Source organism: Pseudovibrio sp. M1P-2-3 (assembly GCF_031501865.1).
Classification (GTDB): Bacteria; Pseudomonadota; Alphaproteobacteria; order Rhizobiales; family Stappiaceae; genus Pseudovibrio; species Pseudovibrio corallicola.
In genome coordinates this window covers 4322050-4379720 of sequence record NZ_JARRCW010000001.1, presented here as the reverse complement: position 1 = coordinate 4379720, position 57671 = coordinate 4322050, and the positions used below count along the sequence as shown (strand labels likewise).

50 protein-coding genes and 1 pseudogene (2 of these 51 only partly in view) are annotated in these 57671 nt (G+C 48.6%); 29 read left to right on the top strand and 22 right to left on the bottom strand.

Annotation, left to right across the window (positions count from 1 at the left end):
* From mtaB to P6574_RS19270, 3 genes are all read right to left on the bottom strand, one after another.
* Positions 1 to 1060, bottom strand: the 5' portion of a protein-coding gene (mtaB, locus tag P6574_RS19280; protein ID WP_310621840.1) for a tRNA (N(6)-L-threonylcarbamoyladenosine(37)-C(2))-methylthiotransferase MtaB. It extends 209 nt beyond the left edge of the window; only the first 1060 of its 1269 coding nucleotides appear in the window; the start codon lies at positions 1058 to 1060; the stop codon falls past the left edge of the window.
* Positions 1057 to 1968: a diaminopimelate epimerase gene (gene dapF, locus P6574_RS19275; protein WP_310621839.1), complete on the bottom strand. Its 912-nt coding sequence runs from the start codon at positions 1966 to 1968 to the stop codon at positions 1057 to 1059. Before dapF ends, mtaB begins: the two co-directional genes overlap by 4 nt.
* Positions 1969 to 2079: 111 nt before the next feature.
* On the bottom strand, positions 2080 to 2640 hold the full coding sequence (locus P6574_RS19270; RefSeq protein WP_310621838.1) for a L,D-transpeptidase family protein: 561 nt from the start codon (positions 2638 to 2640) through the stop codon (positions 2080 to 2082).
* Positions 2641 to 2830: 190 nt separating this feature from the next.
* Here P6574_RS19270 and P6574_RS19265 point away from each other — a divergent pair, with 190 nt between their 5' ends.
* On the top strand, positions 2831 to 3514 hold the full coding sequence (locus tag P6574_RS19265; RefSeq protein ID WP_310621837.1) for a response regulator transcription factor: 684 nt from the start codon (positions 2831 to 2833) through the stop codon (positions 3512 to 3514).
* A 24-nt stretch (positions 3515 to 3538) separates the two neighbouring features.
* Positions 3539 to 4033, top strand: coding sequence for a cyclic nucleotide-binding domain-containing protein (locus P6574_RS19260; RefSeq protein ID WP_310621836.1), 495 nt, complete (start codon positions 3539 to 3541; stop codon positions 4031 to 4033).
* 124 nt (positions 4034 to 4157) lie between these two features.
* Here P6574_RS19260 and leuD read toward each other — a convergent pair whose 3' ends face one another.
* Both leuD and argC read right to left on the bottom strand, forming a co-directional pair.
* Positions 4158 to 4763, bottom strand: a complete 606-nt coding sequence (gene leuD, locus P6574_RS19255; protein ID WP_310621835.1) for a 3-isopropylmalate dehydratase small subunit — start codon at positions 4761 to 4763, stop codon at positions 4158 to 4160.
* Positions 4764 to 4795: 32 nt separating this feature from the next.
* Positions 4796 to 5746, bottom strand: a complete 951-nt coding sequence (gene argC, locus P6574_RS19250; RefSeq protein ID WP_310621834.1) for an N-acetyl-gamma-glutamyl-phosphate reductase — start codon at positions 5744 to 5746, stop codon at positions 4796 to 4798.
* A gap of 355 nt (positions 5747 to 6101) precedes the next feature.
* On the opposite strand from argC, the gene P6574_RS19245 reads away from it, so the two are divergent.
* Positions 6102 to 10922, top strand: coding sequence for an NAD-glutamate dehydrogenase (locus P6574_RS19245; RefSeq protein ID WP_310621833.1), 4821 nt, complete (start codon positions 6102 to 6104; stop codon positions 10920 to 10922).
* 67 nt (positions 10923 to 10989) lie between these two features.
* On the opposite strand, the gene P6574_RS19240 is transcribed toward P6574_RS19245, so the two are convergent.
* A complete protein-coding gene (locus P6574_RS19240; RefSeq protein WP_310621832.1) occupies positions 10990 to 11907 on the bottom strand; it encodes a permease in 918 nt (305 codons plus the stop codon).
* A gap of 92 nt (positions 11908 to 11999) precedes the next feature.
* Here P6574_RS19240 and P6574_RS19235 point away from each other — a divergent pair, with 92 nt between their 5' ends.
* Positions 12000 to 12305, top strand: a complete 306-nt coding sequence (locus P6574_RS19235) for an ArsR/SmtB family transcription factor (protein ID WP_405048122.1) — start codon at positions 12000 to 12002, stop codon at positions 12303 to 12305.
* A gap of 155 nt (positions 12306 to 12460) precedes the next feature.
* Positions 12461 to 13524, top strand: a protein-coding gene (locus tag P6574_RS19230; RefSeq protein ID WP_310618446.1) for an IS630 family transposase whose coding sequence is annotated in 2 segments (ribosomal slippage) — positions 12461 to 12944 and positions 12944 to 13524 — 1065 coding nt in all. Because the reading frame shifts where the segments join, the coding sequence is not laid out codon by codon here.
* 40 nt (positions 13525 to 13564) lie between these two features.
* Here the strand turns inward: P6574_RS19230 and P6574_RS19225 are convergent.
* The 6 genes from P6574_RS19225 to P6574_RS19200 form a co-directional block, all read right to left on the bottom strand.
* Complete coding sequence (locus P6574_RS19225) at positions 13565 to 14275, bottom strand: FkbM family methyltransferase (protein WP_310621831.1); 711 nt, start codon at positions 14273 to 14275, stop codon at positions 13565 to 13567.
* Positions 14272 to 14970, bottom strand: a complete 699-nt coding sequence (locus P6574_RS19220; protein WP_310621830.1) for a hypothetical protein — start codon at positions 14968 to 14970, stop codon at positions 14272 to 14274. The genes P6574_RS19225 and P6574_RS19220 overlap by 4 nt, the downstream gene beginning before the upstream one ends.
* 12 nt (positions 14971 to 14982) lie before the next feature.
* Entirely contained in the window at positions 14983 to 16926 is a 1944-nt protein-coding gene (locus P6574_RS19215; protein WP_310621829.1) for a glycosyltransferase family 2 protein, read from the bottom strand.
* Positions 16927 to 17366: 440 nt separating this feature from the next.
* Complete coding sequence (locus P6574_RS19210) at positions 17367 to 18116, bottom strand: Bax inhibitor-1/YccA family protein (RefSeq protein WP_310621828.1); 750 nt, start codon at positions 18114 to 18116, stop codon at positions 17367 to 17369.
* A 283-nt stretch (positions 18117 to 18399) separates the two neighbouring features.
* The gene (locus tag P6574_RS19205) at positions 18400 to 20967 is read right to left on the bottom strand and encodes an ABC transporter permease (RefSeq protein WP_310621827.1); all 2568 of its coding nucleotides are present in this window, start codon (positions 20965 to 20967) and stop codon (positions 18400 to 18402) included.
* On the bottom strand, positions 20960 to 21667 hold the full coding sequence (locus tag P6574_RS19200) for an ABC transporter ATP-binding protein (RefSeq protein ID WP_310621826.1): 708 nt from the start codon (positions 21665 to 21667) through the stop codon (positions 20960 to 20962). The genes P6574_RS19205 and P6574_RS19200 overlap by 8 nt, the downstream gene beginning before the upstream one ends.
* Before the next feature lie 205 nt (positions 21668 to 21872).
* Here P6574_RS19200 and P6574_RS19195 point away from each other — a divergent pair, with 205 nt between their 5' ends.
* The 3 genes from P6574_RS19195 to thpR all read left to right on the top strand — a co-directional run bounded on the left by P6574_RS19195 (position 21873) and on the right by thpR (position 24450).
* Entirely contained in the window at positions 21873 to 22508 is a 636-nt protein-coding gene (locus P6574_RS19195) for an arylesterase (RefSeq protein WP_310621825.1), read from the top strand.
* Between the two features lie 153 nt (positions 22509 to 22661).
* Complete coding sequence (locus tag P6574_RS19190; RefSeq protein ID WP_310621824.1) at positions 22662 to 23714, top strand: aldo/keto reductase; 1053 nt, start codon at positions 22662 to 22664, stop codon at positions 23712 to 23714.
* Between the two features lie 199 nt (positions 23715 to 23913).
* Complete coding sequence (gene thpR / locus P6574_RS19185) at positions 23914 to 24450, top strand: RNA 2',3'-cyclic phosphodiesterase (protein ID WP_310621823.1); 537 nt, start codon at positions 23914 to 23916, stop codon at positions 24448 to 24450.
* Positions 24451 to 24871: 421 nt separating this feature from the next.
* Here thpR and P6574_RS19180 read toward each other — a convergent pair whose 3' ends face one another.
* Complete coding sequence (locus tag P6574_RS19180; RefSeq protein ID WP_310621822.1) at positions 24872 to 26551, bottom strand: acyl-CoA dehydrogenase family protein; 1680 nt, start codon at positions 26549 to 26551, stop codon at positions 24872 to 24874.
* 171 nt (positions 26552 to 26722) lie between these two features.
* Here P6574_RS19180 and P6574_RS19175 point away from each other — a divergent pair, with 171 nt between their 5' ends.
* Complete coding sequence (locus P6574_RS19175; protein ID WP_310621821.1) at positions 26723 to 27634, top strand: YihY/virulence factor BrkB family protein; 912 nt, start codon at positions 26723 to 26725, stop codon at positions 27632 to 27634.
* On the opposite strand, the gene P6574_RS19170 is transcribed toward P6574_RS19175, so the two are convergent.
* Entirely contained in the window at positions 27570 to 28472 is a 903-nt protein-coding gene (locus P6574_RS19170) for a DMT family transporter (protein WP_310621820.1), read from the bottom strand. The two genes, P6574_RS19175 and P6574_RS19170, sit on opposite strands and share 65 nt — an antisense overlap.
* A 168-nt stretch (positions 28473 to 28640) precedes the next feature.
* Here P6574_RS19170 and P6574_RS19165 point away from each other — a divergent pair, with 168 nt between their 5' ends.
* Positions 28641 to 30647 (top strand): methyl-accepting chemotaxis protein, encoded by a 2007-nt coding sequence (locus P6574_RS19165; protein WP_310621819.1) that lies wholly within the window; start codon positions 28641 to 28643, stop codon positions 30645 to 30647.
* Positions 30648 to 30698: 51 nt separating this feature from the next.
* Here the strand turns inward: P6574_RS19165 and P6574_RS19160 are convergent, their stop codons facing one another.
* Positions 30699 to 31481 carry an alpha/beta fold hydrolase gene (locus P6574_RS19160; protein WP_310621818.1) on the bottom strand — a complete coding sequence of 261 codons (783 nt, stop codon included), beginning with the start codon at positions 31479 to 31481 and terminating at the stop codon, positions 30699 to 30701.
* Positions 31482 to 31792: 311 nt separating this feature from the next.
* On the opposite strand from P6574_RS19160, the gene P6574_RS19155 reads away from it, so the two are divergent.
* Together P6574_RS19155 and P6574_RS22185 are read left to right on the top strand one after the other, a co-directional pair.
* Positions 31793 to 32413 (top strand): L,D-transpeptidase, encoded by a 621-nt coding sequence (locus tag P6574_RS19155; RefSeq protein ID WP_310621817.1) that lies wholly within the window; start codon positions 31793 to 31795, stop codon positions 32411 to 32413.
* Between the two features lie 133 nt (positions 32414 to 32546).
* Positions 32547 to 32789 carry a DUF805 domain-containing protein gene (locus P6574_RS22185; RefSeq protein WP_405048121.1) on the top strand — a complete coding sequence of 81 codons (243 nt, stop codon included), beginning with the start codon at positions 32547 to 32549 and terminating at the stop codon, positions 32787 to 32789.
* 96 nt (positions 32790 to 32885) lie between these two features.
* Here P6574_RS22185 and secA read toward each other — a convergent pair whose 3' ends face one another.
* Entirely contained in the window at positions 32886 to 35687 is a 2802-nt protein-coding gene (gene secA, locus P6574_RS19150; RefSeq protein ID WP_310621816.1) for a preprotein translocase subunit SecA, read from the bottom strand.
* A gap of 290 nt (positions 35688 to 35977) precedes the next feature.
* Here secA and P6574_RS19145 point away from each other — a divergent pair, with 290 nt between their 5' ends.
* The 5 genes from P6574_RS19145 (at position 35978) to P6574_RS19125 (ending at position 39685) form a co-directional block, all read left to right on the top strand.
* The gene (locus P6574_RS19145; RefSeq protein ID WP_310621815.1) at positions 35978 to 36838 is read left to right on the top strand and encodes a peptidylprolyl isomerase; all 861 of its coding nucleotides are present in this window, start codon (positions 35978 to 35980) and stop codon (positions 36836 to 36838) included.
* A gap of 99 nt (positions 36839 to 36937) precedes the next feature.
* Positions 36938 to 38170 (top strand): bifunctional glutamate N-acetyltransferase/amino-acid acetyltransferase ArgJ, encoded by a 1233-nt coding sequence (gene argJ / locus P6574_RS19140; protein WP_310621814.1) that lies wholly within the window; start codon positions 36938 to 36940, stop codon positions 38168 to 38170.
* Complete coding sequence (locus P6574_RS19135) at positions 38151 to 38966, top strand: GNAT family N-acetyltransferase (protein ID WP_310621813.1); 816 nt, start codon at positions 38151 to 38153, stop codon at positions 38964 to 38966. Before argJ ends, P6574_RS19135 begins: the two co-directional genes overlap by 20 nt.
* A 62-nt stretch (positions 38967 to 39028) precedes the next feature.
* Complete coding sequence (locus tag P6574_RS19130; protein ID WP_310621812.1) at positions 39029 to 39433, top strand: (deoxy)nucleoside triphosphate pyrophosphohydrolase; 405 nt, start codon at positions 39029 to 39031, stop codon at positions 39431 to 39433.
* Positions 39434 to 39466: 33 nt separating this feature from the next.
* Positions 39467 to 39685 carry a hypothetical protein gene (locus P6574_RS19125; RefSeq protein WP_310621811.1) on the top strand — a complete coding sequence of 73 codons (219 nt, stop codon included), beginning with the start codon at positions 39467 to 39469 and terminating at the stop codon, positions 39683 to 39685.
* 89 nt (positions 39686 to 39774) lie between these two features.
* Here the strand turns inward: P6574_RS19125 and P6574_RS19120 are convergent, their stop codons facing one another.
* Positions 39775 to 40659: a class I SAM-dependent methyltransferase gene (locus P6574_RS19120; RefSeq protein ID WP_310621810.1), complete on the bottom strand. Its 885-nt coding sequence runs from the start codon at positions 40657 to 40659 to the stop codon at positions 39775 to 39777.
* 105 nt (positions 40660 to 40764) lie between these two features.
* Between P6574_RS19120 and P6574_RS22180 the strand changes: the two are divergent.
* From P6574_RS22180 to P6574_RS19100, 5 genes and pseudogenes are all read left to right on the top strand, one after another.
* A pseudogene (locus P6574_RS22180) lies at positions 40765 to 40950 on the top strand (double zinc ribbon domain-containing protein); the annotation flags it as partial.
* 123 nt (positions 40951 to 41073) lie between these two features.
* The gene (locus tag P6574_RS19115; RefSeq protein ID WP_310621809.1) at positions 41074 to 41550 is read left to right on the top strand and encodes a ComF family protein; all 477 of its coding nucleotides are present in this window, start codon (positions 41074 to 41076) and stop codon (positions 41548 to 41550) included.
* A 109-nt stretch (positions 41551 to 41659) separates the two neighbouring features.
* Complete coding sequence (gene grxC, locus P6574_RS19110) at positions 41660 to 41917, top strand: glutaredoxin 3 (protein ID WP_310621808.1); 258 nt, start codon at positions 41660 to 41662, stop codon at positions 41915 to 41917.
* Between the two features lie 32 nt (positions 41918 to 41949).
* Entirely contained in the window at positions 41950 to 42810 is an 861-nt protein-coding gene (locus P6574_RS19105; RefSeq protein ID WP_310621807.1) for a carbon-nitrogen hydrolase family protein, read from the top strand.
* Complete coding sequence (locus P6574_RS19100; RefSeq protein WP_310621806.1) at positions 42807 to 43364, top strand: DUF1178 family protein; 558 nt, start codon at positions 42807 to 42809, stop codon at positions 43362 to 43364. The genes P6574_RS19105 and P6574_RS19100 overlap by 4 nt, the downstream gene beginning before the upstream one ends.
* A 141-nt stretch (positions 43365 to 43505) precedes the next feature.
* On the opposite strand, the gene P6574_RS19095 is transcribed toward P6574_RS19100, so the two are convergent.
* From P6574_RS19095 to ubiG, 3 genes are all read right to left on the bottom strand, one after another.
* Positions 43506 to 44261, bottom strand: a complete 756-nt coding sequence (locus tag P6574_RS19095) for a hypothetical protein (RefSeq protein WP_310621805.1) — start codon at positions 44259 to 44261, stop codon at positions 43506 to 43508.
* Positions 44262 to 44446: 185 nt separating this feature from the next.
* Complete coding sequence (locus P6574_RS19090; RefSeq protein WP_310621804.1) at positions 44447 to 45160, bottom strand: alpha/beta fold hydrolase; 714 nt, start codon at positions 45158 to 45160, stop codon at positions 44447 to 44449.
* A gap of 41 nt (positions 45161 to 45201) precedes the next feature.
* Positions 45202 to 45966, bottom strand: a complete 765-nt coding sequence (gene ubiG / locus P6574_RS19085) for a bifunctional 2-polyprenyl-6-hydroxyphenol methylase/3-demethylubiquinol 3-O-methyltransferase UbiG (RefSeq protein WP_310621803.1) — start codon at positions 45964 to 45966, stop codon at positions 45202 to 45204.
* 157 nt (positions 45967 to 46123) lie between these two features.
* Here ubiG and P6574_RS19080 point away from each other — a divergent pair, with 157 nt between their 5' ends.
* From P6574_RS19080 to P6574_RS19055, 6 genes are all read left to right on the top strand, one after another.
* On the top strand, positions 46124 to 47374 hold the full coding sequence (locus tag P6574_RS19080; protein ID WP_310621802.1) for an aspartate kinase: 1251 nt from the start codon (positions 46124 to 46126) through the stop codon (positions 47372 to 47374).
* Positions 47375 to 47487: 113 nt separating this feature from the next.
* Positions 47488 to 49755 (top strand): phosphoenolpyruvate--protein phosphotransferase, encoded by a 2268-nt coding sequence (ptsP, locus tag P6574_RS19075; RefSeq protein ID WP_310621801.1) that lies wholly within the window; start codon positions 47488 to 47490, stop codon positions 49753 to 49755.
* An 86-nt stretch (positions 49756 to 49841) separates the two neighbouring features.
* Entirely contained in the window at positions 49842 to 50915 is a 1074-nt protein-coding gene (gene prfA, locus P6574_RS19070; protein ID WP_310621800.1) for a peptide chain release factor 1, read from the top strand.
* Between the two features lie 8 nt (positions 50916 to 50923).
* Complete coding sequence (gene prmC / locus P6574_RS19065) at positions 50924 to 51793, top strand: peptide chain release factor N(5)-glutamine methyltransferase (RefSeq protein WP_310621799.1); 870 nt, start codon at positions 50924 to 50926, stop codon at positions 51791 to 51793.
* Positions 51794 to 52231: 438 nt separating this feature from the next.
* Positions 52232 to 52969, top strand: coding sequence for a DUF4167 domain-containing protein (locus tag P6574_RS19060; protein ID WP_405048120.1), 738 nt, complete (start codon positions 52232 to 52234; stop codon positions 52967 to 52969).
* 812 nt (positions 52970 to 53781) lie between these two features.
* On the top strand, positions 53782 to 54717 hold the full coding sequence (locus P6574_RS19055; RefSeq protein ID WP_310618894.1) for an IS110 family RNA-guided transposase: 936 nt from the start codon (positions 53782 to 53784) through the stop codon (positions 54715 to 54717).
* A gap of 49 nt (positions 54718 to 54766) precedes the next feature.
* Here the strand turns inward: P6574_RS19055 and P6574_RS19050 are convergent, their stop codons facing one another.
* The gene (locus P6574_RS19050; RefSeq protein WP_310621797.1) at positions 54767 to 56182 is read right to left on the bottom strand and encodes an L-serine ammonia-lyase; all 1416 of its coding nucleotides are present in this window, start codon (positions 56180 to 56182) and stop codon (positions 54767 to 54769) included.
* Positions 56183 to 56664: 482 nt separating this feature from the next.
* On the opposite strand from P6574_RS19050, the gene P6574_RS19045 reads away from it, so the two are divergent.
* On the top strand, positions 56665 to 57459 hold the full coding sequence (locus P6574_RS19045) for a MipA/OmpV family protein (protein ID WP_310621796.1): 795 nt from the start codon (positions 56665 to 56667) through the stop codon (positions 57457 to 57459).
* 36 nt (positions 57460 to 57495) lie between these two features.
* On the opposite strand, the gene P6574_RS19040 is transcribed toward P6574_RS19045, so the two are convergent.
* On the bottom strand, positions 57496 to 57671 hold the final stretch of the coding sequence (locus tag P6574_RS19040; protein ID WP_310621795.1) for a pentapeptide repeat-containing protein. 679 nt of this gene lie beyond the right edge of the window; 176 of the gene's 855 nt are visible here — the last part of the coding sequence; its start codon lies beyond the right edge, outside the window — the gene reads right to left on this strand; it ends in the stop codon at positions 57496 to 57498.

Here is a 57671-nt window from a genome sequence, read left to right as displayed (position 1 = left end):
CGCGAAGCCGTCCGGCTCTTTCCTTGATAATGTTTCGAGGCATCTGGGGCATACGCGCTGCTGGCGTGCCAGGGCGTGGTGAAAATGGGAACACGTGCAGGTATGTCAGGTCACATTCATCGACGATTTTTAAAGTGTTTTCAAACATCTCCTCGGTTTCCGTCGGGAACCCTGCAATGATGTCGGCACCAAAAACAGCGTCAGGACGCGATTTACGGACATCCTCACAAAAGCGGATTGTATCTTCGCGGGAGTGGCGCCGTTTCATCCGCTTCAAAATCATATTGTCCCCTGCTTGCAGAGACAGGTGTAAATGTGGAAGCAGGCGCTGCTCGCCCGCGATAGCGTCCATCAAGGCATCATCAGCCTCTATACTATCGATTGACGATAACCGTAGGCGTGGCAGGTCGGGAACCAGAGACAAAATCTTTTGCGTCAAAGTGCCCAATGTAGGTGTGCCTGGCAGGTCTGCTCCGAAAGATGTGATGTCGACACCGGTGAGAACGACTTCGTTATATCCGTTATCAACCAATCTTTTGATTTGGTTGATAATCACCCCCATTGGCACACTGCGCGAATTGCCGCGGCCATAGGGAATAATGCAGAATGTACAGCGGTGATCACAGCCGTTCTGGACCTGTACAAAGGCACGGGCCCTGCCTTGCAGCCCATCGATCAGGTGACCAGCTGTTTCGCGCACGCTCATAATGTCGTTGACGCGGACCTTTTCGCTTTCGTCAAGCCCGAACTGCGCAACGCTACCATAGGAGGCACGCTCCAGTTTTTCAGAGTTTCCCAGAACTAGATCCACTTCATCCATTTCAGCGAAAGTGGAGGATTCTGTCTGGGCAGCACAACCTGTTACGATGATGCGCGCCTCGGGGTTTTCGCGCCGTGCTTTGCGAATGCTCTGGCGTGCTTGACGCACTGCCTCGTTGGTAACTGCGCAAGTGTTGATGAGAACAGCGTCTTTCAGTCCCGCTGCCTCTGCCTCGCTCTTCATTACTTCAGATTCGTAGGCGTTCAGCCGGCAGCCGAAAGTAACCACATCAATTGTCAAGGTATTGGCTCCGTGACCACATCTCCCGCAGCGGTCTTTTTATAGGCAAGGCTGTCCAAATCCAGCATGCCTTCAAATTCAATTGTCGTTTCGCCGGTCATGAAAATGTGATCATCACTTTCACGCCAGTCAATGAAGAGAGGTCCACCGGGCAGAAGAACTGTCGTCTGGCGGCCTGTCAGTTGTTTGCGTGCGGCAGCCACACCCACAGCGCAGGCTCCCGTACCGCATGCCTGTGTCAAACCCGCGCCGCGCTCCCAAACGCGCATGCGTATTTTGTTTTCTGCAAAAACATGGGCAATAGATATATTGGCCTTTTCAGGAAAAATCGGGTGATTTTCCAGCAGGGGACCGAGTTTTTCCAGCTCATGAGCATCCACATCCTCAACCCAAAAGATTGCATGGGGATTTCCCACATTAACAACGGAAGGGCTATGGAGAACGGGGGCATCTATGGGGCCGATTTGTAACTCGATTGCCCGGGTATCGGCAAATTCTTCGGAAAGCGGAATCTGGTCCCACTCAAGCCGCGGCGTTCCCATATCGACTGTTATAAGGCTATTTGACGACACCTTTGAAAAAGCAGTGAGAAGCCCTGCGTTTGTTTCAATAACCACGCTATCTTTACCGCTTTCTTGCATAAGCAGGCGGCCAATGCAGCGGGTGGCGTTGCCGCAGGCGTCAACTTCGCTTCCATCTTGATTATGAATGCGCATGAAAGCGTCAGCCTTTGGATTTCGTGCAGGCTCGATGGTAATCATCTGATCAAAGCCAATTCCGGTTTCCCGGTTGCCAAGTGCAGCCCGTTGGTCATTACTAAAAGAAAAGGAATAGTTCCGCGCATTCAGAACAACAAAGTCATTGCCCAGACCGTTCATTTTCAAAAATGGTATTTGAAGCTGCGTCATTCGGTTTCTCTTAGGTTTTCCTGCTTTGTGGGTATCCACGCATAGGGGCACTATATGGCCGATAATTCTGGAGATTTCCAGTAAAGAATAAATCCGGTCTTTCAAATTATCCTAGCTTTGGGCCACCTGAAGACTGTCGCCAGCTCGCAGTTCTTTCAAAAGAAACTTCATAGTTTCAAGTTCAACAGCGACACAGCCAAGAGTAGCTTGGAACCCTTCCTTGGCAAGGTGAAAAAAAATGGCGCTTCCGTCCCCCCTGTTTGCCGGAAACATGTTGCAATTGAGAACTACGACAATGTCGTAGAGGTTGTCCTCCCGCCACATTTTCTCATGACTCCCGTCAAAGGGAAGTTTAACGGGGCGGTTATAGTTCTCCAGTTCGGTGTCATCACACCACCCGTCATTTGGTGAAAGAGGTTCATGTCTCAGTGCCGTTTCAGGCATTGTTACGCGATCAGCCCTATAATACACATCCAGAATCTCAAAATATCCGACAGGCGTTGCGCCATCCCCCTCTCTTTTCTTGGTGGTTATTCCGCCTTTCCCAAGTGCGCAGGGAAAGGTCTTGTCGCCCCACTGAATAGTTGCACGGCAAGGATTGGAAGGGTCGGGCCGTACTAAAAGGGCCCTGGGATCTTTACTGTGTAAGGGGGGAGATAGAGTAAGTGTCATTGTCCCGCGATGTAAGGGCGATAATCGCCACGTTTGAGTTTAACCAAAAAGCAAATAACATTTCTGTGAGATTAAATTTATGGTGTAAATATAATTCGTGATAGTTTTATCTGGTGTTTTCGTAGTTCTGCGGCCATGTAGTGTTGAAGACCTTGAAACAAAATGGATTTGAAAGCTGGAGGAATATTGGATGTCTACGCGCAAACTCCTACTCGTTGATGATGACGAAGATCTACGGGGAGCTTTGGTCGAGCAGCTTTCACTCTATGATGAATTTGAGATAAGGCAAGCTGCAACGGCGTCTGAAGGCATGAAACTCGCGGGAGATGGTCCTGTGGATCTGCTGATCATGGATGTTGGATTGCCTGATATAGATGGCCGTGAGGCTGTTAAACTTCTCAGGAAGAGTGGATTTAAGTCTCCGATCATAATGTTAACTGGCCATGATACGGACAGTGACACGATTTTGGGGCTCGAAGCTGGTGCGAACGATTATGTTCCAAAGCCCTTCAAGTTTTCAGTTCTTCTGGCGAGAGTTCGTGCACACTTGCGCCAGCATGAACAGAGTGAAGATGCCATGTTTACCATTGGCCGTTTTTCCTTTCAGCCTTCCGCCAAACTTATGCTGGACGAAAATGGCAGCAAAATTAGGTTGACCGAGAAAGAAACCGCCATTTTGAAGTTCCTTTATCGGGCAGGGGAAAAGCCTGTAACCCGCGATGTACTTCTTCATGAAGTCTGGGGGTATAACTCAGGGGTAACGACGCATACTCTGGAGACGCATATCTATCGGTTGAGGAAAAAAGTGGAAGTAGATCCATCCAAAGCGGAGCTTCTGGTGACCGAAGCAGGTGGATATAAACTTGTACCATAATTCATTCGGCGGTAATGCATAGCTATGACCCTTGCCAGTAACATCAGTGTTTTAAAGCTGGTCCCGATATTGAAAGAGTGTTCGGAAGACCAATTACGCTTGCTTGCCTTTAGTGCAGAAGAAGTTCGCCTGCCCGCAGGGCACAGGATATTCAACGAAGGGGATAGAGCAGACGGAGGGCTGGTTATTTGCTCCGGTCGGATACAACTGGAAACAGGTCTGGGGGCATCCGCTGTAAAGCAGGGGGTCTATGCTGCCGGTACGCTGCTTGGTGAGAATGCACTGCTCGTGGACGCTGGAGTTCGGCCCGTGAGTGCGGTTGCTCTGGAAGAGTGCAGTATTTTAAAGATCAGCCGAAGCCTGTTTTTGAGGATGCTACAGGAGTTTCCTGAAATGGCGGTGCGGTTGTTTCAGGAAAAGGCCGCTGACTTTAAAAAAATGACAGATTCTTTGTCTCGGGCGGAGCGGCGTTTATCATATGCAGGAACATTAAGCGACCAACTTCACCGGAAGGAGTAGGTGGACGCTTAAAACCTTGAGGACTTGCTATAAAACGCGAAAGACTTGAGAAAGGTTCAAGGGGGAGTGAGGCCACAGTGCCCTCTACTTCCCCTAAAACTAAAATTTGATCGCGCCTTATGGCTCAATGCCAAGGATGGCTGTCAGCGAAACGCTGCTCATGGGCATCGATGTGATGAGTTTTTTCCAAGGTCAAACCGATGTCATCCAATCCGTTAAGCAGGCAGTGTTTTCTGAATGGATCGACTGCAAATTTGACGGTTTCTCCATCTGGAGTTTGAACTTCTTCCAGTTCCAGATCAATTGTGAAAACAGCATTGGCTCCCTTGGAAGCATGGCCCATCAGGGAATCCAAGGTCTCCTGAGAAACGACAATTGGAAGAATGCCGTTTTTAAAGCAGTTATTGAAGAAGATATCGGCAAAGCTGGTAGAGATAACACAGCGGATACCAAAATCCAGAAGCGCCCATGGAGCATGTTCGCGAGAGGATCCGCACCCGAAGTTATCGCCTGCTATTAGAATTTGAGATTTGCTATAGGCTGATTGATGAAGGATAAAGTCCTCCTTCTTTGAGCCATCATCATTTGTTCTCATTTCATGGAACAAGGCGGTGCCCAAACCAGTGCGCTTGATTGTTTTTAAGAATTGTTTTGGGATAATCATATCAGTGTCGATATTAACGAGGGGCAGCGGCGCCGCGACACTTGTGATTTTCGTGAATTTTTCCATGGGTTAACTCCTCAAAACACTCTAGAAACTTGTTATACGCTGCGGCGCAGGCTCGTTGCCTGATCCATACCCAGCATTAAATTCAGGTTCTGGACAGCGGCACCGGACGCTCCTTTGCCCAGATTGTCGTAGACTGCCATCAAAACGGCTTGGTTGTTGTCATCATTGGCGAACACATGAAGGCGAATAGTGTTTGTTCCGTTATGTGCTTCAGGGTTCAAGGCCGGAGTGCTGTTCACTGCCTCAAACGGCGCGACTTCTACAAAGCCGTCAATTGGGCTGTAGTAATCTGCGATGGCTGCATGCAGCTCTTTGCCGGTAACCTGTGAATTCAAAGCGCCGAGTTGCAAAGGTATAGCTGTCACCATGCCTTGGGCATAGTTGCCAACGGCAGGTTGGAAGAGGGGCGCTCTTTCCATTTTTGAATACTGCTGCATTTCGGGCAGGTGCTTGTGAGCCAAGGTCAATGCATAGGGCATGTAGGCGGGAGCTGTAGGATTGTCTTTATATGTCTCAATCATCTGGCGCCCACCGCCAGAATAACCCGAAATTGCATTCACTGAAAATCCAGCATCCGAAGGCAGTAGTCCCGCCTCGATCAACGGGCGCACTGTGGCAATGACACCTTGCGGGTAGCATCCTGGATTGGACACAAAACGAGCTGCCTCAATGGTTTTGGAATGCTCACGTGACAGCTCTGGAAAGCCGTAGGCCCAGTCCGGGTTCACGCGATAGGCGGTTGAAGCGTCAATGACACGGGTTGAAGTGTTTTCTAAGAGAGAGACACTTTCTTTTGCTGCCTCGTCCGGAAGGCACAAAATAGCGACATCAGCTAAGTTCAGCAGGTCGGCACGCGCGGAAACGTCTTTGCGAAGCTCAGGGGCAATCTGCAAGAGCTCAATGTCCGAACGTCCCTCCAGTTGCTCACGAATCTGTAGACCCGTTGTTCCTGCTTCACCATCAATAAAAATCCGCACTGACATTCTGTCGTACACCCCATAAAAATTCTGTTCTCATAGCCTTTTACACCGTCTTTGCCGGTAAGCCTAGAACTCTAAGGAGAAAAGGGCGACGGAGTACTCAAGCAGTATTGAGGGTGTCTCAATCTACCTGCTTCGAGTGCTTGACCTTCAAATGTAATTTATGAGGTTCGGTGGTTTCATTAAGTGTAACGGTGGAAACAATACGAATCCGGTGAATAGCTACCAAAAGGAAAAATTACGACTTTATGCTAGGTTCTTTACCGCATAGATTAAGCGAGCAAAATTACTGATTTGGGGGACTTCGTGGCGATGGAGGCCGCGAACAACCTTCAAGCATAGGGACGAGGGACGGCACATGTCCGAGGCGATAGTCGCTGACAATAGTGAACTAAGCAGTCTAATTGAAAATGTATGCAAGATTCTGCGGGAAGATGAAGACAAGGCTCTGCCACAGTTTGCGGCGGACTTCTATGCACATGGTGATGCAGAGGACTTGCTGGAATATACTGCATCAGAGCTCGCATACTTGGCAGGTGAAGCCTGGAGGGACTTCGCCGATCATCCTTTGGGCACACATAAAATCCGTGTTTTTAATCCCGAGAGTGTTAAGGGAAGTGACAATCTCGAGGACATCACAGTCGTAGAGATTGTAAATGATAACCTTCGGTTTCTCGTTGCCTCTGTTCTAGGTGAATTGCAGGATAAAGGCATAGATTACCGCCTTGTTCTACACCCTCAGTTTGTTGTTGACCGGAATGAGAGCGGCCTGCTTCTCTCTGCGCAGGAAACCATCGGGACCGGAGCTCCGGAAGCTCGCCGTGAAAGCCTCATCCACATCCATGTGGCGCGGCAGAGTACGCAAGATGATGTAGATGCGCTTCAAAGCCAGCTGGAGTTGGTTTTGAATGATGTGCGGTTGGTGGTCTCGGACTGGCGTCCAATGCGTGACCGGCTTTCTCAGGCCGTTGACGCCTTCCAAAACGCCCTCACGCCGTATTCAAAGAATCAGCTTGATGAAGCGGTCCAGTTTTTGGAGTGGATGGGCTCTGATAACTTCACTCTTCTGGGTATGCGGGAGTATATTTTTGATGGGGGCGTGGAAAGCGGCGAGCTTAATTACGTTACTGACACGGGTCTAGGCCTTTTGAAAAATCCGGATGTGCGTGTGTTGCGCCGTGGGTCCGAATTCGTTGTCATGTCGCCGGAAATTCGGGACTTCCTCCTCAAACGTGAACCCCTTATCATTGCTAAGGCCAATGTCCGCAGTCGTGTCCATCGTCATGTTCATATGGACTACATTGGCGTGAAACTGTTCGATGAAGATGGCAATTTGAATGGTGAGCTACGCATTGTTGGACTGTTCACATCCACAGCCTATACAAAATCAACGGCCTCTATTCCTTATATCCGCAGAAAAGTCACCAAAGTCATGCAATACCATGGCTTTGATCCGGAGGGGCACTCCGGGCGCGCTCTGCAGAACATTCTGGAGGGCTACCCAAGGGATGACCTCTTCCAGATTGATTTGGAAACCCTGTGTGACTTCACAACAGATATTTTGCAGCTCTATGAGCGCCCCCGTACACGCATTTTGGCTCGGCGGGATAAGTTTGACCGGTTTGTCTCCATTCTAACCTACTTGCCGCGTGATCGTTTCACGACGCAAAAACGCATTCAGATCGGCGAGTATCTGGCGCAAGCCTATGATGGCCGTGTGTCCGCCTGGTATGCCTCCTTCCCGGAAGGTCCACTCGTCAGAGTTCATTACATTATCGGGCGGGATAAAGGGGAAACGCCTAACCCTAGCCGCAAGGGCCTTGAAAGCGATATAGCTCGGATTATTCGATCTTGGGCCGATAACCTCAAAGAAGAGTTGGGTAAAAAGTATCGTGAGGGAGAATCTGGATCTCTCATGCGGCGATATGAAAACGCGTTTGATGGTGCGTATACTTCCATTACGCCTGTTGAAGTCGCAGTGAATGATATTCAAAGGCTGGAGGCCATGAGCGACAAACGTCCGATGCTCATGTGCTTTCAGGGGCCTGAGGGGAGCTCAGGTACAAGCCTTTCCATGCGCACATTCAACAGAAATACACCTCTCGCGCTTTCCACCCGAGTCCCCATGTTGGAAAATATGGGCTTTCAGGTGATCAATGAACGGACCTACAAGATTGCTCCTGGAAAGCGTCCCATGTGCTATCTCCATGATACCACTTTGGAAGTTGGCAGTGATGCAACACATTGTTTTTCAGAGGCAGATATTGAACGGCTTGGAGCGCTGTTTATTGCCACATGGACAGGCCTTGTAGAGAATGATGGCTATAACGCTCTGGCAATTACTGCCGGTCTTGGGTGGCGAGATATTGCTGTAATAAGAGCCTTGTCCCGCTACATCCGGCAGGCGGGAAGTCCTTATTCTCAAGATTATATGTGGGGCACGCTAAACCGGTATCCGGTTATTGCGTCCAAACTGGTTGACCTGTTCCATACGCGTTTTGATCCAACTGTAAAACCGGCCAAGCGTGCGAAGGCTGAAGCTGATCTTGAGGTTAGGATTGCAGAACTTCTTGATGAAGTCACAAGCCTTGATGACGACCGTATTTTACGCCGTTTTAAAAATGTAATCGACGGTATTTTGAGGACGAACTTCTTCCAGTTGGATGAACATGGGCAGCCGAAAGCCACATTTGCTTTCAAGCTGGATCCGCACCAGATTGATGACCTTCCCAAGCCGCGCCCATATCGTGAAATTTTTGTGTATGGCTCGCGTGTTGAAGGTGTACATATGCGCTTTGGGTCCGCATCCCGCGGAGGCTTGCGCTGGTCTGATCGGGCGCAGGATTACCGAACCGAAATTCTGGGGCTGGTGAAAGCGCAGCAGGTTAAAAATGCTGTGATTGTGCCTGTGGGCTCAAAGGGTGGTTTCTTCCCGAAAATGTTACCGGAAGGTGGCAGCCGTGAAGACGTCTTTAAGGAAGGTACGGAAGCCTATAAGATCTTCATCTCGTCTCTTTTGGATCTAACCGATAACATAGAAGGTGAAAAAATCATTCCGCCTACTCTTGTGGAGCGCCGGGATGGTGATGACCCTTATCTGGTTGTTGCGGCGGACAAGGGAACAGCCACATTCTCAGACACAGCTAACGCCATATCAGAGGGCAAGAACTTCTGGCTGGGAGATGCCTTTGCCTCCGGTGGGTCTGCTGGATATGACCACAAGAAGATGGGTATCACAGCACGAGGTGCTTGGGAGGCGGTGAAACGCCACTTCCGTGAAATGAACCACGACATCCAGAGCGAAGCTTTCACGGCCTGCGGTGTAGGTGACATGTCCGGCGATGTGTTTGGCAACGGTATGCTGCTTTCAAAGGCCACAAAGCTCGTGGCAGCCTTTGATCACCGGGATATCTTTATTGACCCTGATCCTGATCCAGCCTCTACTTGGGACGAGCGTAAGCGCTTGTTCGATATGGGGCGCTCGTCCTGGCAGGACTATGACACATCCAAGATTTCACAGGGCGGTGGCATTTACTCACGGAATGTGAAGTCCATTCGCTTACCTGAACAGGCCCAGCAGTTACTGGGACTGAGTAAGGCGACCAATTCGCCACAGGAAATCATGACTGCCATTTTGGAAATGGAAGTTGACTTGATGTGGTTTGGCGGCATTGGAACCTACATTCGGGCGACTGATGAAACCAATGAAATGGTGGGTGACCGTGCAAATGATTCAATCCGGATTCCAGCCTCACGACTGAAAACGAAAGTGATCGGAGAAGGAGCAAACCTTGGTATCACGCAAAAAGCGCGTATTGAGTTCGCCCGTATAGGTGGGCACTGTAACTCGGATGCTATTGACAATTCGGCGGGTGTGAACTCCTCTGACTTGGAAGTGAATATTAAGATTGCGCTGGGCAGTGCGGTGAAGGCTGATAAACTGAACATTGAAAACCGCAATGTTCTTCTTGCAGATATGACCGATGAAGTTGCCTCTTTGGTTCTGCGCAATAACTACTTGCAGACATTGGCAATCTCCCTGTGTGAACGCAAAAAGTTGGAAGATACGGGATATCAGGCCCGCATGATGCGTCAGCTTGAATCTGCGGACCTGCTAGACCGAGCCGTTGAAGACTTGCCTGATGATCTGGCTCTTGAGGAGCTTGAGAAGCAGGGACTGGGCCTCACACGACCTGAAATTGGTGTTCTTTTAGCTTACGCGAAAATAACGCTTTATGATGAACTCCTCAAAAGCTCTGTGCCAGATGATGACTACCTTGCCAAGGAGTTGAAACGCTACTTCCCTGCACCCATGCAAACCCAGTACGGGGATGAGATTGAAAGCCATCGTCTACGGCGTGAAATTATTGCTACAATGCTGGCAAACTCCATTATCAACCGCGGCGGCCCAACCTTCATTACGCGTATTATTGACCAGACGAATGCAGTACCAGCCGACATTGCAAAAGCTTTTGCAGCAGTGAGAGACGCCTACGGGTTGACCGCGCTGAATGAGGAAATTGATGCGCTGGATACCCAGATTGATGGTGACCTTCAGCTGGAGCTTTATGCAGCCCTACAAAGCCTTGTGCACGGTCAGGTCATGTGGTTCCTGCGTAATATCTCCTTTGGTGCCGGTATTGAAGCGGCGGTGATGCGCTTTAAGGAAAATGTTGAGAAGCTGTCTCCTCGATTGGAACGGTTTGTGCCAGAAGACGTTGCTCAGGCCCTTACAGAAGAAACTGAACGCCTGATTATGGCTGGTGTACCGGTTCACTTGGCTGCGCGTATTGCTCGCCTACCAAGTGAAATGATGATCCCTGATATTGTGCTTGTTGCTGAAAAGACAGGTCACCCAGTTGAAGAGGCGGCGGCCTGTTATTTTGTCATCTCGGATTATTTCCGGTTCAATTCTATTGATGAATTGGCGAGAACCTATGAGATCCGCGATTACTACGACGGTCTGGCCCTCGATAAAGCACGCTCTTCATTGGCCGAGTCTCATCGTAAGCTAACCAGTGAAGTGATTGTCCATGCTGGTGGCTTTGAAGGCTGGCTTGAGAGTGTGGGTGAAAGCGCCCGGCGGACCCACAAATCCGTTGAGGAAATACTGGAGACAAATTTGAGTGTCTCCAAGTTCTCAGTAGCCGCTGGGCTGCTCTTCGAACTTTCAGAATAAAAATAAGGCCCCGCTTTTAAGCGGGGCTTTTTACATAGATTGTGAGCTGGACCAACTGCGTAACAGCTCACAATAAAAGCGTATATAGAATTCCTGCAGTTATGGCCATTGTGAGTATGACCACTAGAAATGCGGTAATTAACTGCATTTTAAAGAGGGATTTAAGCAAAATTACTTCTGTTAGGCTGGCACCTGCACTTCCAATAATCAGTGCCATGACAGCGCCCATTCCCATGCCTTTGGCAACAAGGGCGGCACTGAGAGGAATTACTGCTTCAGCGCGAATATATAGCGGAATTCCGATGACTGCCGCGAACGGTATTGCCAATAGGTTATCTTCACTTGCAACCGAGCTGATGAGGGTGGTTGGCACAAAGCCGTAGATCATCGAGCCAATGAAGATACCAGCCAGAAGGTAAGGAAAGACCTTTTTAAAATCCCGCCATGTAGCTTTCCATAGCTGGGCCCAAAGAACCGACTTTGGAGGCTTATGTCCGCATGCTGAGCTCTGGCAGCTGTTTGCAGCAGGTATTCCTAAAGAATCTGCTCGAATATATTTTTCGAAGCCAAGCTTCTCAAGTGTGTAGCCTGCCACCAGAGAAATCACCAGGGCAACAGTGAAGTAGAACAGGGCGACTTTTATGCCAAAGGTAACAGCAAAAATGCCAATAATGATCGGATTAAGCAGAGGACTTGCAAACAAGAATACCATCGTAGTTCCAAAGCCCGCCTTTGCCCTGAGTAACCCTTTTAGAAATGGAATGGTGGAGCAGGAACAAAATGGTGTGATGGCTCCTAAAAAAGCAGCAAGAATATAGCCTTTACCATGGCGATCACTCAGGATCCTTTGTATGCGTACTGGAGGAATATATTCTTGTAACAGAGCAACAAAGTAGCTAATTGCCAAAAACAACAGGGTTAGTTCCACCATCAAAAAGGTGAACATTTTGATGGTGTCTATGAGCATATCAGGGGTGAACGCCATTTTACATAGTCCTTATTTTTATATTTCTAGAATAATAGAAATAAAGACTGTGGGAGTCAAATTATTTCTGCTATTATGGAAATAATAAGGAAGTGAGAAAAGCAATGCAGGTTGATGAAGTGGCGAAGGCTCTAAAAGAGCTCGGGCATGTTACAAGGTTAAATATATTTCGGCGTCTGGTCAGAGCAGGGTTTCAAGGTATGTCTGTGGGAGTTTTGCAAAGTGAGTTGGAGATTCCGGGCTCCACCCTCTCTCACCACCTGTCAGCAATGGTATCGGCCGGTTTGGTCAAACAACGACGAGAGGGGCGTACACTGTATTGTGTTGCCCAGTTTGAACAGTTAGATGCCTTGGTTTCGTTTTTGCAAGAAGAGTGCTGTTTGGATAATAATGTGTGAGCGGAGAGTGTCAATAATCTAGCATTTGCTCAGAATATGGTTGTCGCAGCGGGAGCCAGATTTCAGAATTATACCAACGGCACCTGTTTTTGACTCGGGATGAGGATTCCCAAATCACTTGAATTGTGATTCAACATTGGGAAAGGAGATTCCCAATGTCAGCGATCCCATTGCGCCGAGACTATGATGCTTCTTCGTTACGAACTCTTGCTTGTCAAAGTAAGGATGTCAGGCAGAGCCGCCGCCTTCTTGCTCTTGCTGCTGTTTATGATGGGTTGTCGCGCTTGGAGGCGGCACGCATGGGCGGCATGGACCGCCAAACACTGCGAGACTGGGTGCATCGGTTTAACGCAGAAGGGCCGCACGGCCTGTACAATCGTAAGAGCCCGGGCCGTGTCCGGTGGTTAAATAAAGAGCAAATGGCTGAATTTGCAGATCTGGTTGAGGCTGGGCCTGATTTACAACAACACGGCGTAATTCGCTGGCGTCGGCGGGATCTGCAAGGTGTGATCGAGCAGAAGTTTGGGGTCAGCTATAGCGAAAGGGCTATTTCAAGCCTCCTCAGAGTTCTGGGATTTTCTCGGGTCAGCGTTCGGCCACAGCACCCGGCACAGGACGAGCAAGTTATGGAGACATATAAAAAAACTTCCATGCCCAGCTTAAAGAAATAAAAGCGCGCTTGCCCTCACAAACATCCATGGAAATCTGGTGGCAGGACGAAGCCCGCATTGGTCAAAAAAATGGGCTCACCAGAAGGTGGGCAAAAAAAGGAACGAGACCACGGGCTCCCAGCGACGGGCGCTATCAATCAACTTATGTATTCGGGGCCATCTGCCCCGCCCACGGCAAAGGGGCAGCACTTGTTTTGCCCAAAGCCAATACCAATTCCATGCAGCTTCACCTTAAAGAAATCAGCCGAACCGTCGCCAAAGGGGCGCACGCAGTGGTCCTGATGGATCAAGCGGGTTGGCATACAACGGCAAAACTGAAGTTGCCTGATAATATAACCATCTTGCTGCTCCCACCCCGTTCTCCGGAGCTCAACCCGGTTGAAAATGTTTGGCAGTACTTACGGCAAAACTGGCTCTCTAACCGAACCTTTCAAGACTACCAGGAAATTGTCGATGCCGCCTGTTCCGCTTGGAATAAGCTTATTCAACAACCCCACACAATCACATCAATCGGTAGACGAAATTGGGCGCATACAGGTCAATTATAAGTGCCGTTGGTATTAGTCCAGACTGCCTGAACTGACTCTTTTACGAGTACTCATAGAAGCTTCTGGGTTGTGTAGAAAAAATATAAGTTGGAGTACTGTTATATCTCCTCATTGGCTGGTAGCCGTAGGGCCGTAACCAATCTTTTATTTCCAAAAAGTTTTCAGTTTCAATTATTTCAATAACAATCAAGGGTTTTGTCCTTATGAGAGTAGACTTGGCGCCAAGGAGGCAGTTCAACTCATAACCCTCTACATCAATCTTCAGCAAATCAAGTTTAGGAAGGTGGAGTGCGTCTATAGTGGTCATTTCTATGTCACCGGTAGACGTATTTTGGAAGCGGCACATACCTGAATTATGGGCCTTCGTACTTTTAATCAAAGATCCTCGGCCCTGTTTATGGCCTATAGCTCTATTGAAGTAAGCGACAGATCCTTCCAGCCCATTTTGCCTAATATTGTGCTGAAGCGTTTGGTAGGTTTCTGTATTCGCTTCAAATGAATACCCTTGCAGTCCCAATATGGAGCCAAAAAATACACTGTGGTTGCCAATATGAGCCCCAATATCGATAAATACCCAATCTGGCATCGCAAGATGGTATAAATAATTAAGTAGGATCCGCTCGTAAAACTGTTTGGATTGGGCAATCGTTTTAAAAATGCGGTCTTTAGGATCTCTCTCGCTAATTATAGCCTTCCGGCCCTCATATTTGAGGTTTATATCGATATAGGTTCTCTCTTTTTCAATTATCATGCCAGCTCGCTCTCTAGTCGACTAAGCCCGCAGAAATCCTGAATCTCTACTAAAGCCTCTGTAGGGAGTTGGCTTGTTACCGATAGATACAAGGTTTCATCATTCGTTACTTCTTGTAACCAGTTTGCTTGTCGCCTAATACATACCAGAGGGTAGCTGTTCTTAAATGCAAAGCGGGCAAATCTAATATCTACATAACCGCCTGAACCTCGCATAAATTGCAATGAAGGTAGTTGCGCGCCTTTGGCGTAAACCGTCCCTGTGCCAAGTTGATTGACCTGCTCGTGACAGTCCAGTTCGTGATGAAAAACTTGGACCAGACGGCCGCTTCGTTTCATGCCGTCATAGTAGTCAGAATAAATGACCCCGTGAACGCCGAGGATAATATCATCTATGCCGATTTCTTCGCGTATGCGCATATGCGTTTCAGTATAAGCGCTAGGGTAGATAATATCATCATCACACAAAAAAACATCGTCATGCTCTTCAACACGGAACGCAAATTTGCCAACGTCTTTAAGGTCAGCTTCTGGGAAATAGAAATTGGCATTTTTTAAAGTACGTAGGTCAGAGGGAACTTGTTTATATCCGTTCAGAGTGACGTTTATAACGTCAACCTGACAAGCTATCGAATCAAGAGCCTCGCGGCGATTTCCTTCCCGCGCAGAATAAGTGGCAACATTTGCGATAATCATAACTGAAATATCCTAGTGGACTTCTTCTACTGGTTGAGGTTGCCGATAAAGCCCCTCACTTTTCATGATGTTGAGTACTTGCTCATCTGGTACAAGGTCGGTTCCGAGGGTCCGTTGCCTACCGGAAATTGCGGAGTACTCTCTTCTTGATTTTGCTAGGAACCCGATCTCGTCAACTTCAAGTCCTCTGATCCCTGCCAAGGAGGGGCTATCCCAAAGAAAAAACATAAGTGGCTCTTTCAATATGGTGAAATGGCTTGGATGAAGCGCATTTTTCAGGTGCTCATAAAACTCGGATTGAGCTCCATAAAGGACTTCCCTATAGGGGCCGAAGGAGCCAAAGGTATCCTTTGAAAACATAAGACTATTTAGACAATCTTGTAGAAATGATCCGTTTTTGAGTACGAGGTAGTGCCCATCTTTTTTAATTCTTAGCCCACTTGCCATTGATACCTGAGCACCGTTATCAGTTATCTCAAAAACCTGTTGGGTTATTCGGTGTGGAAGAGCGATCGCATCAGAGCTGTGAAAAGTAACTAGGTCACCTTTAGATTTCTCAATCATTTTATTTTTAATATTATAGGGACCTTGATTTGATTTACTGGAAAATATGCGCACACGTTTATTGCATTCATATCCATTTATAACGGTTTGTGTGCTGTCGGTACTTCCATCATCACAGATCAAAATTTCAATATTACTGTAATCTTGTCTCAGGAGGGAGCCTATTGCGTGTTCAATTGTAGCTTCATTGTTGTAAGTTGTAATAATAATACTGACCAATGGCTTTTTTTTAAGTTTTTTTAGGGGGGCCTTCTTATTAAAATTTAGCCGGCCCAGTATGTTATCGCTATAACTTCCCAAACTCACAGAAATTGGAGAGTTAAAGTGCTCCAAAAATAGATTGGTTTGGCGAACATAATCTTCTTCGCACTGGTGCAAATAGTAGTTTGCCCATAACAAAAATGCATCAGGACCTTTTGGCGTCGCAACGAGCATTTGGTGAAAAGTTATGTCTTTTCTTTTTTCCAAGCGTCTCGATAAATTGAAAACATCAACTTTGCCAGAGGGCAGTATATAGTCCGTGGCATGCGAATTGTCTTCGGGGGGACACAAAGTATGCGCCAGTTGGTGAGAGCTGTCAGAAAGCTCTGTGCACGAAGCAATATGCCTGAGAAAGTTCAGAGCTGTTTTCAAATCGCCTACGCCAACAAGGGTCTTTAAAAGTACATCCTGACTATCTTTGAGGGCTTCAGTATTGCCCCTAAATTTTTGAAGAAAGTACTTTGTAAGCCTATGTGCTGTTTTGTAGTCCTCAATTTCTAAAGCAATAAAGGTCATATTTCGAACCCATGAAGCGGGATCTTTTCTTAACTGGTTATTCATATCATCGTTCAAAGAACGTAATAACTTTGAGGTTTGGCTATTAAAACTTCTATAGGGAATTTTTGGGGGAGTTTTCAACGGGTCAAGCTGGAGTGCTTTAACATTCTGCGAAGCAGTTTGTTTACCACTTTTAAGCTCAAAACTGTCCAGCCAGAATGTTACTGGTTTTCGAAACTCGAATGCAAGCCGGTACTCTGCTCCCTCGCAGGGAGGGTGGGGAAGAATAATTTCCTTCGAGAACTGTCTACTTGTCCCCGTTCGAGAAATTGGTCCGCTAATCGGACTATATCTTTGACCAAAATGGTTTTTGTATTCGAGTATTTTTAAGCTTGGCCCCGAACTATGCACTGGCCCTAAAGCACGATAATTGAACTTAAGGTTGAGTTCTCTTGAGGAGAGTACTTTTACATCAATCGCATATTCTAGGCGTAGCCATCTGACTTCCTTAATAACCTCGATTTTAATATTGTTGTCAATGTCTTGGTCAACACGCGCAGGGGGAAGCCCCCCCTTTTTTCCATCATTTGATTTGGAATAGGAAACGTTCCAGCGGGTTGCAAGGTTCAACATGGAGAGAGTAAGTCCTTTGCCTTAAATTGTTTGATCAAGCTTGAAAATTTAAAGAAAACTGGCTGCACTCTATCGGACTGTTTTGCTCCTCCTCATAACTTATGGCGACCGATAGGTTTTAGAGCGCGTTCCGTTTGATTGGGTTCAATCAACGACAAGAATTCGCTCAAAATAAATAAGTTAGAGTGCACAGCGTGAATGCGAATGAACGCGAAGTGCTCTAACGTGAAATGTAAACTCACTTTCATACAAACTGAGTTTTACACCTTTCTCAGCAATGGTAACCCCTCATTATTGGCGGGGGTTGGCACATGGATTGCCGTCTATATTCAGCTTGATTAAGGTCTTCGCAGTGAGATTGGAGAAAGGAAGGGCAGCCGCAAAACAAAAAACCCGAAGCAAGGCTCCGGGTTTTTAGGTTATTGATTTTCAAGACTGTTTTAGTCGCGGCTGCCGAATAAAGACAGAAGCATAATAAACAGGTTGATGAAATCCAGATAGAGGCGCAGGGCACCCATAATTGCTTTTTTGCCAGCAACTTCCCCATCATCGGAGTAGGAGTACATTTCCTTGATCTGCTGTGTGTCATAGGCTGTCAGACCAGCAAATACCAGAACACCAATCGTGGAGATTGCGAACTGTAGAGCAGAAGATTGAAGGAAGATGTTCACCAACATGGCGATCACAATACCGATCAATCCCATGAACAGGAAAGAGCCCCATGCAGACAGGTTCTTCTTGGTTGTGTAGCCGAATAGGCTAAGGCCACCAAAAGAAGCTGCTGTGATGAAGAAAACACGTGCGATGGAGTTACCAGTGTACACCATAAAGATGGAGGAGAGCGATACGCCCATCAAGGCTGCATAAACCCAGAAAGTAGTCTGGGCACTTGAAGCACTCATTTTATGAATGCGAGCACTCAGGAAAAATACCATAGCCAGTGGAGCCAGCATCACGACCCAACGAAGTGGGGATGTGTAAAGGGCGACACCCAGTTCGGTCAGTTGACCATTGGTAACAGCCAGATTGAAGGTTGCGATCGCTAAGACGCCGGTTATGCCAAGGCCCAACGCCATATAATTGTATACGCGGAGCATGTAGGCGCGTAAACCAGCGTCATATGCGCCTGCATCGGCGCGAGCGCCGGCCATACCGTACCGCTGAGTGTTATTGCGGTCGAAGGTCGACATGTAGAACCTCTCTTTTAGACAAGGAATGCTGCGCGACTATTCGCGCAGCTACTTCTTGATCTAAATATGGGCTGATTACTGGCGCAAGACAAGGGAGCATTTTCTCAATTTTCCGTCAGATGTTATCGAAAGCGACGAAGTTCTCACAGGAATGGCCTTTTCTTCTTCTAAGGATAATACTGTTTAAACGAGGAACAAAGACGAGAGGAGAAGAACTTGTTCTTCTCTAACCTCCCCAACTCTTTGCCTTTGTCGGGCTCCCTTTGAAAAATACTAGGTATTTCTATAGGTCTCGCAGTACCGGCGCCGGCTTTTCTGCCAGTACTCTCCATGTGCCGAACAATCCAAAGCCAACTGTGAATAAAAGCGCTCCGGTAATGGCGGCAATGGCAGTCCCCGGCATCAAGGTGAACGTTCCATTCATCACCTCGGTCATGACAAAATAGGCGGACAGGCTGCCTGCAAGCAGTGCAAACACTGCTGTAGACATCCCTAAAATCATGTATTCGAGGAAATATGCATAGATCAGCCGTGCTCTTGTTGCGCCAAGGGTTTTGAGGATAACGGCATCATAAATCCTGTGTTTATGGCCTGCGGCCAAAGCTCCTCCAAGAACTAGGATGCTCGCAATTAAAGTGATGGAGGAGGCCCCGCGAATTGCCCAGGAAAGTTGTGAAATCAGGTTATTTATTTGAGTAATTGCGTCCTTCACCTGAACTGCAGTAATTGTCGGGAACGATAGAGAAACCTGTTTAAGGAGGTTGAGTTCTTTTTCTAGTGGAACAGCGTCCTCCCAGGCGACGGTTGCCAGATGCGTATGAGGGGCTCCTGCAAATGTATTTGGAGAGAAGACCATGACAAAGTTGATGGACAATGACTGCCAATCAACAGTCCTTAAGTTGGCAATTCGTGCGGATATTTCTCGGCCAAGAACATTTACCGAGATCATATCGCCAATTTTCAGGCCCAGATTCTGGGCGATTTCCCAGTCAAAAGAAACAAGCGGCTCTCCGGTATAATCAAGTGGCCACCACTTTCCGTCTGTAAGCGTTGAATTTTCAGGAAGTACTTCAGAATAAGTGATTCCCCTGTCTCCGCGTAAAACCCATCCATCATCAGGGGGCGGGGGAAAGTCTTCGGCTTTGATACCACGCAGACTTGTCAGTCTGCCTCGCAGCATAGGAACTGTTTCAATGGTACTGGATGGGGCTTGAGTTGCGATGAGCTGATCGAAGGCCGCTTTCTCATGGTTTTGAATATCCATAAAGAAGAAGCTTGGGGCCTTCTCATTTGCTGTCTGGGTGAGCTCCTGCCGAATATTTCCGTCGATAAGGGCAAGAGCAACCAGAAGCGTGAGCCCCAATCCTAAAGAGAGAACCACCGATGGAGTTAGAGCCCCGGGGCGATGAATATTGGAAATTGCGAGACGCCATTCGGTGGACCGAAGTGTTGGAGCTTTGCTTGCAGCCCACATGATGAGCCGCGCGACGATGAGGAGCAGCAAATAGGCAATCACTGTTGCTCCCAGATAAACAACCGCGATTTCAATTTGGTAGGCTAAAACCATTGCCAGCCCAATCAAAACACTCACGGTTATCAGCGTTGCGACAATGTAACGAAGTCGAGGATAGCGGAAGCGGGTACTCACCTGATCGCGGAACAAAACCGTTGGAGGTACATCGTGCGCGCGCCCTAAAGGCCAAATGGCAAAGGTTAGAGCCGTTAATAGGCCATAAACCAGTCCAAGGAAAAGTTGGGCAGGATAAATAGAAGGAGCTGCTTCAATTGGTAGGACATTGGACAGTGCTTCTATGGCAATAAAGGGTACGATTGCCCCGAAAAACAATCCAATTACAATGCCAATTGAGGCAAGGATGAGAATCTGGATGAGATAGATCTGGAAAACGAAGTCTCCGGAAGCCCCTAGGCTTTTAAGGCTGGCGATAACCTCCTTTTTTGTCTCCAGATAGCTGCGCACAGCGTTTGCCACGCCAACACCGCCAACAATCAAAGATGTAAGGCCCACCAGGGTTAGAAACTGGGCAAAGCGCTCCACGTTTCTTTGAAGGTTGGGGGCTGCGTTGGTGCGTGAGCGAATTCGCCACCCGGCATTTGGAAACTGTTGTTTTGCACTCTCAATGACATCTATGATTTGTGCGTCACTTACAGGTTGGTTAAAGCGGAGCCGGTAATGGTAACGGACAAGACTTCCCGGATGTAAAAGATCGCTGGCCTGTAGAGCTTCTTGCGAGATCATTAATCGGGGGCCAATGGACAGGCCGCCACTGAGCTTATCGGGTTCTGCTGTGATCCTATCAACAATTCTTACGAGAATACGACCTACATTAATTGTATCCCCCACCGACAAATCCAGCCGAGTTAATAAAGAAGGGTCCGCAACGCCGGGCCAGAAGTCTCCAGCTTGAGCGGCAAGGGCCTTTGTAGGGTCTTGCCCACTTTCAAGACGCACGGTGCCATAAAGAGGGTAGAAGTCATCCACTGACTTCAATTCAACAAGGGTTTGGTCCCTAGCATCCGGTGTACGGGCCATCGCCCTTAATGTTGCGACTTGCGAGACAGGACCCAGATCTTCCAAAAACTGTGTCTCTTGATCTTCAAGTTTCTGATGGACAACCGAGAAGGAGATATCACCGCCCAGAATGGATTGTCCTTCTTGCAAAATACCTTCGGTCAGAGCACGCGACACGGAGGCAACACCTGCAATGGCAGTAACGCCAAGTGCGATACAGGCAATAAAAATATAAAACCCCTTCAACCCTCCGCGCATTTCACGCAGGGCAAAGCGGAGCGCTAGCTTGATGCCAGCTTTATGCGTATCCGTTTCAACCATTGGAAGCCTCACCATACTCCTGGGTTTCTTCGGAAATGCTACCGGAGCGGACAGCGATTTTGCGCTCACATTTATCCGCAAGAGAAGGATCATGAGTAACAAGGATCATGGTCATGTTCTTACGTTTTTGAGCGGAAAACATCAGGTCAACAATTTGCTTTCCTGTTGCCTCATCCAAATTTCCGGTGGGTTCGTCCGCAATGAGAATCTCGGGGTTGGAAACAAGAGCTCGGGCAACGGCCACACGTTGCTGTTCCCCGCCTGAAAGCTGAGAGGGATAATGGGACAGTCGATCTTTCAACCCGACGGCCTCCAACTCCTTGGTCGCCTTTTCAAAAGCATCCTGATGCCCTGCCAGTTCCAGTGGAATGGCGGTATTTTCTAAAGCAGTCATGTTGGGAATGAGGTGAAATGATTGGAAAATGATGCCAACATTTCTTCCTCGAAACTGCGCCAGTTCATCTTCAGATAGGGAATTGAGTTCTTCTCCGGCAACGATAACCTCTCCCTGATTCGAGCGCTCCAAACCCGCCATCACCATCAAAAGAGTTGATTTGCCCGACCCAGAAGGGCCAATAAGTCCAACACTCTGTCCTTTTTCGATATTAAGGGTAATGCCCTTTAGAATGTGCACCCGTCCGGCCCCTTGCCCGAGACTTAGATGAACATCTTGAAGCGAAACAGCACTTTTACTTTTCATTGGAAGGGCTCTCTAAAGGTGCAGACTAAAATCAACATGGCATATTATCGTGGTATCAGGCACTTGTGGTAATCTTTACAAGAGTTCAACCGGCTAAATTGCTTAAACTCATAGAACCACTTGTATAGTGCTGGAACCAATAACATATGGTGGTTTACTTGGAGGACATCCAGTGGGGAGTCAAACTATATTGCATATGCATAGGATGAAATGTAGAACGGCAGTTCTGCTGGTACTGCTGTATTTGGGGTCTACTATTCAGACCTATGCCGAAGAGGCTCTCAAAATTGCTGCCTTCGGCGATAGCCTATCTGCTGGATACCTGCTGGATGCGCAAGATTCTTTTTCAGCTCAGTTACAAAACGCACTTCGGGAAAAGGGCCATTTAGTTACAGTTGTGAATGCAGCTGTTTCAGGAGACACAACATCCAGTGGCCTCGCCAGACTGGATTGGTCCATCGGAGAGGATGTGGACATTGTCATCCTTGAACTGGGAGCAAATGATGCCTTACGGGGCGTGGAACCGCAAATTACACGTTCCAACCTTCAAAAAATGCTTAATAGGTTGCTTGAGAGGGATATATTGGTGCTGCTTGCTGGAATGATGGCACCTCCTAATCTGGGGGAGGACTATGGCTCCCAGTTTAACAGAATATACCCGGAGCTTGCTGAAAAGTATCAAGTTGCCCTGTTTCCATTTTTTCTGGAAGGAGTAGCTGCCCGCCCCTCTTTGAATCTGGCAGACGGGATTCACCCAACGCCGGAAGGTGTAAGCGTGATTGTCGAAAATATCTTGCCGTCAGTTGAAAAACTGATGAGTTCCACTAAATCAAACCAATAAACGGATGACACCGTGTTTGAAGGGCGAGTAAAAGGAAAAGCTCTTCATTGGCCCATTTCGGAGCTTTTGGAAGTTTGAATAGTTTTTTTGCCGCTTGTTTTTTCAAGAGGCTCAGTGAGATCGTGTGTGGCCTTGGCCGCTAATAGGTGAAGAATGGAATTCCGCAAACTTGGACGTACTGACTTGAACGTCAGTAGTATTTCCCTAGGAACAATGACTTTTGGGGAACAGAACACCGAAGCAGAAGGTCATGCCCAAATGGATATGGCGCTGGAGCGCCAGATTAATTTATTTGATACGGCAGAGCTTTATGCAATTCCTCCCAAGCCGGAGACCCAAGGGCGCACCGAAGAGATTATTGGCACCTGGTTCAAAAAAAGAGGCAATCGCGATCAGGTTATTTTAGCAACCAAAATTGTTGGGCGTTCACAAAATACTTGGTTTCGCGAAGATGGCTCCCCAGCACAGTTGAATCGTGCGCAGATTATGGAAGCGGTGGATGCGTCTCTGACGCGTTTGCAGAGTGATTATATCGATCTCTATCAAATCCACTGGCCAGACCGGAATGTCTCCCAGTTCGGTTCCAATCCTTCCATCTGGAGAGATGTTGAGCCCGCAGAAGATGAAAACTCGATCGAGTCCACGCTGGAAGTGATGGAGGAACTGGTGAAAGCCGGTAAAATTCGCCACTTTGGCCTCTCCAACGAAAGCGCATGGGGTACGATGAAGTACCTGCAGGCGTCCGAAGCCAAGGGCCTACCACGCGTTCAATCCATTCAAAATGCTTATTCTCTGGTCAGCCGCAAATTTGACGTTGGCCTTGCAGAAGTTGCTCTTCGGGAAGATGTAGGGTTGTTGGCATATTCATCTTTGGCACAGGGCTACCTTACAGGAAAATACCGTAACGGGGCCTTGCCGAAGGGATCTCGTAAACAGCTGTTCCAACGGCTGGGCCGCTATGAGACCCCAGGAGCAGAAGTTGCGATCAATGCGTATCTGGATCTGGCGGCAGAGCTGGGTATAGACCCTACAGTTATGTCTCTTGCCTTTGTAAAGTCGCGCTCCTTTGTAACTTCGGTGATTATCGGGGCAACCAATCTGGAGCAGCTCAAGATCAATATTGATGCCGGTGATTTTGAAATGACAGCGGAGATTGAACAGAGGATCAACGATATCCATCTGCTTTACTCCAATCCCTGCCCCTGATCGGGGCGGCTGATTCTCATTTGAGTTCCATTTTTTTACCGGAGTGCCCTTTGGGCCTCCGGCATTTTCTTTGGTTACTACGTTTGGGATCATGCGCTTTTGTTCACCATTTGAACAACTTAAAGAAATTTGCTTGTACTATTTAAATTAAAGAGGCATGATTTTAGGATCAGCAGTGAAGTGAGCGGAGGGTTGAGTGATGCCCCGACTGTTTACCGGATTTGAGGTTCCCTCAAATATTGGTTCCAAGCTGAGCATGCTTCGAGGTGGTTTACGCGGTGCCCGCTGGATAGATCCCGAAAATTATCACATAACCTTACGTTTTATCGGTGATATTGATGACCGGGTTGCCGAGGATGTTATGTGTGAACTGGACCGGATCCGGCGTAAGTCTCTCACCATTCATCTGGATGGTCTGGGCGTCTTTGGTAACGGGAAACCTCATGCTGTTTGGGCCCGCGTTATTCCGAGTGAAGATTTGTACGAACTACAATCCGAACAGGAACGTATTCTTCAGCGCATAGGCTTAAAAGCGGAAAGGCGTAAATATACGCCCCATGTAACGCTTGCACGTGTCAGGAGAACCGGACCGGAAGAAGTTGCAAAATGGCTTAGTCTTAATGGGTCGTTTCAGGCAGAGCCCTTTATTGCGGGCCGTTTCGTACTTTATTCCGCAAAAGAAACTGTTGGGGGCGGCCCATATCTGGTGGAAGAGGCTTACCCGTTGGCTGCCTAACCACTTTATGTGGTTAAACTTCCAGACCACGGAGTTTGGATACAAGTGGCTTTAAGGGAGATACTTTCTCCGGATCTTTATGCTCAAGAAGGCGGAAGTCATTTTTTTGGTTCACTTGTGGTGGCTTTACCCGAGGTATAGAACCTCTCATATTCTTTGGGAGGGGGACGAGTCTGATCAGGCCATCATCAGGGCCATGTAGCTGTGTTAAACCAGCAGATAGTGCTGTAGGTGGGGCAGCTGCAGCCATAAGAATGGATAGGGCTAAGATAGAAATACTATTTTGTGGCATTGTCCCCCACTACAAACTGATGAAATTGGCTTCAGCCTCTAACAAGCGGGGTGGTGACGCAATCTGTCAGTTCAGCCACCCTTTCATCATGGGGGCACCGAGCCTGCCTGAGCAGGCTCGGTCAATTTTTTATAGTTCAGTTTCTTCCAAAAGCCGGCGTGCAATTACCTGTGCCTGAATTTCCGCTGCTCCTTCAAAGATTGAAAGAATACGGGCATCGCACAGCACGCGAGAGACGGGGTACTCAAGTGCAAAGCCGTTACCACCATGAATTTGCAGAGCATTATCCGCATTGGCCCATGCTATGCGGGCACCCAGCAGTTTGGCCATACCAGCTTCCAAGTCACAACGGCGACCACTGTCTTTTTGAGATGCGGAGAAGTAGGTGAGCTGACGCCCAATCAGGATCTCAACGGCCATCATAACCAGTTTATCGGCTACACGCGGGAAGCTCAGAAGTGGTTTTCCGAACTGAATGCGCTCTTGGGCATAGCGCAAGCCAAGATCAAAAGCGGATTGAGCAACACCAATAGCACGGGCTGCGGTTTGAATACGTGCGGATTCAAACGTTTGCATCAGCTGCTTGAAACCGTGGCCTTCTTTTTGCCCAAGCAGGTTTTCCTCTGAAACTTCAAAACCGTCAAATGCAATTTCGTACTCTTTCATTCCACGGTAACCGAGCACTTCAATTTCACCGCCGGTCATACCTTCAGCCGGAAAGGGAGTCTCATCGTCTCCCCGTGGCTTTTCAGCAATGAACATGGAAAGACCCTTGTACCCTTTTTCATCGGGGTTGGTTCTGGCCAGAAGTGTCATAATGTCGGCGCGTACCGGGTGGGTGATCCAAGTCTTGTTGCCGTAGACTTTCCACTTCCCGTCCTCTTTCACCGCGCGTGTCTTCAAGGACGCCAGATCAGAACCGGTGTTTGGCTCGGTAAAGACTGCTGTGGGCAAGACTTCACCGGAGGCGATGGCTGGAAGCCACTTTGCTTTCTGCTCGTCGGTTCCCCCGCATAAAATCAACTCGGCAGCGATTTCAGAACGTGTGCCAAGAGAGCCAACGCCAATGTATGCTCTTGAGAGTTCTTCAGAGACCACACACATGGATTCTTTGCCAAGGCCAAGACCGCCATATTCCTCAGGGATGGTGAGCCCAAAGACCCCCAGTTCCGCCATTTTTGAAAGAACTTCCATAGGAATGTAGTCATTTTTCAGGTGCCACTCATGGGCATGGGGCAGCACTTCAGCTTCAGCAAATTTGCGCATTTCGTCACGAATTTGCTCGTAGGTCTCATCCAGACCTGTGGCCCCAATTGAGGCATTGCCTTCCATATGGGCGATATGTTTGGCCAGCTCCGCACGGATTTCAGGGGTAGACCCGTGAGCAATAGCTTCCTGAACTTCCGCGGTATAGTGTTCGGCAATATCTACAGGGGTTAACCCAACATCACTCAAGCGCAACATTTCGCTTTGGCTGATGGGAACACCGCCAAAAAACTGTCCTGTATATTCAGCAAATCCAATGCGTACAATGAGGTCCTCAACCTCTCCGAATTGGCCTTTTGCGGTCATCCGGTCTACATAAAGGTCCAGTTGGCGCAGCGCTTCCACGTAGGTGGCAAGCCATGCAATCCCATGTGTTGCCCGTTGCTCTTTTTCGACCAATGCTGCGGAGATTTTCCCATCGGCTAATACGCGCTTCTTGACCCGCTTTTTTGCTGTTTCGAGAAGCTTGTCCAGACCACTTAGTGTCTCTTTACGAAGTGCCGCATGTTCTGTGTTGTTTTTCAATGCTTGTTCTGTTGCCATAGGCACGGTCAGCCTCCCTCTGCTCCGTCCGAAAGAATTGTGCGCTGCAACACTAATGGGATGCAGGAATAATTCAATGGACCTTTGGTGGTAGGCTTAACTTTTGGATCAAGGCTGGCTAGGTTATGCTCATGCAGTCAAACTGATACAAATAAATTTTATTGTGAGCCAATGACTTTCTGGAAATACCTGCGTATTGGATATGCAATCGTTGCAGATGCTATCGGTCATTTTATTGACGATGACGGGCCTGCTATTGCCAGTCATGTGGCGTTGTCATCATTGATGGCGATTTTTCCGTTTCTCATTTTTGTCGCAGCTCTTTCAGGCTTTATCGGGTTTCATGATGTTGCAGAGATGGCAACAGATCTTATTTTTGAGGCTTGGCCAAAACAGGTTGCAGGTCCTGTTTCCTCGGAAATCGATAGTGTCCTCACCCAGCCGCGGGGAGATCTTTTAACATTCGGTGTGATTGTGACGCTCTGGTTTTCATCTAATGGAGTTGAAGCAGTGAGGGCCGCGCTTAATCGCTCCTATAGGGTGAAGGAAACTCGAAGCTGGATCTGGTGCCGTGTACAATCAATTATCGCTGTTCTTATCGGTTCTATTGTGCTGATGATTTTTACGCTGCTGATAATTGTCGGGCCATTGGTCTGGAGCGAGGCGACCAAACTTATTCCGCATCTGGCCAACCTTGACTATCACGCCAATATTATTCGCTATGGGGGAACTTCGGTTCTTTTGATCATTGCGCTTTTTGTAGCCCATTTGGTGCTGCCCAATGGCAAACGAGGGGTACTTGAAGTTCTGCCGGGCGTGTTTTTGACGGTTTTTTTATGGGTTGGCTTTGGGTCGGCTTTCGGGATTTATCTCGCAAACTTTGCCCACTATGTATCCCTATACGCAGGTCTTGCCGGTATTATGACTGCTTTAATTTTCATGTATTTGACCGCTGCAATTTTCATCATCGGGGGTGAGTTTAATGCGGCGATCCTACGGCAACGAAATATCGGCAAGTTCAAGAAGAGTAAGGCTCTCCTTCAAGCTGCCTCTTCTGTGGCGCAGGACGGCACAAAAGAATAGCACCCACAATAACGGCCATGCCAACGAACTGGGTGGCAACGAGCGTTTCTTCGAACATGAAGTAGCTTTCTATCGCGGTGGCTACGGGGACCAGATAGAATAATGAGGCAGTTTGTGAGACGGCCCCCTTCTTAATAAGAACCATCAGTAGGAGAATGGCGATAAGTGAAAGAACAATTACCAACCAGCCCAGTGCAAATATGAGCTCCCAACTCCAGTCGATCTGCCAAGTTTCTGTCGCCGAAAGGGGCAAAACAACCAGAAGTGCGCCGATATATTGATAGAAGGTTGCCGTAATCAGATCTGTATCTGCAGAAAGGCGCTTTTGAAACGCAGTTCCCAAGGAAATACCAATAACTGAAATAAGTGCAGCGAGAACGGTGACCGGGGGAATATCGTTCACACCGATGCCAAGTTTAGGAATAATAACAAAGGCCAGTCCGACAACCCCTAGGGCGATTCCCAGCCACTGCTTGAGGGAAATATGCTCATGCAGCAACGCTTTGGCTGCCAGTGTTGTGAAAAGTGGCTGAAGGCCAAGGGTCATGGCTGTTATGCCTGCGGGCATACCGTTGGCAATGGCCCAAAAAACGCCTCCAAGATAAACCCCATGAATAACTACTCCAGCAATCAGTGAGTGATAAATCTGGCTTGATGGCAGTTTGAGACTATGACCTTGGGCAAAAATCAAAATGATAAGTAACGGAATCACTAGGAAAAAGCGCAGTGAAAGGAATACGAACGGTTCAATATAGGGTGAGCCCAGTTTTGTACCAATAAAGCCCGTAGACCATATCAAAACGAAGGCGGCAGGGATGAGGGGGACAAAGCGTGCCATCTGAGTAGATCCTTCTTATTGATTGGTCGCCTGTCCATACAGTTTGTGGTGCGGAATGTCAGGATTACTAACTAATATTTAAGTAGTTTGTAAATACAAGTGGTTGCCAATATTAGAAATTCTTAAGGTAGTTTCACGGTTAATGCATTTGATTGTGTGGGGTTGGAAATGAAACGGAAACTGGCGAGCGTTCGGGGTTGGTTGGGTTCAATTAGCATTCGCGCGCGGGTATTGTCTCTCTCGGTTGTGGCCATGTTGGGTATAGGGTTGATTGCTGGTGGTTACACATGGGGACAACAGCAAACACGGGACGCAACGGAAACTGCAGAAAGCTATTCGGAGCTTGCAGCCTATTCCCGTTCTGTTGCCGCCAAGGCCGGAGCTTTGCAGTCTATCCAGAATTCGTACCAGCTTAATCCAAGCGCCAGTTTGAAAGAGAAATTTTTTCAGGAGCTGGAAGTTGCTTTTTCCGCGTTGTCTTATCTCCGCTCTCTAACGGTTGCAGAGCAGTATGCATTGGAAGTAGATGATGCAAAGGACACCTTTGAAGGTATTAAAGGTGCTTTCAACCAGCTCTACGCATTACAGGAGCAGGTCGGTTTCGATGGCGACTCCGGCCTGCGGGCAGTGCTGTCCAATAAGTTTAATCTTGCCCAAAATGAACTCGCCAAAAACACCCGGCGCACCAAAGATCCAAATGAGCTTAAACTTATTTCATCTCTTTCAGAGGTTAAACAACAGGAGCTGGCTTTCCAGCTCACACACAGTGATGTTAATCTGGGTGATTTTGAAGTTGCCTTTTCCCGTTTCGAACGCAACATAGGGCGAGTGGATCTGAACCCTGCAGCTATTAAGATCATAGATGGGAATATGAAGTTTTACCGTCAGGCATTCGATGCCTATACGGACCTAATTAAGCAACAAGATTCTGCCTCGACCCTCTTAACCAACCTGTTTGATCTGCTTCCACCTCGTTTGGAAGCCCTTCAAGTTGCGGCAATTCAGGGCGCTGAATCTGCAACAATACAGCGAAATGAAATTGCAGGCCAAGTGCAAATTGTTTCGTTTACTTTGATTGGTATCATTGCGGCTCTTTCCCTCATAATCGGCTTGCTAATTACCCGCAGTATCATGCAACCTTTGAGCCAACTTCGGAAAGCGATGGTGAAACTGGCGAAGGGGGAAACAACAGTCATCGTTGAAGAGGATAAGGGCGGAAGAGAGCTAGCGTCCATGGCTCAGGCTGTTACCTTCTTTCGCCAAAGCTTAATTGAACGAAAAGATCTGGAAGTTGCAAGAGATCGTGAAAGTGCTAGCAGAACAGCTCGGGCCCAGAATATTGATCAGTTGATTGCTGAATTTGAAACATCCATTGGTAGAGCTCTGAAAGGCCTTGATGGAGCGGCTGAGGGGCTGAGCTCCGCTTCTCAGGATGTAGAGAAATCGGCTAATAATGTTCTGAATGAAGCTGGTGATGCTGGACGGGCAGTGGAAGAGGCAACAGTGAATGTTTCAAGTGCCTCCTCTGCAACGGAAGAGCTGGCGATGTCCATTAACGAGATTGCCAGTCAGACAGATCAAACCTCGCGGGTCGCCGGCAGGGCTATGGAAGGTTCAAAGTCCACGACGCTTACAATGCACTCCTTGAGTGAGGCAGCAGACCATATTGGAGATGCAGTTAATTTGATCAGGGAAATTGCTAACCAGACCAACCTGCTTGCTTTGAATGCTACAATTGAAGCTGCGCGGGCAGGGGAGCATGGCAAAGGCTTTGCTGTTGTCGCGGCCGAGGTCAAGCAGCTTGCCAACCAGACTTCACAGGCAACCGAGGAGATCGCGCTTCAGGTTGGCTCGATACAGGAGGCCTCAGCCAATGCTGTTGAAGCCATCGGGGATGTCGGAAATGTCATTGAGGAGATGAACCAGATTGCATCAGCAGTTGCCGCCTCTGTGGAACAGCAAAATGCAGCAGTCTCTTCCATATCTGAAAATGTGGCCAATGCGAATCAAAGTGCTTTGAGAGGGGCAGAAGCAATGAAGACGGTTGCGCAGGCCTCTCAAGCTTCAAGGGCCTCTGGAGATACCGTATCCAGCCTTGCTACTGTGCTGTCTGATGAAGCCGGTCATATTCGCAGTGAAGTCACCGCATTCCTTCAAAAGGTTCGTGCAGCTTAATCTGGACTTTGAAAAGGCTGCCGCATTCTGGCAGCCTTATTTACTTCTTGTTCAGCGTGTATTTTCCAAAATGAGAGAAGCCACCTGCCTCGGGTGTTCATATTGCAGCATGTGGCCCGCCCCCTTAAAGCTGTGCAGCGCAATGTTGGCGGGAATGGCCTTCGTTTGAGAGTAGGGCAGAATTTGATCGTCTGTTCCCCAAAGAAGTTTAATGGGAAAGCTCATATCGCCCAGTTTTTCTATGGGAAGCACACCTTGGCCTTCAGCCTTTAAAAATGCTCCGTGAACTTTTTCAAGTGCCTCTATCGCGCCCTTACGAGCTCGCTCGTTTGCGAGGTGAGCGGAAATTTTCCATGGAATTTTATGACCCTTTCCAAAGAAGTGATGAAGCACTTCGTCTTGTGCTTCTGCAGTTTTGGAAGCTGCGTATTGCTGAAGAACCGCACCGTTAATCTCTTCACCAAATCCCCCGGGACCAATAAGAGTGAGGCTCGCCACAATTTCAGGGCTTCTCATGGCAATCAAACAAGCAATAGCTCCCCCCATGGAGTGCCCAACCAGATGGACGCGGTGCAAGTTGAGTGCTTTCAGGGAGCTAGCAACGGACTTGGCGGCGCTGCCCGGGCTTCCAATCTCGGGCCAGTTGAGGGCGCGCCCATGGCCGGGCAGGTCAAAGGCAATTGTTTCTCGCTTGGCTTCCAATGTTGTTTGGAGTGGTCTCCAAGAAGTTGCATCCGACCCGAAGCCATGAATAAAAATAGCTGGCGCTTTTTTGCCATTACCAGCTTTTGAATAGGGCAGACAGGATGTCTGGGTGGAAATGATCTCGTCCATAGTGCCTCCAAAACATTGTTTTTTATTAAATTTGAATACTTAGATGTCTTTGCGTAATCTCATGGTAAATTCTATTGATAAGTTGTTGATAGTTTCATTTACACTCAAAAATCGTAGAGACTGCATATGAAAGCAGTTTACTGACGCGCCGTAACTTGTACATTTGCCAGACTAAAACAAGCATACTTGAGCAGGCGGGATTGTTCTATGAACAATCACGAAGAATTTTCATGGCTTGAGCCGTGTTCTCAAGCGTAGGACATATAGTATTTCACAGTAAAGCGTGAATTCGATTTTTCGTTGGGGGAAAAATGTTGTCGGGGATTCGGATATTTATTTTAACACTGCTGCTTACTGTCAGCTCCTTTTTTGTCATGCCGATTTCAAGTGAGGCAGGGCAATATTGGGATCCGCAGCAAAGCAAGTGGATCGTATACCGTGAAGATCCGCGGTTCATGGAAGCTTCGGTTAAGCGTAAATATAAGCGCAAACTTGTACGTTATCGTACCGATGAAGAGCCGGGCACAATCATCGTTGATACAAAGGGCCGATACTTGTATCACGTACAATCCAAGGGCAAGGCTATGCGCTATGGAATTGGCGTGGGCCGTGATGGGTTCCGTTGGTCGGGCAATGAGAAAGTGACCCGCAAAGCTAAATGGCCGGGTTGGACACCGCCACCAGAAATGCGCCGCCGTGAGGCCGCAAAGGGGCGTAAGCTTCCTTCATATATGAAGGGTGGACCTGAAAACCCTCTGGGTGCGCGTGCATTGTATCTGGGATCTACCATCTACCGCATTCATGGAACAAATGAGGCTTGGTCAATCGGTAAGGCTGTGTCTTCCGGCTGTTTCAGAATGTTGAATAGCGATGTTGAGCATCTTTATGAGCAAGTGGATATTGGTACGAAAGTGGTGATCGAGCAGGGATAACCACCGCCTTTTCTACAAAAGGCCGCCGTTGAGAAAACAGGCGGCCTTTTTTATGCACTAAAATAGAACATTACCCAGAGTATGACTTTACGACCATTTTTATTGTTTTCGTTTTCCCAGTAGGCGCAATCGTATGAGCTACGTCCTACGCTCTCTTGCCTTGGTACTTCTTACCCCTGTCGTAGGTCTCTTTATTGTTGCAGGTACTGCAATCCAGACACAAAGGATTCGTGTTTTTAATTTCTCTGGTTGGTTTGTTCTTGTATCCCTTATTTCGTATATAGGTTGGATATTTAGTCTAGCAATTCTATTTGTACCGGGCAGTAAAGGTTTAAATAACTTTGGGGCTGATCCAAGAGAAATACTGCAATCTTAACGCCTTAAGAATACAAGTTTGATGATTTGAAAAAGTCATGACGCATATTATAGGAAGCAAATAAAAAGGCCGGAAAACCGGCCTTTTTGAGTCTTGTTATACCAAGCTGCCGTGGCAGTGTTTGAACTTCTTACCCGAGCCGCACGGACATGGCTCGTTGCGTCCCACCTTGCCCCATGTTTCAGGGTCTTGAGGGTTGCGGCCATTTGGTGCCTGCTCCGCTCGAATTTGTGCCAACTGGCGATCAGCAAGCGCGAACTCGTCTTCACCGGTAGTTGCGTCCACGTGATGGCCGTGCATTTCCGGCAATTCAGCGTTCGTTGGAAGCTCCGGGGGCTGCTGCTGCATTAACTCCACATGCATCAATTGTGTTGTGGTGGTTTCGCGAAGGTTTGCCAGCATGGATTCAAAGAGAGAGAAGGACTCTGTCTTATACTCTTGCAATGGATCACGCTGCGCGTAGCCGCGGAGGCCAACAACGGCGCGCAGATGATCCAGATTAGCCAGATGCTCGCGCCATAAGTTGTCAATGCTTCGCAACAGGACCGCTTTTTCGATCTGGCGCATCACATCTGCACCATAGTTGGCGGTTTTTGCAGCCATTGCTTCAGCGGCGGCGCGTTTAATGCGGGATTCCACCTCTTCGTCGGCAATACCTTCCTCGTTGGCCCAGTCAACAACTGGCAACTGCAGAGCAAGCTTTTCTTCGACTTCTTTCTGAAGGCCTTCTGTATTCCACTGCTCAGGATATGCCTTTTCTGGAATGTGGAGTGCAACGAGACCTTCTACGGTTTCTTCTCGCATTTCCGCTACAGCTTCAGCCACAACGGTGTCATCCATCATTTCAAGACGCTGCTCGAAAACAACCTTACGCTGATCGTTCATAACATCGTCGAACTTTAGCAGGTTTTTACGAATGTCGAAGTTGCGAGCTTCAACCTTTTGCTGCGCCTTCATCAATGCCTTGTTGATCCAAGGATGGATGATAGCTTCTCCGTCTTTTAATCCCAGCTTCTGCAGCATGGAGTCCATGCGGTCTGATCCAAAAATGCGCATCAGGTCATCCTGGAGAGACAGGAAGAACTTGGAGTGACCGGGATCTCCCTGACGACCGGAACGGCCCCGCAGCTGGTTGTCAATCCGGCGACTTTCATGGCGCTCTGTTGCGACAACGTAGAGGCCACCAGCGGCTAGTGCGCGTTCTTTGAGAACTTCGAACTCTTTGCCGATTGCTTCTTCTTTTTCTGTACGCTCAGCACCTTCAGGCATATCACCAAGCTCGGCGGCAATGCGCATCTCAAGGTTACCGCCCAACTGGATATCCGTACCACGCCCAGCCATGTTGGTCGCGATGGTGACGGCCCCTGGAATGCCGGCCTGAGAAATAATCTGAGCTTCCTGCTCGTGGTAACGGGCGTTCAGAACGGCAAAGATTTTTGCGTTCTTGGAAGTTTCGCGGTCAGCATAAAGCGCAGCAAAGGCATTGGCGTCAGAAAGGTCCGCTTGCTTATAGCCATGCTTTTGAAGTTGCTGGGCCAGAATCTCCGACTTTTCGATAGATGTGGTACCAACCAGAATAGGTTGTTCTCGCTCGCGGCATTCATCAATAAGATGCAAAATAGCGTTGAACTTTTCATCAACAGTCCGGTAGACCTCATCGTCCTCATCAACACGCTTGATAGGCTTGTTCGTCGGAATATCGATCACTTCCAAGCCATAGATGTCCATGAACTCTTCGGCTTCCGTCATGGCTGTACCGGTCATACCGGCTAGCTTATCGTACATGCGGAAGTAGTTCTGGAAGGTGATGGAGGCTAGCGTCTGATTTTCTGGCTGGATCGCAACTTTCTCTTTGGCTTCTAGCGCTTGGTGTAGACCTTCAGAGAAGCGGCGACCGGGCATCATACGACCGGTGAATTCGTCAATAATAATAACTTCATCATTGCGAACGATGTAATCACGATCCCGCTGGAAAAGCTTATGGGCTTTCAAACCTTGCTGCAGGTGGTGAACTGTGGACACGTTCTCTACATCATACAGCGAATCGCCTTTGAGAAGCCCTGCATCAGAAAGCAAGTTCTCAAGGTTTTCGTTACCATGTTCGGTGAAAGTCGCCGAGCGGGCTTTTTCGTCCAGCTCGAAATCCTCATCCGTAAGCTTTGGAATAAACGTGTCGATTGTGTTGTAAAAATCAGTACGATCTTCCAGTGGCCCTGAGATGATAAGAGGCGTACGGGCCTCGTCGACCAAAATGGAATCCACCTCATCCACAATCGCGAAATGATGCGGTCGCTGAACCATTGATTCGCGCTCATACTTCATATTGTCGCGCAGGTAATCGAAGCCGAATTCGTTGTTGGTGCCGTAAGTTACGTCAGCTTTGTAGGCGTCTCCACGCTCTTCATCGCTAATGCCATGAACAATCAGACCGGTTGTCAGACCAAGGAAGCGGTAGACCTGCCCCATCCACTCAACGTCACGAGAGGCAAGGTAGTCGTTCACTGTCACAACGTGAACACCCTTGCCTGTCAAGGCGTTGAGGTAAACCGGAGCCGTGGCCACAAGGGTTTTACCCTCACCTGTACGCATTTCGGTAATCTGGCCGGCGTGAAGAACCATGCCACCAATGAGCTGAACATCATACTGTCTAAGGCCAAGAACGCGCCGGGATGCTTCTCGCACTACTGCAAAAGCTGGTATGAGCAGGTCATCCAGTTTCGCGCCTGCTGCCAGCTGGCTTCGAAATTCTTCGGTTTTCGCTTTCAGTTGCTCATCGCTAAGCGCTTGCATTTCAGGCTCAAGGGCGTTGATAGCCGTGACCTTATGTCTGAGAGCCTTAACCGTGCGGTCATTCGCAGAACCAAAAATTTTACGGGCGAGTGCGCCGAGCCCCACCATATGCGGACCTTCCTTTGTCAGGTGTGCTAGATCAATCGATCAGCTACAACCTAGAAATCTTCATATTTCTGATTTATGCAGCCTCAGACCCCAAGCGAGTCAGTCGGTTGCCCCAGCGGATTAAGCATGTAAGCGAAAAGAACCGGGCGATTGACAGATAAGTTGGGGGGATGTGGTTGTCAACGCTAACAACCGTTGCAAACTGCGCTTTATCATCGTGACGTTGCTATTGGATCAACCTTTTTTGATTACAGTGATTATTCTGATGGCATCCAGAGAAAGAGAAAAACATGACTTTAGCCCTTTCCAGACCACTTAAAGGCACTGTTGCTGCTGCCGCTTTTGTATTGTGTCTTGGTGTCGCAAATGCCCAGGAGAAAGACCCCAATGCGGTCGTGGCAAAAGTTGGTGATGTAACTATTACTGAAGCTGACATTGCATTAGCTGCACGCGATTATGCCCAGCAACTCCAACAGGTGCCACCAACACAGTGGCGTGGTGTGCTCACTGATGTGCTTGTTGAGATGACCCTTTTCGCTAATGAAGCTGAAAAAGAAGGTCTGGATAAAACAGAAGAATTTAAACGCGCGATGAATTTGGAGCGCCTACGCGCCCTACAGAATGCTTATTTCCAGAAAAATATCCAAGGAACAATTACTGAGGCCGAGCTGAAAGACGCTTACGGTAAAAAGTTCGAAAACTTTGCAGGCTCGGAAGAGGTTTCTGCACGTCACATTCTGGTTGATTCAGAAGAAGAGGCAAACGGTATCATTGCTCAGTTGGACAAAGGCGCAAACTTTGAAGAATTGGCCAAAGAAAAGTCTACGGGTCCAAGCGGTCCAAATGGTGGGTCACTAGGTTACTTTGGTAAAGGCCAGATGGTTCCAGAGTTCGAGAAAGCTGCTTTTGGGCTTAAGCCGGGCTCCTATACAAAAGAGCCTGTGAAAACCCAGTTCGGTTATCACATCATTAAGAGTGAAGATAAACGTCAGCAGCCTGCTCCTGCCTTTGAACAGGTAGAAGGTCAGCTTACGCAAGAAATCATGGCTCAGAAGTTCAAAGAAAACATCGAAAAGCTGAAAGAGAACACCAAAGTGGAAGTGTTCTCTGCAAACGCTGAGGGCGACAAGGCAGCTGTTGAAAGCAAATAAGTAAAGCTGAACCTTTAAATAAAGACTTGTCATAGGGGCTTCATTTGGCTAACGCCTGATGAAGCCTTTATTTTTTGTCGGTCTTTCTGGAGGGTTTTCATGAGTGCTGCAATTTCACCCCTAGCTCCAAAGTCTTATCCTGAACTGCCAGAGATCAAGGGACTGCGATTTGCAACGGCAGAAGCTGGGGTAAAGTATCAAGGGCGAGAAGATGTCCTGTTGATGCTTCTGGATGGGCCAGCCCACATTGCAGGCGTTTTCACACAGTCCAAGTGTCCGAGTGCTCCAGTTGATTGGTGCAAGGAAAACTTGCCTCAGGGTACAGTGCGCGCAATTTTGATTAACTCCGGTAATGCCAATGCGTTTACGGGCAAAAAGGGCAGGGCAGCCGTTGAACTCACTGCAAATATTCTGGGCAACGCTACCGGCATTGACCATAAAGAGATCTATCTGGCGTCCACTGGCGTAATTGGTGAGCCGCTGCCTGCAGAGCGTTTTGTAGCCGTGATGGATCAGCTCATAGAGCGCGCTGAGGGAAAGAGCTGGATGTCTGCGGCAAAAGCCATCATGACAACAGACACCTATCCAAAACTTGCAACAAAGAATGTCAAACTGGGAGACACAACCGTCACTCTCAACGGCATCGCCAAGGGTGCGGGTATGATCGCCCCGGATATGGCTACCATGCTGGGTTTCTTGTTTACAGATGCGGCCATACCCGCTCCTATCTTACAATCCTTGCTCTCTCAAAGCGTTGGTGGCTCGTTTAATGCCATTACGGTGGACAGTGATACCTCCACGTCAGATAGTGTCCTGCTGGCGGCGACAGGCGCCGCAGGCAACGAACCTGTGAAGAGCGAAAATGACCCACGTCTTCAGGATTTCAAGGCGGCACTGTTTGAAATGATGAAGGACTTGTCCCACCAGATTGTCAAGGATGGGGAAGGTGCAACCAAGTTTGTGGAAGTACACGTGAAAGGGGCGGTTTCAAACGAGTCTGCCAAGAAGGTTGCACTTTCTATTGCCAATTCGCCTCTCGTGAAAACAGCGGTTGCGGGTGAAGATGCGAACTGGGGCCGCGTAGTTATGGCCGTGGGTAAAGCTGGAGAGCCTGCCGACAGAGACCGCCTTGCCATCTGGTTCGGAGATATCCGTGTGGCCGTAGATGGAGAGCGGGACGATGATTACAGTGAAGATGCCGCTTCACAAGTCATGAAGAACGACGAAATTCTATTGACCGTGGATCTGGGACTGGGAGATGGCTGCGCATCTGTTTGGACTTGTGATTTGACAAAAGAATATGTGGCGATCAATGGCGATTATAGATCTTAATGGCTGTGGTCCGGTTGCGCCTGAATGCAGTCTTGATGAAGTGTTGCGTATGGAGCAGTCGAACCTGAACTGTTTTCCATCATCGAAGACCGATTTTGATGGGGGGTGGTTGATGCGGATTTCGTCTTCCAATCCTTCAAAACGTATTAATTCGCTCAACTTTTTCGATAAAAGTGATAATGAAAATGTGGGAGGGCGGCTGGACTACGCGCAGCACACATTTAAACGGCTGAATGTGCCCTTTAATGTCAGGTGGACCCCCTTAACGCCGGATGATGTTGATAGTGAAATGGACCAGCGCCATTACACGCGATATTCCGAGACGTTGGTACTCAGGCGGGCTATTTGGTCCCTTGGTGAAACTGAAATTCCCTCCGGCTTGCAGATTAAGGAAGTTTCTTTTGACCAATGGGTAGATTGCTATCGGCAGGTTGGTGGAACGCGGGATGATTTCATTGCTCCAGAGGCTTTGAGCAGTCTTAAGTCCGTTATGTGCTCGGTTATTGCGCCAAGCATTAGTCTTGTTGCCGTCTCTGCGGACAATATCCCCCTTGCCGTGGTAAGTGCGGTTCTGGATAAGGACCAGCTAGGAGTTATGAATGTGGCAACGCATCCGGACCATAGAAGGTCTGGCTTGGCTCATGCTTTGGTGTTGAAAGCTCATGAAGCAGGGGCATCAAAAGGTGCTCAGTTCGCATGGCTACAGGTGGTTAAAGCAAATGCGGCAGGACGGAAGCTTTACGCTAACCTTGGTTACAAGGAAGCCTATCGCTACCACTACTGTTCGCCCCGTTGATTTGCGGCTCGCCTCATTCAAAAGAAAGTTAAAAGTTGCCCCAAACAGAGATAGGTCGTCCAATGAAAACACTCATTGTTGCCGCATGTTCCCTCATTGATGCTGATGGTAGAATTTTGCTTTCCCAGCGTCCGGAAGGAAAAAGTCTGGCGGGACTCTGGGAGTTTCCTGGAGGAAAGCAGGAGAGCGGCGAAACTCTGGAAGATACCCTAATTCGCGAGTTGCATGAAGAACTTGCCATTACGGTTAAAAAAGAGTGTTTGGCACCCCTAACATTTGCGAGTCATGTTTACGAAGATTTTTATCTACTCATGCCATTATATGTGTGCAGGCGGTGGTCGGGAACGCCAAAAGGGGCCGAGGGGCAAAATCTGGCTTGGGTTCGTGCAAACAAGTTGCGTACCTACAAAATGCCTGAAGCTGATGAACCTCTCATTCCGCATCTCATAGACTTGTTGTTGATGTAGATGTGAGCTGTAATGAATAAAAAGGGAGTATGGATGTTTTTTCTAGGGAAGGGCTGCGAAATTGATCGGGCGGGGTTTGCTGTACCGCATGCCGACAAAGAAACGAACCATACAGTTATCGTCGAGTATGTCATGATTGCCGGAATGCTGTCAGCGGCAATTTTGGCAAGTTTGGCCGCGATTGGATCATCCCGCCACTTGCAGGACTTTAATAACCTGCCTGTAGCTCCAATCCTTTTAGAGGTCTCCTAGCGCGCTTTGAACTGAACCGATTTTCAATCACGCTCCAGGTCAGTGTCTAAGGGGCGTTTTATCCGAAAATCGCCCCCCTTTGGGGAATATTAAATCTTAATCTCTTTTGCTCCAAGCGCATCTGCAAGATTCACTTTAGCAGATCCAGGCTTTAAAGGCTTTTGCTGGCTTTCATGGGGAGCCCAGCCTGAAAGTGATGTGAAAGTGAAAGTTGCTCTGATCCGGCCATCAGGATCAGAATAGTTTTGTGCGTAATACTGTGCGGCCTTCATGAAAAGTTGCTTGCTTGTGAAGTGCTTTTGTCTTGCGAGTAAAGGGTTGGCCGCTCCCATTTCCCGCAGGTCCTTCATCAGGTCGAACATGGTGTTATAGCGTACTGTTACTCGGTCCACATCTGTTACGGGCAGTGTAAAACCCGCCCTTTGTAACAGGCTGCCCAAGTCTCGCGTTTCCGCGAATGGGATCACACGCGGGGAGATGCCGCCAGAAAGCTCCATTTCCGCATGGAGCAGGCTATCTCTAAGCTCTGCCAGTGTCCCGCTTCCAAAAACCGTGGCAAGGAACAGGCCATCCGGCCGCAGGCATCTTCGTATCTGTGCGAGTGTGCCGGGTAAGTCGTCAACGACTTGCAAGTTCAGCAAGGATACAATCAGATCAACGCTTTCAGGTGCAAGGGGAGGGGACTGGTCATCAACCACCATATGTGGTGCGGACGCATTGGGGAGCGGGTCGAATAAGTCAGCTCTGAGGACAGTTTGAACCTTGCCGCTCTCACGCAGAGTCTGGGTCACATCAGCACTGTGCGCGCCCAAATCAATACCAATTTCAAATTGTCGGGAAACGAACTGAAGCCGTTCAGCAAAGTCCTGAATGGTAGCTTTTAAAAGAAAATCTGCCCCGTCGATATTTTTTTGCAGTATTGTCCTGCGGCGCTGGGCAAGAAGGGGTTTATCGAAAAGTCTATGATCATCCATGGGGCTGCCCGATATGTTTTGTCTTTGCTGTTGCTTTTTTGTTTCCCGTGAGGATCACGGGAAGAACTTGCCAATCTGACTTGGTAGAGTGCTTTTAAAGGAACAATGAATGATGAGGCAAGGGTGAACAAACGAGAGAGGTTACAAGCAAGCAGCCTTTTAGAGACTCTCATCCTTCTTTCCAAAGGTCTTTTGGACTTTATCACCCCTCCAAACTGTCCGTCATGTAACCTGTGTGTGCAAGGTAGGCAGGCATTGTGCGCAAGGTGCTGGGGGAAGTTACGGTTTTATTCAGGGCCTTTGAGAAATGGCACACCTTCCTCCTGTGAAGATGAAGCCCTAGAAGAAACCAGAGCTGTAGTTTTTTATGAAGGACCTGCCATGTCGCTTGTGCATCAATTCAAATACAACTGTATGCCCCGTCTTTCAGGCCAGATGGCGGCGATGATGTATCAAGCGGGTCGGCAGAAATTAAACGAAGATAAACTGCTTGTGCCCGTACCCTTACATTCTTTTCGTCTATGGCGTCGAAGTTTTAATCAATCAGCGCTTCTGGCCCGCGAGTTGGGAAAACTATCGGGGCTAGATTTTAGCATGGATGCCTTGGTGCGTAAGCAGTCGACCCGTCATCAGGTGGGGCTATCTCGCAGGGAGCGTATTGAAAATGTACAGGGTGCTTTTGAGGTCAGTCCTGATGCCCAGTTTACCCTTGCTGGGCGTTCTATTGTGCTCATTGATGATGTCTTGACCACAGGGGCCACTTTAGATGCTTGCAACTTGGCGCTCAAAGCAGCCGGTGCCAAGCGTGTTGATACATTGGTTTTTGCTGCTGTCGAACCAGATGAAGTAGCTGAAGAGCGCAACGAGTGGGCTGTGCGTATAACGACATAAGCTTCGGCCACTTGTTTAATGGGAGCAACTGACCATATAAGCAACGCTGAAAATTGCTGTCCTGAAGCAACAAGAATGGATGCTTCAGCTAAAACTAATAGGAAAAACAATGGAAAAAGTTGTTATCTACACTCGTGACCTGTGTGGTTACTGCACTCGTGCAAAACGACTTCTTGATAATAAAGAAGTAGAATACGCCGAATACAATGCGAGTGATGATCCGAGCCACCGTGAGGCCATGATTAAAAAGGCAAATGGAAAGTCAACATTTCCTCAGATCTTTATTGATTCAGAACATATAGGTGGCTGTGACGACTTGATGGCACTAGAACGTCGCGGTGGACTCGATGTTCTTCTTGCTGGATAAAGGCTAAGGAAAACAGCAAGAGCGTTTGAACCATGGAAAAATTTCTGGCAGCGTGTGTACAAATGAGGACAGGTCGTTCCGTTTCGGAAAACCTTGAGGTCTGCGAAACTTTGGTACGCATGGCTGCTGGTGGTGGCGCACGCTATATACAAACTCCGGAGATGACCAACCTTCTAGAGAAAGATCGTCGCTCCCAGTTAACCAAAAGTTCAAGGGAGGAAAGTGACCTTTTTCTTAAAAGGCTTCTACCGCTTGCTGCTGAGCTGGGCGTGTGGCTGCACCTTGGGTCTTTGGCAATTAAAGTCCGTGACGATAAACTGGTCAATCGTGGCTTTTTTATTTCGCCCAAGGGAGAAATTATTCAACGCTATGATAAGGTCCATATGTTCGATGTTAACTTGCCAAATGGCGAGACATGGTGCGAATCGTCGACATATGAAAGCGGCTCCCGAGTTTCCGTTATTCATACAGCAGTGGCATCAATCGGCATGGCGATTTGTTATGATTTGCGTCAGCCAGCGATCTTTCGCGAACAAGCCAAAGCCGGCGCTCAAATTCTAACAGCTCCCTCCGCTTTCACGAGGCAGACAGGAGAAGCTCACTGGCATGTATTGCAGCGGGCAAGAGCCATAGAAAATGGCGCATATATGATAAGCGCAGCTCAAGGTGGAGATCATGAAGATGGCCGCAGCACTTTTGGTCACAGTATGGTTGTTGATCCTTGGGGCAAAGTTGTCGCAGAGCTTGACCACAGAAAGCCAGATGTGCTTTTTGCGGAAATTGATTTGAAAAATGTGGCAGGGGCGCGGAAGAGAATTCCAGCGCTAGCTAATGAAAAAGCTTTTGTCATTCAGGAGGTTTCTGCGCTTGGCGCAGAGGAGATTCAGACTTGATCAATTACTCTTTGTGCTGTGACAATGGACATGAATTTGACGGCTGGTTCCGCAATTCATCTGATTTTGATAGGCAGCTGGCCATGGAGCTGGTTACGTGTCCTGTTTGTGACAGCTCAGTCGTCACCAAGCGGCTCATGGCACCCAATGTTTCTACATCGCGTACCAAGACAAAAGCGCAAAAAGAGCAACAGCTGAGAACTCAAGCTGAAAAAGCAGCCGTGGATGCGGTGAAGCCCCCCTCTCCGGCACCTGCCTCGCCCGCCTCGGGACAAGAGGTTGTAACTCAGGCGGTTCACCAGCCCAAAATTTCGAATGAGGTAAAAGAAAAGGCTCACGAAATGGTGGAAGCGCTTCGGGAGTTTCGAAAGCAGGCAACGCGAAACTCTGAAGATGTGGGTAAAAACTTTGCCGAGGAAGCGCGAAAGATGCACTATGGAGAATCTGAAAAGCGCAATATTCATGGGAGCTCATCCGTAGATGATGCGAAAGACTTGATTGAAGAGGGAATTGATGTGGTCCCGTTGCCAGCACTGCCGGAAGACCACAACTAATCAAGTTCATATTCCACACATACTGATGCGTAATAGCCCATAGAGCATGCCCCTGAGAATAAGCTCGTGACCCATGCTCTAGTGGACGTTCCGTTCAATTGGTCTCACCTGAGTAATAAAAAATCACTCAAAATACAGGACTTAGACTTCCAAATTTTTGGTCTTTGCAGGCTGTTCCGGCAAAATCGCAGGCTCGACCATAACAGCCGCACCGTTGGAGTTTTTAGCCTCGGCTGTGGCCGGTACGGTTTTGCTAGGAGCTTTTGCAGTGGGGCTCTTTTCGTTCTTAAGTTCAACGTCCTTGGCTGCGGCAGCTTTCTGTTTCGTGCTAGAACGGGCTGCTGGTTTTTTAGGTGCTGGTCGTTTAGGTGAAGTTGCTGCTTTCTTAACAGGAGCCCTTCGTTTTGGGGAAGCTGCAGCAGGTGCGGTTTCAGTAGACGCAGCTTCTTCAGGTGTGGCCTCTGCGCTCTCTTTAAGCTGTTCTATCGCCTCCAAGGCATATGAGTTGGCTTTTTGTGTTTTATCCAAAGCGGAAGACAGCTGAGCTGAGAACTGAGAAAACTGATTGTTGCCATGTTCCCGCCAGTCGCTCTGACAAGTCTGCAGGAAATCACTGGTCAATCGTGTTAGCTCTGGCCCAGTCGGCAAGCTTAGAATGCTGGTAAGAAGGGACAGCTGTGCATCCATGCGACGGTTGCAGAATACCAGATTGTTAGACATCACCGTGCCAAGTTGTTGCAACGCTTCTTTTTGTACGTCGGCAGCTTGCGTTAATGTATTGTTTTCCAATTGGTCAAATTGCTGAGCCCAGAACCAGTTTTGCCAAGGGGCAGTGGCATAATTTTCAGCAAATTTCTCGCTTGCGGCCTTAATTGTGTCTTCCCAATTAAACATCATATGTCCTCCAACCAAGTGCTGCATCGCTTAGGCAACGGGAAACCCCATTGAAAACCTGCGGATACTGTTCGCCAGTTGATCTTGAGACTTGATCCATATCGCAGGTAACTCAAGGTTACTGACATGGTAATGAGTAAGAAGTAACCCCAAAATTTAGGGGGTTACAAGAGTAATCGGAGATTCCCTTAAACTACAATAGGAGCCTGCATCCATTGAATTAGTGCGCCATTCACTTCTTCAGGGCACTCCAGTGGTGATAAATGCCCACAATTTTCAAAGAGTTCCAGTTTACTGCCGGCAATTGCACTATGCATTTCATTGGCAAGAGAGACGGGTGCGACCTGATCCTGAATTCCGACAATAATCAGCGTCGGGCAGCGAATATCACGTAAAATTCCTCTGTGATCTGGCCGCCGAATCAGCGCATTTTGTTGCGCTATAAAAACATCAGGACCAATTTCCTCGGCCATCTCGAGGGCTGCCTTTCTAATTTTGACATTTGAGATGTTTTGAGGTGCGACAAGGCTGGAGTACTTGGCAATATTCAGCTTAACAAATCGCCCTCTCTGGGCCAATTGGATTTCTTTTTTTCTTCTGGCAAGCTGTTCAGGTGTATTCGTGTGAGCATGGGTGCTGAGAAGGGCCAGACGTTTGACGCGTTCAGGCGCGAGGCGCATGATTTCCATTGCCACGTAGCCCCCCATAGAGTGACCAACAAGAGAAAATTGTGGCGGAGCTTCTTCAAGCAGTTGCTCCGCAATCCCTTTGAGAGAGGGTTTTTCACAGGTATTTGCAATCAGAATTGAATAGGCGCTTAACGCTTGGCACTGTGATTTAAAAACTGCCTTGGTGAGCGCGAGCCCGGGAATGAAAACGATACTCTCATTGTTTGTAGACATATAGTTTCCTTTCTGGGGTGTTTTTTATTTTTTGCTTTCGTCTATCCTGCTCTACGAGCAATGACCATGTAGTTCACGTCCAGATCCCGAGAGCGGGACCACTGGTCCAGAAGCGGGTTGAAACTCACTCCGCAGTCCTCGAAAATTTGAAGGCCGGCAGTTTCAAGTGGGCCTTTAATTTCCTCTGGACGGACAAGCTTATCATAGGAATGAGTTCCCGCAGGCAGCCAACGTAAAACGTGCTCTGCTGCAATGATAGCAAGGGCGTAAGCTTTTAGTGTGCGATTTATGGTTGCGACAAACATAAGGCCACCTGGCTTTACCATCGAGGCAGTTGTTTCAAGGAAAAGAGGAACATCTGCAACGTGTTCAACAACTTCCATGTTGAGAACTATATCAAATTTTTCGCCATTGGCAGCCAGCTCCTCGGCAGTCTCGCAGCGATAGTCTATATTCAAACCAGATTGCTCAGCATGAATTTTGGCTACATTGATATTGGTGGTGGAAGGGTCAGCTCCGATAACATCTGCCCCCATTTTTGCTATGGGTTCGCTTAGCAATCCGCCACCGCAACCGATATCCAATATACGTAGCCCTTTGAGAGCATGGGCAGATTTCTCGTCTCTTTCAAAGTGAGCGGATGCATATTCCTTAATGTAGGAAACTCGTACCGGATTGAATTTATGAAGTGGTTTGAATTTACCAGTTGGGTCCCACCATTCATCCGCTATCGCAGAAAAGCGGGCAACCTCTGAGGCGTCGACAGTGCCATGGGTTCCGGATGCGGATTTATCTGCCTGATGCATTGCATAAGTCTCCTTCAATTGAGGTAACTGGTGGTTCTTTAGAAGGTTTTTGTCAAGCCACTGGTTGCAGTGCCGGTTTCGTGCCTGTATGGAATGGTCTGAGTAACGTGGCAGTTAAAGTATGAGCCACTTGGCCCTCGGAGGAATTAAGGTAGCGATGGCCCGTTTAGTTATGAAATTCGGCGGCACCTCCGTCGCTGATCTGGATCGCATCCGCAACGTCGCGCGGCATGTGAAAAGAGAAGTTGATGCTGGCAACGAGGTTGCTGTGGTCGTCTCAGCCATGTCTGGCGTCACAAACAGCCTAGTCGGTTATACAAAGGATGCTGCGGCCCTGCACGATGCACGCGAGTACGATGCTGTTGTGGCCTCAGGAGAACAGGTGACATCTGGCCTGTTGTCAATTGTTCTGCAAGATATGGGCGTGGATGCCCGTTCATGGCAGGGGTGGCAAATTCCCATCCATACCAATGAAGCCCACGGTGCAGCCCGCATCGCGCGCATTGAAGGGAAAACGCTTATCGAGCGCCTCGAGCGCAAACAGGTAGCCGTTATCGCTGGTTTTCAGGGTCTTGCCCCGGATAACCGCATAGCCACCCTTGGCCGTGGCGGCTCGGATACCAGCGCCGTTGCAATTGCAGCAGCGATCAATGCGGACCGATGTGATATCTATACAGATGTTGATGGTGTCTACACCACAGACCCGCGAATTGTGACCAAAGCCAAACGCTTGGAAAAGGTTGCCTTTGAAGAGATGCTGGAAATGGCCTCATTGGGTGCCAAAGTCCTTCAGGTTCGATCTGTTGAGATGGCTATGGTGCATGGTGTGCGGACCTTTGTGCGCTCCAGTTTTGAGGATCCTGATGCTTCGCAAGTAGGCGAAGGGGGCCTCCCACCGGGTACACTTATTTGCGACGAGGACGAGATATTGGAACAGCAAGTCGTAACGGGTATCGCCTTTTCGAAGGACGAAGCTCAAATTTCAATCCGCAATGTGGCAGACAAACCTGGTGTTGCCGGTAGAGTGTTTGGCCCCTTGGCGGACGCGAACATCAATGTGGATATGATCGTTCAGAATATTTCACCTGATGGAAAGATGACGGACATCACTTTCACCGTGCCGGAAACCGACTACGACCGGGCACGCAAGGTGATTGAAGAAAATGTCGAAGAAATCGGTTTTGAAAATATTCAAGGGGCGACGGATGTTGTGAAAGTATCCGTTATTGGCATGGGGATGCGATCCCATGCTGGTGTCGCAGCGGACTGCTTTAGAGGTATGGCCGAGAAGGGAATTAATATTCGGGCAATCACAACGTCCGAAATAAAAATTTCCGTTTTGATCGACTCTGCCTATACAGAACTTGCAGTTAGAACGCTTCATTCGCTATACGGTCTGGACGGATAACCGTCGGGCGAGTCGACATTGAAACCCGTCTCGGCATACACTAGAGGCCGAGGCCAAATATTGTTGCACGAAGATTTTGTGCAACACTACCATGAGAATAGGTAGGGCAGGGCATGCGCAGCAGCTTGGCCGGACCGCGTGTTCTTCTGCGTCGCCTGCGAGAGGTGATGGCAGAGCCGAGCAATGCGCAGGAACGGCTTGATACAATTGTACAACTGATCGCGGCAAACGTAGTTGCAGAGGTTTGCTCTGTGTACATTTTGCGTGCAGACGGTGTGCTGGAGCTATATGCAACTGTCGGCTTGAATAAGAATGCGGTTCACCAAACTGCCTTAAGGGTCGGGGAAGGCCTTGTTGGCCAGATCGCCTCAGATGCCCGCCCTTTGAACCTTCCCAATGCTCAAGCCCACCCTTCTTTTGTTTATCGTCCTGAAACTGGTGAAGATAGTTTTAACTCCTTCCTCGGAGTACCCATTTTGCGGGCCGGGCGCACGCTTGGTGTTCTTGTTGTCCAGAATATGTCCCACCGAACTTATTTCGAGGATGAGGTCGAGGCTTTACAAACTACGGCGATGGTTATTGCTGAAATGGTGGCAGCTGGCGAGCTGGAAGCTTTGGCCCAGCAAGGAACAACAATTGATGTAGTGCGCCCGCTACACCTGAAAGGTGTGGCTCTTTCCGAAGGGATTGGTCTGGGGCATGTGGTCCTGCATGAGCCGCGGGTTGTTATCACAAACCTGATTGCAGAAGATGCCGACACGGAAAAGGAGAGGTTGGACGAAGCCGTTCACCGCCTGCGTCTTTCCTTGGACAACATGCTTTCAAATGGAGAATTCTCCCAGCATGGTGAGCACCGTGAGGTTCTGGAAGCTTATCGTATGTTCGCCTATGACCGTGGGTGGGTACGCAAAATTGAAGAGGCCATCCGTAATGGCCTGACCGCAGAAGCTGCCGTGGAGAAGGTGCAAAGTGATACACGGGCAAAAATGCTCCGGCAGACAGATCCATATTTGCGTGAGCGGTTACATGATTTGGACGACTTGGCTCACCGTCTGATCCGTGAACTCATGGGCAGGGGCAGCGGTGCTGATGATGATTCCATGCCGCAAGATGCCATTCTCGTTGCCCGTAATATGGGTGCAGCGGAACTTCTTGATTATGATCGGGACCGGATTCGTGGTCTTGCCTTGGAAGAGTGCGGGCCAACAAGCCATGTGACAATTGTGGCGCGGGCGCTTGGTATTCCCACTGTTGGACAGGTTGAGGATGTTGGTACGCTCGCGGAAGCTGGCGATGCGATCATCATCGACGGCGAAGGTGGGCGCGTCTTTTTAAGACCTCCATCGGATGTAGAGGAAGCGTTTGCTGAAAAAGTACGATTCCGGGCGCGGCGGCAAGAGCAATATAGGCAGCTGAGGTCCAAGCCGTCTGTAACGAAGGATGGAACGGATGTTCTTCTTCAGCTGAATGCGGGATTGCTGGTTGATCTGCCAAACCTGGTGGATGCTGGTGCGTCCGGTGTTGGGCTTTTTCGTACGGAATTGCAGTTCATGGTGGCCTCGTCATTCCCGCGTATGCGCGAACAGGAAGCCTTTTACACGAAGGTGCTGGATGCAGCTGGCGATAAGCCTGTGACGTTCCGTTCTCTGGATATTGGCGGAGACAAAGTTCTTCCCTACATGCGTTTGGCGCAAGAAGAAAATCCTGCCATGGGGTGGCGAGCCATCCGGTTTGGCTTGGATCGTCCAGGCCTTTTACGAACGCAGATCAGGGCAATGCTACATGCTGCGGCCGGTAGAACTTTCAAGCTCATGTTCCCTATGGTTGCCGACGTGGAGGAGTTCCGCAGGGCAAAGGACTATGTTGAGCGGGAGCTTAGGCACCTGAGCCAGCATGGCCATGAAGCTCCAAAAGAGTTGCTGCTTGGGGTTATGGTAGAAGTTCCAAGCCTGCTTTGGCAGTTGGAAGAGTTGTTCAAAGAAGTTGACTTCGTCTCTGTTGGGTCTAACGACCTCTACCAGTTCTTTAATGCGGCAGATCGTGGAAATGCCCGTGTTGCGGATCGATTTGACCCTTTAAGCCCAAGTTTCCTTAGGGCCCTTCGTGATATTGCCCAAAAAGGTGCGGTAATGGATGTACCAGTAACCTTGTGTGGTGAGCTTGCAGGCCAACCCATGGCCGCGATGGCTTTGTTGGGCGTCGGGTATCGGAGCCTGTCCATGTCTCCATCCTCAGTCGGTCCGGTGAAGACCATGGTGCGTGCTCTGGACTTAGTTAAACTCCAAGATACGCTTTTGCCATTGCTGGAACCGGGGCAAGCCCCCGATAATCTGTTGGATATTCTAACAAGATTTGCATCGGAAAATGATATTCCGGTATAGCTAGCCAATCTCTTGGTATTTGGGGCATGCAATGCTATGCCCTGCAAAAGCTTTTCCAGCCAAAGTCGTTAAGGAGTGAAACGCGAATGCTTGCGCAAGAAAAACTAAATACACTGCTTTCGCGATTTGACCAGATTGAACATGAAATGGCATCGGGACCCGAACCGAAAGTTTATATTCAGTTGTCGCGGGATTATTCCGAGCTGGAACCGATCGTGAAAGCTATTCGTGAGCTGCAGAAAGCGGAGAGCGAACTGGCGGATGCTCAAGCTATGCTCGAAGACAGCAGCCTTGATGCGGACATGAAAGAGCTTGCACAGACAGAACGGGACGAGCTCTCTAGCGCTGTTGAAGAACTGACCCAAAAGGTACGCATTGGCCTTCTTCCACGTGATAAAGCGGATTCGCACGACGTAATTCTGGAAGTACGTGCGGGAACTGGCGGGGATGAGGCAGCTCTGTTTGCCGGTGATCTGTTCCGAATGTATCAGCGCTTTGCTGATACAAGGGGATGGAAGGTAGAAGTTCTTTCCACCAGTGAAGGGGATATGGGCGGTTTTAAGGAAATCACTGCCGCCGTAACTGGCCAAGAGGTTTATGCTAAACTGAAGTTTGAATCCGGCGTGCACAGGGTGCAGCGCGTTCCGGACACAGAGTCTCAAGGACGTATTCATACATCCGCTGCAACCGTTGCTGTTCTTCCTCAAGCTGAGGAAGTGGATGTTGAAATCAACCCGGCAGACCTGCGCATTGATACATACCGCGCTTCCGGGGCTGGTGGTCAGCACGTGAATACAACAGATTCTGCTGTGCGTATCGTGCATAATCCGACGGGGATTGTGGTTGCCGTTCAAGACGAACGGTCTCAGCATAAAAACAAAGACCGGGCCATGAAGTTGCTTCGCGCCAAGATTTATGAGGTTGAGCGGGAACGCGCTGCCAGTGAGCGCACAGAAGCGCGCCGCTTGCAGGTTGGGTCAGGCGATCGTTCTGAACGTATCCGCACCTATAACTTCCCTCAGGGGCGTGTAACAGACCACCGGATCGGGTTGACGCTGTATAAGCTGGATCAGATGATGGCAGGTGAGGCAACAAGTGAAGTGATAGACGCTCTTATCATGGACCATCAAGCTAACCTTCTTGCTGCGGAAGGTCTTTGAGGTAAACCTTGGCTGGTACGCGGAAAACTGTTGAACAGCTTTATCGGGAGGTACGCTCCTCACTGCATGAGGCAGGTCTCCCGAATGCGGGCCTCGATGCGCGGATTTTGGTTGCTCACACGCTTGATGTTGAACCTAAGTCTTTGATATTACATTATGACAAGGCGGTTCAGGAGCAAGCTGAGAGGATAGTGAAAAGTCATGCGGAGGCTCGGATCTCCGGTACGCCAGTTGGCCGCATTTTGGGGGAGCGAGAGTTCTGGGGGCTTCGCTTTCAGCTGAATGAAGCAACTTTGGAGCCACGCTCTGATACGGAAACGCTGATTGAAGTTGCCCTTGAATACTGTGAGCGTACTAAGGGTATCGACTATCCTTGGACATTTGCAGATATTGGAACTGGGACCGGAGCCATAGTTGTCGCTCTGCTCAGCGAATTGCCCAACGCCAGAGCTGTTGCTGTTGACCTGTCGTTGAAGGCTGCTGAAGCGGCCTTAAGGAATGCACGGCTCAATGGCGTAGGGGATCGGATACTGATTACCTGCAGCTCATTCGTGGATCCGCTAGGGCAAGGCTTTGATTTCATAGTCAGTAATCCGCCTTATATTCGTAGTATTGTTGTTGAGGGGCTTTCCAGAGAAGTGAGAGAGCATGATCCCATGCTGGCGCTTGACGGTGGTGCCGATGGCCTTGATGCGTATCGTGAGTTGATGGGATCTGGTAAAAAGCTGTTGAAACCAACAGGGCGGCTTGTAATGGAAATTGGATATGATCAAGCTGACGACATTCTTCAACTAACTGAAAAATATCAAGCTTTTCTAGAATCTTGCCAAAAAGACTTAGGAGGAAATGATAGAGTTGTTACCGTTGCTTATCCATGAAACACCAAGGAATGCTTGAATCGAAAAAAATGCCTTGGAAATCTTCGCGGAAGGGGCTAGGGTCATACCACCGGCACGCGATGGCAGTGCGTAGCTGAATATGGGGCGGGTGGTCAATATACGTAGTTACACCTGACTAATCCTTCTTCAAGCGCCAAATGCTTGAAGAGTATGGGGTTCCCGATTATCGCGATTACTGGCGACTATTGACATCTGTCTATAGTTTTCACTGTCGGTTTAACATATTGTAAACTAAAGAATTGCGGGTGTTTCCATCCGCGTTTAATGGCCATTGTGGCTAATTCAACAATTACAGAGAAAACGGCATATTGGAGTTCCAGGGGGAATCCTTTTGTCCAATGGAAGGTCAGCCCCGGCTGATCGCCGTTCTTGGAAGTTAACGGCAGAATGAGACCAAATAATCAAAATAACAAACGTATGCGCAGTCGGAGCCGCAAAGGACCCAACCCGCTTACAAGGACGTATGAGTCTAACGGACCAGATGTCAAAATCCGTGGTACAGCCCAGCATATCGCTGACAAGTATCAGCAGCTAGCGCGCGATGCGCAGGTTTCTGGTGATCGGGTAATCTCCGAAAACTATAACCAGCATGCAGAGCACTACCTCCGGATTATTGCAGCTGCCCAGCCACAACAAAAAGAACTGCATCAATCGTCCTCACATGGCAATCGTCATGAAAACGAGGCGAATAACTCAGAATCTTCTGAGAACGTTGTTAGTCTGGATGCGGCAGGTGCGGCAGAGCAGGTGGTTATTGGTCTTGATACTCCACAGCCCTTCATTGATCAGGCTCCAGGACTTGTAAAAGATGAAAAGCCGGTAGAAGGCGCTTCTTCCAGTACTGAGGGGAGCGAAACAGAGGCAGCTGCGGAAAGTTCATCCGATACCGAGGAAGAAACCCAGCGCCGCCGCGTTCGCGGTACAAGAGGACGTGGTGTCCGAAGGACGCCTCCAGTAGTTTCAGAAGATGAAATAGCACCAGAAGGTGAAGACAAGCCCGAACGTGCACCGCGCCGTACTCCACGCGCAAGAACTCCTAGGGGCGTTCGCACAACGCGCTCAAGGACACCGCGGGCATCGCGCTCTACTGACACCGAGCTACCAACCATTGATGTCGCTCCAGCTCTTGAGCCTTCTGAGAACTCAGATAGCTAATCATCTCTTATAGAGATTTGCTGAATAGACCTTGTGATATAAAGAGGCCTGCGGTTACCGTTTACAGTAAAGTTCATGCTTATTTACGTATGAGTGAATATGTAAGCCAAGGGTTAAATCAGATATGTAAACGTACACACCATGTATAGCAGTGTGTACGTTTATTGTCTCAAAGGGACTTCATCCAAAACTTGGCAATATCATTAATGGATATCTTCTTCGTTTCACGCTTTTACTGACTGACAAAATTCTTCTCGAAGGTAAGAGCGCACATTCTGAGAGAAGTAACTCCTCACTTATGCTACATACTTTTGAAATCGCATACTGGTTTCGCGAATTATATCTATTCAGACTGTTTATGATATGTTCAGCTTTCGCTAGGAAGTGTTCTGATTTTATGAAGTGCGTTTGCTCCTCCCTTCAGTGTGAGGGGAGGAGCTTCACGAAACACTGTTTTCCCTAAAAGGGAAGCGCGTTAGTTGCCTGTTTTTGTTGTCTGCCCCCTTAGAGCATATCGCGTTCATTTGCATTCACGCTGTGCACTCTAACTTATTTATATTGAGCGAATTCTTGTCGTTTGATTGAACCCAATCAAACGGAACGCGCTTGTCTTATGCTTTTTAGTGTCTTCTGCGAATATAGGCCAATGGCCACCGTATTGAGTCGGGAGGGCAGTGGCGGTGGTCGGATCGGGACGCGCTAGGTCACAAGGGACCGTTTTAGAGTATGATCGGCCACCGTCTTCGCAACAGGCCTGAACGGATACGCAGCAGCCCAAAGCTCTGCACGACAAGCATAGGATACTTGCGAAGATGTCTGAGGTTACCATTGGTGTCGATATTTCGAAAGACCATCTTGATGTGTACTGCCTGCCGGATGAGCAGAGCAAGCAGTTTACCAATACAGCTGCAGGGTACAGACAGTTAAAAAGCTGGCTGAAAGGCCTGCCTGTCGCTCGAATTATTTTTGAACCCACAGGTTCTTATCACGGCGCTTTTGAGTTGGCATTGTCGGGTTCCTATCCTCTGAGCAAAGTTAACCCATGGCAAGCACGCCGGTTTGCACAGGCCAAAGGCAAGAGGGCGAAGACGGACCGGATTGATGCGCGCCTGCTGGCCCAAATGGGGCAGGATTTCCAGTTGGAACCAGACAAGCCAGTCGATGCAAGCCTATGTCATCTCAAAGAGATACGCGTTGCACGTCAAGCTCTTGTAAAAGAAGCCACGCAACTGGAGAACCGGTTGAAAACACAACGGGTGAACCTGGTTCGCAAACAGACACAGCAACGCCTGAAACTCGTGCGAAAGCAATTGGAGGCCCTTAACGCCGAAACTCAAAAGCAAATTGAGCAGAGCCCTCAAAGGGCGCGGGCAGCAAAGATTTTACACTCTATTCCCGGGCTGGGACAGGTCGCCGTCGCGGCGCTGGTGATTGAAATGCCAGAGCTTGGACAATTATCCCGTAAACAGGCCGCTGCTCTGGCGGGGCTGGCCCCCATGACCCGCCAGTCAGGACGCTGGCGGGGCGCTGCTTTTATTCAAGCAGGGCGCAAGCCGGTACGCGATGCACTCTACATGCCTGCCGTTGTTGCCAGCCGTTATAATCCAGACCTGAAAGCCAAATACAACCAGATGCGAGCGGCTGGTAAGCCTCCCAAAATCGCCATAATAGCTCTCATGCGTAAGCTAATCGAACTGGCAAACGCTCTCATAAAAGCGGACCGGCAATGGCAACCAAAAACGGCTTGACCAAGACGGATACTCTAAAACAAGCAAAAGTGAGGGCAGGCTTTGCCAATCAGCATTCCGGAAGGTTCACAGCTAGTCCACCCAAACTTGTCTCCTTGTATTTCGTATTCATTTCCTCGCCGGTTTGCCTCATTGCTTTTATGCAGTTGTCCAATGGCATGAAATGGTCTCCGTCGCCTCTTAAAGCTAGTGAGGCTGCGGAAACGGCTTTAATGGCACCTAAGCCATTGCGCTCAATACATGGAACTTGCACCAACCCTTTAGCGGGATCACAGGTAAGACCTAGGTGGTGTTCAAGGGCAATTTCTGCGGCATTTTCAATTTGCTCATTGCTCCCTCCCAAGGCTGCACATAACCCCGCTGCTGCCATCGCGGCGGCGGAACCAACCTCTCCTTGGCATCCAACTTCAGCACCAGAAATAGAAGCATTGTGTTTGATAATACCGCCGACAGCTGAAGCCGTGAGTAGAAATGTGCGGATTCCCTCATCACTACTACCAGGGCAGTGTGTGCGATAGTATTTGATTGTGGCGGGGATTACTCCTGCAGCCCCATTTGTCGGAGCTGTTACCACTTGTCCACCAGCGGCGTTTTCTTCATTCACAGCCATGGCATATACGGAAACCCAGTCGTTCACTGTATGCGGCATTTTCATATTGTTACCGTGCTCGTCATCAAGCTGTTTTTTGATTTGTGCAGCTCGCCTTTTGACGTTGAGCCCACCGGGTAAAATGCCCTCACTGTTGAGGCCGCGTTGGATACAGTTATCCATGACTGTCCAGATCTGCCAGACATTAGCATCAAACTCTTTTGAAGTTATGGCTGTGAGCTCATTGGCTCTCTTCATTTCTGCGATGGTTTTCTTGGATGCTTTTCCCATCTCCAGCATTTGTTGTGCAGAGGAAAAGGGATAGGGTTTCGGTCCGGATATTGGGGGGCCGTCTGTTTCAGATTCTGGGTTCTTTTTAAGCCGCTCCAGTTCGAGAGCAGTTACAACGAAGCCGCCGCCAATGGAATAATATGTTTCTTGAAAGTGAAGCTTTTCGGCAGCATCGAATGCTTCAATAACCATACCGTTGGCATGCCCGGGGAGCTCTTCATTGAACTCAAATATTACGTCTTGTTCCGGGTTGAACTTCAGCGGTGGTAGGCCATTAAGCTCTAGTGTTTTGGTTCGGTTAATCTGTTTCTCAAGTATCTCAACTTCGGCAGGATCAATTGTTTCTGGAGAAAAGCCAGCTAGACCTAATACGACCGCCCGATCTGTCGCATGGCCTTTGCCTGTCCAAGCAAGTGAACCGTAAAGAATTACCTTGATAGAAGCAGGAGCTCCGGAGCCAGGCCATTGGCTGCGGCCATTTCTCAAAGTATCGAGGAAGCGTTGTGCTGCTGTCATTGGGCCCATGGTATGAGAGGAGGAAGGTCCAATTCCAATTTTGAATATTTCAAAGATACTCAGAAACATATTTCAATCCGAATGCGGGTCGTTAGGTCGTTCAGCCTAGACCCTGTTTGCCATGGATTCTAGCGGTCAGCTGTGCTTTGCTTCGAAATCCAGCTAGAAAGGTGCGGTATATAGCAGAAACATTGCGATATTTGTGAGTGAAATAGTTTTTTCTAGTGCAGTATTCAGTTTTTCACAGGCTCTAAGTAAGTAATATTAGATTACTTTTACGTAACTTTGGAAATTGCCAACTGTTTCGACATTATGAATATTAGAAATGATTGGTAACCTGCCTGGTTACAGAAGCACCTAAGGCGTATTACAGGTGTTTTTGCTCTCCATGTTGTCCTAGCTGGACATTAGGTGATGTAAGTGCGTAGCATGACGAAGACATTAAGGATTTTATGCCTTTGGGGGCTGGTTGCGTAACTAAGTTCTCCGCTGTTGGGAGTGGACGTTCTCTGCAGGTGTATCTCTCGAACTATTGGAAGTGACTGTTGAAAATGGGGCTTTCTAATGTAGCTGCTAGCCGACTTGCTGTCTTATGCATTAGTATCGGTGTGTCGCAAGCTTTCGCGAAAGATGAAATTCTACTTGGTTCGATGACACCCGAAGAGATGCAAAAGCAATACGTGGTCGATATTGGCTTAGCAGGGGTTGTATCAAACAAATACGACGGTTCAGACAAATACAATATCTACCCCCTGCCTCTCATTGCATTTAGCCGGTTTTATTTGCCTGCCCTTGGACAAGTTAAAGATGGTGTTCAAGGAGGCGTCTTTGTCTATCCGTCTTTTGGATATGTTTCAGAGCGTAAACCTAGTGATGGTGAAAAGCTAAGGGGGACGCGGAAGATTGACTGGGCTGGAGAAATTGGTATTGGAGGCGGTTACCGCCACGATTGGTTTCGAGGATTTATAGAAGTTCGTCACGGATTTAATGGCAATACCGGGGTCGTTGGACGAGCTGGTTTGGATTTTATTTATAGTCCCTTGGAGCAATGGACCTTCAGCCTTGGTCCGCGGGCTGATTTCGCCGATAGCGACTATATGGAAACGTATTTTGGCCTGTCGTCTAGCGCAGCTTATGGGCCGTATAGTGCAGATGGAGGGTTTAAAAGTGTAGGGCTTGTTGGGCGGGTCAGTTACTCTGTTATGGAGGATATTACATTACATCTTCAAGGAGGCTGGGATCGTTTAATTGGGGATGCTTCTGACAGTCCTGTGACTGAAACCGATAACATGTTCACCGTAGCATTGGGAGCGACTTACAGATTTGATTTCAATCTGTTTGACTGAGAACGGTAATGGGTTTCGCCATATATCTTTCAAATATCAATCAGTACAGAGTTGCATTTGTATTGAGCTGGGCAATATCGTCGCTTCGTCTCGACAAGAATCGATAAACTGAACGGATTCAATCCCAGTTGCACCTGTAAAATCCGCCCCGGCCAATCTGGAGCGCCGGATCAAAACTCCAGAGAGTTGAGTGTTTTTGAAGCTGGCGTTCG

Coding starts and splice junctions, on each gene's coding strand:
- dapF (WP_310621839.1), bottom strand. CDS start 1,968: ATGACGCAGCTTCAAATACCATTTTTGAAAATGAACGGTCTGGGCAAT.
- P6574_RS19270 (WP_310621838.1), bottom strand. CDS start 2,640: ATGACACTTACTCTATCTCCCCCCTTACACAGTAAAGATCCCAGGGCC.
- P6574_RS19265 (WP_310621837.1), top strand. CDS start 2,831: ATGTCTACGCGCAAACTCCTACTCGTTGATGATGACGAAGATCTACGG.
- P6574_RS19260 (WP_310621836.1), top strand. CDS start 3,539: ATGACCCTTGCCAGTAACATCAGTGTTTTAAAGCTGGTCCCGATATTG.
- leuD (WP_310621835.1), bottom strand. CDS start 4,763: ATGGAAAAATTCACGAAAATCACAAGTGTCGCGGCGCCGCTGCCCCTC.
- argC (WP_310621834.1), bottom strand. CDS start 5,746: ATGTCAGTGCGGATTTTTATTGATGGTGAAGCAGGAACAACGGGTCTA.
- P6574_RS19245 (WP_310621833.1), top strand. CDS start 6,102: ATGTCCGAGGCGATAGTCGCTGACAATAGTGAACTAAGCAGTCTAATT.
- P6574_RS19240 (WP_310621832.1), bottom strand. CDS start 11,907: ATGGCGTTCACCCCTGATATGCTCATAGACACCATCAAAATGTTCACC.
- P6574_RS19225 (WP_310621831.1), bottom strand. CDS start 14,275: ATGATAATTGAAAAAGAGAGAACCTATATCGATATAAACCTCAAATAT.
- P6574_RS19220 (WP_310621830.1), bottom strand. CDS start 14,970: ATGATTATCGCAAATGTTGCCACTTATTCTGCGCGGGAAGGAAATCGC.
- P6574_RS19215 (WP_310621829.1), bottom strand. CDS start 16,926: ATGTTGAACCTTGCAACCCGCTGGAACGTTTCCTATTCCAAATCAAAT.
- P6574_RS19210 (WP_310621828.1), bottom strand. CDS start 18,116: ATGTCGACCTTCGACCGCAATAACACTCAGCGGTACGGTATGGCCGGC.
- P6574_RS19205 (WP_310621827.1), bottom strand. CDS start 20,967: ATGGTTGAAACGGATACGCATAAAGCTGGCATCAAGCTAGCGCTCCGC.
- P6574_RS19200 (WP_310621826.1), bottom strand. CDS start 21,667: ATGAAAAGTAAAAGTGCTGTTTCGCTTCAAGATGTTCATCTAAGTCTC.
- P6574_RS19195 (WP_310621825.1), top strand. CDS start 21,873: ATGAAATGTAGAACGGCAGTTCTGCTGGTACTGCTGTATTTGGGGTCT.
- P6574_RS19190 (WP_310621824.1), top strand. CDS start 22,662: ATGGAATTCCGCAAACTTGGACGTACTGACTTGAACGTCAGTAGTATT.
- thpR (WP_310621823.1), top strand. CDS start 23,914: ATGCCCCGACTGTTTACCGGATTTGAGGTTCCCTCAAATATTGGTTCC.
- P6574_RS19180 (WP_310621822.1), bottom strand. CDS start 26,551: ATGGCAACAGAACAAGCATTGAAAAACAACACAGAACATGCGGCACTT.
- P6574_RS19175 (WP_310621821.1), top strand. CDS start 26,723: ATGACTTTCTGGAAATACCTGCGTATTGGATATGCAATCGTTGCAGAT.
- P6574_RS19170 (WP_310621820.1), bottom strand. CDS start 28,472: ATGGCACGCTTTGTCCCCCTCATCCCTGCCGCCTTCGTTTTGATATGG.
- P6574_RS19165 (WP_310621819.1), top strand. CDS start 28,641: ATGAAACGGAAACTGGCGAGCGTTCGGGGTTGGTTGGGTTCAATTAGC.
- P6574_RS19160 (WP_310621818.1), bottom strand. CDS start 31,481: ATGGACGAGATCATTTCCACCCAGACATCCTGTCTGCCCTATTCAAAA.
- P6574_RS19155 (WP_310621817.1), top strand. CDS start 31,793: ATGTTGTCGGGGATTCGGATATTTATTTTAACACTGCTGCTTACTGTC.
- P6574_RS22185 (WP_405048121.1), top strand. CDS start 32,547: ATGAGCTACGTCCTACGCTCTCTTGCCTTGGTACTTCTTACCCCTGTC.
- secA (WP_310621816.1), bottom strand. CDS start 35,687: ATGGTGGGGCTCGGCGCACTCGCCCGTAAAATTTTTGGTTCTGCGAAT.
- P6574_RS19145 (WP_310621815.1), top strand. CDS start 35,978: ATGACTTTAGCCCTTTCCAGACCACTTAAAGGCACTGTTGCTGCTGCC.
- argJ (WP_310621814.1), top strand. CDS start 36,938: ATGAGTGCTGCAATTTCACCCCTAGCTCCAAAGTCTTATCCTGAACTG.
- P6574_RS19135 (WP_310621813.1), top strand. CDS start 38,151: ATGGCGATTATAGATCTTAATGGCTGTGGTCCGGTTGCGCCTGAATGC.
- P6574_RS19130 (WP_310621812.1), top strand. CDS start 39,029: ATGAAAACACTCATTGTTGCCGCATGTTCCCTCATTGATGCTGATGGT.
- P6574_RS19125 (WP_310621811.1), top strand. CDS start 39,467: ATGTTTTTTCTAGGGAAGGGCTGCGAAATTGATCGGGCGGGGTTTGCT.
- P6574_RS19120 (WP_310621810.1), bottom strand. CDS start 40,659: ATGGATGATCATAGACTTTTCGATAAACCCCTTCTTGCCCAGCGCCGC.
- P6574_RS19115 (WP_310621809.1), top strand. CDS start 41,074: ATGCCCCGTCTTTCAGGCCAGATGGCGGCGATGATGTATCAAGCGGGT.
- grxC (WP_310621808.1), top strand. CDS start 41,660: ATGGAAAAAGTTGTTATCTACACTCGTGACCTGTGTGGTTACTGCACT.
- P6574_RS19105 (WP_310621807.1), top strand. CDS start 41,950: ATGGAAAAATTTCTGGCAGCGTGTGTACAAATGAGGACAGGTCGTTCC.
- P6574_RS19095 (WP_310621805.1), bottom strand. CDS start 44,261: ATGATGTTTAATTGGGAAGACACAATTAAGGCCGCAAGCGAGAAATTT.
- P6574_RS19090 (WP_310621804.1), bottom strand. CDS start 45,160: ATGTCTACAAACAATGAGAGTATCGTTTTCATTCCCGGGCTCGCGCTC.
- ubiG (WP_310621803.1), bottom strand. CDS start 45,966: ATGCATCAGGCAGATAAATCCGCATCCGGAACCCATGGCACTGTCGAC.
- P6574_RS19080 (WP_310621802.1), top strand. CDS start 46,124: ATGGCCCGTTTAGTTATGAAATTCGGCGGCACCTCCGTCGCTGATCTG.
- ptsP (WP_310621801.1), top strand. CDS start 47,488: ATGCGCAGCAGCTTGGCCGGACCGCGTGTTCTTCTGCGTCGCCTGCGA.
- prfA (WP_310621800.1), top strand. CDS start 49,842: ATGCTTGCGCAAGAAAAACTAAATACACTGCTTTCGCGATTTGACCAG.
- P6574_RS19060 (WP_405048120.1), top strand. CDS start 52,232: ATGCGCAGTCGGAGCCGCAAAGGACCCAACCCGCTTACAAGGACGTAT.
- P6574_RS19055 (WP_310618894.1), top strand. CDS start 53,782: ATGTCTGAGGTTACCATTGGTGTCGATATTTCGAAAGACCATCTTGAT.
- P6574_RS19050 (WP_310621797.1), bottom strand. CDS start 56,182: ATGTTTCTGAGTATCTTTGAAATATTCAAAATTGGAATTGGACCTTCC.
- P6574_RS19045 (WP_310621796.1), top strand. CDS start 56,665: ATGGGGCTTTCTAATGTAGCTGCTAGCCGACTTGCTGTCTTATGCATT.